The sequence below is a fragment of the Sulfitobacter sp. UBA4523 genome (assembly GCF_002388305.1).
Classification (GTDB): Bacteria; Pseudomonadota; Alphaproteobacteria; order Rhodobacterales; family Rhodobacteraceae; genus Sulfitobacter; species Sulfitobacter pontiacus.
The window spans coordinates 37,243-85,115 of record NZ_DGMH01000066.1; the positions used below are offsets into that span (position 1 = coordinate 37,243).

The following is a 47,873-nucleotide window of genomic DNA, read 5'->3' on the forward strand; positions in this document are numbered from 1 at the left end:
AGCGGGCTCATCAGCGTGCCGCCCTCTTCCACCGCGCGGCTGAGGTTCAGGGTCGAATAGCCCATCCCACGGTACAAGGGCGCGTACATACGGCCCGGCAGCGCGATAGAGATATAAGGATCACCCGCAACCATATTGGTCGCAAATGCCGTCCCGATGGCCGAGCTTTGTACCGCGCCAAAGCTTTTCACGCGGCTGACGATCGCCAGAATAATCGCCTCCAGACAGCCGGTGCGCTCCAGCGCGCCGCCAAAGCCCAAGGCAATCAACATCAGCGAAATGGTCCACATCATCGATTGGATGCCGCCCGCGTTCAGCAGGCTGTCGATGTCGGCGATGCCCGTGTCGATGGAATAGCCCGACTGCGCAAAGGCGAACACGTCATGCAGCCCCGCGCCCTGCCAGAAGATCGCCACCAGTCCACCGGCCAGCACACCGGCAAACAGCGACGGCAGCGGCGGCTTTTTCATCAGCGCCAGCACAATCACGATCAAGGCAGGCGTCAACGGGATGATCCCGAGGCTAAAGCGTTCCTCCAGACCGGTTGTGATCTGATTGATGCTGCTGACGTCGCCTGCACCCTCTTCGATCAGTATAAAGCCGACGACCACATAGATCACCAGCGCGATGATCATCGCAGGGACGGTCGTGGGCAGCATGTTCTTGATGTGGTCGAATACATTCGTGCCCGTCACCGCAGGCGCGAGGTTCGTGGTGTCCGACAGCGGCGATACCTTATCGCCAAAGAACGCGCCCGACACGACCGCACCGGCGGTCCAATAGGCCGGGATACCGAAACCCGCACCGATCCCCATCAGCGCCAGACCAATGGTGCCGACTGTGCCCCAGCTGGTCCCCAACGACAGGGAAACCACTGCACAGAGGATCATCGCGGCTGCCAGAAAAATCGACGGGGTCAGCAAGGTCAGCCCGTAATAGATCAGCGTAGGCACCGTGCCCGACGCGATCCAGACGCCGACGATCATGCCGACCACGATCAACACCGCCAGTGACGGCATCGACACGTGGATCACGTGGAACACGCCTTCGCGGATGTCCATCCACGTCTGACCGCGAAACACACCCAGCAGGGACGTGATGGCCAATCCGAGGATGAGGGGAATATGCGGCGTGAAGTCGCCATAGTAGAAAAGTTGCAGCGCCAGAAGGCCAAGCGTCAGAACGACGGGCAGCAGCGCCAGCGGGAGCGATGGAAGGTCTTTATTGTCCATTTTGTCCTCGTTTTTGTATTCTTGTTTACTGATACACACACAGATTCCCTTTAGGGTGGCATTGCGGGCCTGTGATGCCAACCAATCTTATTCTAGGGCGATTGAACGTCATTTCCGGCAATTTTCCGCTGTATTTCAAAGGGACTAGACAACACCTGCACTCAGGGGCGCTATGTCTTTGCAAATATTGCCGGATGATGCCGCGCTGATTTCGCGATTTTCGCGTAAACCCCGCACTGTGCAGCAAAATTTTGCGCATCATGCTTCATGTTATTGAACTTCCCGCGTAATTATATGAATTCTGCAATGCAGCAACGAACAGGAATCATTTTTGATGCATCATTTGTCTCGCTCCCGCCCGATGTCTCGCCGGTCAGTATTGCGCGCGGGGGGGGCCGCTTTGGCTTTCGCCGCTGCAACCGGTTTGCAAGACACTGCTGCTTGGGCGCAGGCCAGTGATACGGCGGAGCCTTTTTCCTTTGATATTCTGATCGAACGGGCACGCAGCCTCGCAAGTGAAGAGTACACCGCGCCGACGCAACTGGGCGAGCCTTTTACCACGCTGGACTATGACGACTACCGCAACATCCGCTTCCGCGAGGACAGCGCGATCTGGAAAGGCCCTGCGGCGCAGGCGGTGGTACATGCCTATCACCCCGGCTGGCTGTTTGACGGCACCGTGTCGCTTTACGAGATCGTCAATGACAAGGCACAGCCACTTGGCTTTACCTCGGATGATTTCATCTACCAGTCCAAAGCGCTTGAAAAGATCCCGACCGGTACCGAGCTGCCCGGCGTCGCGGGCTTCCGCATGAATGCGCCGCTGAACGATCCGCAGCAGTTCGACGAGATCGTGTCCTTCCTCGGGGCGAGCTACTTCCGTGCCTTGGGGGCGGGGAACCGCTATGGCCTCAGCGCGCGCGGGCTTGCGGTGAACACTGCCACCTCAGAGCCCGAGGAATTCCCCCGTTTCAGCGCCTTCTGGCTGCAGCGCCCCGCCCCCGGCGAGACGAAGATGACCTTTTACGCCCTGCTGGAAAGCCAGTCGGTCGTGGGGGCCTACATGTTCACCGTGACCCCCGGTGCCACCACCACGATGGATGTGACCACCGAACTGTTCTTCCGTCAGGACGTGCAGCAACTGGGCGTCGCGCCGCTGACATCGATGTATCTGTTCGGGCTGAACGATCAGGGTAGCTTTGATGATTACCGTGCCCGCGTCCACGACAGCGAGGCGCTGGTGGTCAACACCGGCCAAGACACGCTGTTCCGCGTTCTGAACAACCCGCCCAAGCTCGCCAATTCATATTTTGGTGCGCAATCGCCGAAATCCTTTGGCCTTGTGCAGCGCCACCGTGCCTTTGACGACTATCTGGACGCCGAAGCCCACTACGAGCTGCGCCCGACACTGATGGTCGAACCCAAAGGGGACTGGGGCGAAGGCATGGTCCGCTTGATCGAGATCCCGTCGGATCTGGAGGGGAACGACAATATCGTCGCCTTCTGGACCTACAAGAACGGGTTCGCGGCGGGGGATAGCAAAAGCATTTCCTACCGTCTGAACTGGGGGATGAACCCGCCCGGCGCGTCTTCGACACTTGCCGAAGTATCGCGCACTCTTGCCGGAAATGGGGGCATCGCGGGCGTAAAACCGCGCAATGATCGCCGAAAGTTTGTCATCGACTTCGAAGGTGCAACTTTAGGGGAACCAAACGCCGAGAACGTTGTTGAAGCCAATGTAAACATCGCCGGCGGCACAGTTGCAGGACAAGTACTGCAGCAGATCGACGGCCACGATCACATGTGGCGACTGGTTCTAGAGGTCGTCGCCGAAACTGATGCAACGGTCGAACTGCGCGCCAATCTGGTCGCGGGCGACCGTAGCTTGACCGAGACTTGGGTATACCAATGGCTGAAAGAATGAATACGTCTGTGACATCACCTGCGACCACCGAACAAATGACCGACTTTGACCGTTATGCGCCTCGCCCTGCCCCGCTGGATATGCCACGGCAGGTGCTAGAGCATGATGCCCGCCCCTCCCTGTTCGAGGTGGTGAGCCGCATCTTCATGCGTAATGCCTGACATGCCCTCTTATTTACGCGATGGTGCCACGCGGGTCAGCCGCGTTGGTGCCATTTGCTTTGCCCTGCTATGCGCAACAGCGGCAGCCGCGACGCTGGCGCAAGCGGGGCTTAATACCGGATTTGATATCTGGGACGGCTTCGCCGTGGCGCTTATCGCGCTGACGACGGCTTGGTTGGCCTGGGGGGCGGGGCAGGCGTTTTTGGGCGTGCCTTCTTTCGACCCCCTCCCAGATATGGACCTGAGCAACGCCAATTTCCCCCCGACGGCGATCCTTGTGCCGATCTGCAACGAAAACCCGATCGAGGTTTGCGCGCGCATTATGGCAATGCGCCAATCCATGCAGGCCGCGAACGTACCCGTCGATTTCGCCATTCTGTCCGACACCTTTGACCCCGACGCCCTGATCGCAGAGCGCGCGGCGCTGGCCCCGCTGTTGGGCGATGAAAGCGCTGCGAACCCGGTCTATTACCGCAACCGTACCGACCGATATGGCCGCAAGGCGGGCAACGTCGAGGATTTCATCCGCAAATCCGGCGGGGCCTATGAATACGTCGTGATCCTTGACGCCGACAGCCTGATGGAGGGCGACACGATCCGCCATCTTGTCGCACGGATGGAGTCAGACCCAAGTCTTGGCCTGCTGCAAACCCTGCCCAAGATCTTTGGCGCGGGGTCGCTGTTTGGCCGCGCGATGCAATTCTCGGCCAGCTTTCATTCGCCCGTTTTTGCACGCGGTCTGGCCCGTATGCAGGGGCGCGCGGGCCCCTTCTGGGGGCATAATGCCGTCGCCCGTGTGCGCGCCCTGTCACAATGCTGCGGCCTGCCTGAACTCAGCGGCCCCGCCCCTTTCGGCGGCACCATCCTGAGCCATGACTATGTCGAAGCCGCCCTGCTGGTACGCGGCGGCTGGCGCGTCGAGATGGACCCCCGCATCGCCGGTTCCTTCGAGGAAGGCCCCGACAATCTGCTCGCCTTTGCGCGCCGTGATCGCCGCTGGTGTCAGGGCAACCTGCAACACATGCGTCTGGTCGGTGCCCCCGGCCTGCACGGGTGGAGCCGGTTCGTCTTTGTCCAGGGGATCATGGCCTATCTGGTATCGGTCGCCTGGGGGGCCTTCCTGATCGTCTCGCTGTTGGCCGCTGCGACCAATGCCAGCCCTGATTATTTCCCCAACGCCTATCAGCTTTTCCCCGTCTTCCCCGACGACAAGACCTTCCAGATCGTGGCGCTTGCCTTTGGGATCGGTGGGCTGCTGTTGCTGCCCAAGCTCGCGATCTTTGGCGAAGCGTCTGCAACGGGCCGCGCCAAGGGGTTTGGCGGGGCGCTGCGCGCGCTTGGCTCTGTCCTGTCTGAAATTCTGCTGACCGCGCTGATTGCGCCCGTGATGCTGATGTATCAAAGCCGCGCCGTCGCCGAGGTCTTTGCGGGCAAGGATGGCGGCTGGCCTGCAACTGCACGCGGCGAAGGACGGCTTACCCTCGCCGAAAGCTGGCGTGCCAGCCGTTGGGTATCGCTGTTCGGGATCGCGGTGACTGTTGCCGTCTATCTTTGGGTGCCGAACCTGATCTTCTGGCTCTTGCCGGTGACGCTACCCATGTCCATCGCGCCGCTGTTGATCGCCGTGACCTCGCACGAGAGCACCGGCCAAGTCTTTACCACGCCGCAAGAACGGGCCACGCCCGCCGTCATTGCAGCATATCGCGACAACCTGAGATCGGGTGCCGCCCCAGAAGGATCGTCGCATGACACAATCGTCCAACCGGCCTGACGCCCAGCTTATTCCCATCCGGCGCGGGGTCGACCTGCCGCGCCGCGCGCGCGATCCGCGCATCGATGCGTTTCGCGGGCTGGCGCTGATCATGATCATCATCGACCACATGCCCGGCAACCCGTGGGAGCATCTGACCATCCGCAACATCGGGTTCTCCGACGCGGCAGAGGCGTTCTTTATCATGTCGGGCATCGCGGCGGGCATCGCCTATTCCCCCGCCATTGGCCGCTGGATGTCGGGCGAGCTGCGTCTTTGGGATGCAATGGCCCCGCTGTGGCGGCGGGCGTGGCAGCTGTATATCGTGCATATCGTGCTGACGGTCGCGGCCATCGGTCTTTATGCTTGGGCGGCAGATACGTTTGTGCGCTCGGAGTTTCGTGTGATGCACAACCTTGCCCTCTTGTATGACCAGACAGGTGCCGCGATGGCGGGGCTGGTCACGCTGGGATATCAGATCGGCTATGTGAACATTCTGCCGTCCTATACCGTCTTGCTGCTGGCAGGCCCTGCGCTGATCGCCGCTGTGCTTTACGCGCCGCGCACGACCTTGGCCGTTGCGGGGGCGTTCTGGCTTTATGCAGGAGCCACCCGACTGACCATCCCGAACCACCCCGGTGGCGGCGGCTGGTTCTTCAACCCGCTCACTTGGCAGTTCATCTTTGTCATCGGCCTTGCCATTGGCGTGCGTCATCGCAAGGACGAACGGCTGGTCCGCAACTCTCCGATCCTGTTCAAGCTGGCGCTCGGTCTGCTGCTGTTCATCTTTGCCTGGCGCTACGTGCCCGGTCTGGGATCGTTCATGAATCACAAGATGGCGCAGCTTGGCGGGCTTGGCCTGCCCAGCAACATCACAACGCACAACAAGTCGATGCTCGCGCTGCCGCGCTTGGTGCATATCCTCGCGCTGGTCTATGTGCTTTCGTGCCTTCCCGTGGTGACCCGCATCTGCGCACACCGCTATGCCGCCCCCTTGCGTCTGATGGGCAGCCACGGCCTGCTGGTCTTTGGGCTAGGGACGATCCTTGCACTGGCCGGACAGATCATGATGGATATCGAACCTACGGTCACCGCCCTGCCGTGGACCCTGCCGCTGGCCGCCATCGCTGTGTGCTATGCCGCCGCCCTGCTGGCCGAAGCCGCCCGCAAACAGCCGCAGCCAAAGCAGCCCGCCCCGACCAAAGCCGAGGCCCCGCGCGCCGAGGTGATCACCGGCAGTTCCACGGCGTAAACAAGCCCGTTAGTGCCATGACCGAAAGACCGCCCGATGCGCAGACTTGCCCTGCCATCGGGTTTTCTTTACGTCCAAGACCGCCCATAAGCGAAAAACAGTGGAAATAGGGAATGTTCCCCTATCTCGTAGTGTAAATTAGTGTGTTGAAAGAGGCCCCCATGTCAAAAACCGGAAAGATCGCGATGCCAACCCAAGGGTGGCTCTACGTACTGACGGGGCTTGTGGTGGCACTCTTCCTGACGCTCGCCCCTTTCGCGGCGCAGGCGCAATCGCTGTTCACCGGTGGCGGGTCTTCCGACACGGAAACAACCGAAACGACACCCGAGGCAGGGGCGAAGGCACCGCTGGATACTCTGCTGGAAGTGCTTAAGGACGATGACGCCCGCGCGGCGCTGATCGCGGACCTTGAAAAGTCGCTGGATGCCTCGGGCGACCCTGCGGGTGATGAAAACCCCGCGATTGAAACGATCACCGAAGCCGCGGATGCCGAAGGCGTATCGGTCGGGCGACAAATCGCCCTGATCACCCAGCAGATCGGACAAGACACAGTCAGCACGCTCACCTCTTTCTGGAACGGGTTCGAACGCGGCGGCAAGGTCTTCTCTGGCCTCAGCGGTGCGGAACTGACCGTATTGCTGGAAGCGATCCCCGGTCTGCTTGCGGTCATTGCGATCACCGTCGCGCTCTTTGTGGTGCTGCGCTACCTTGCGCGGGGGCTGTATGCGCGCATGGGGCGCACGGCTGAACATGTGGGCCTCTTCCGCTCTATCGGGCTGTTTCTGGGGTCGAACCTGCTGGACGCCTTTATCGTTGTTGTGGCTTGGGCCGCTGGTTATCTGATCACCATCCTCGCCGTTGGCGAAGTCGGGCAGATCGGCATCCGCCAGTCGATGTATCTGAACGCTTTCCTGCTGGTCGAAATGACCAAAGTCGTCATCCGGTCGTTCCTATCGCCCGTTGCGTCGGGTCTGCGTCTGGTGCCCGTCGGTGACAAGGCCGCCGCGGCGCTGACCCGCTATCTGAGCATCGTGGTCAGTGTTCTGGGGTACGGGCAACTGCTGGTCGTGCCAATCGTCAACCAAAGCGTCAACACGGCCGCGGGCGCTGGCGTGTCGGCTCTTCTATCGGTTCTGGTGCTGCTCTATTTTGTCTACATCGTGCTGCGCCGTCGCAAGGCCGTCACCCGCTGGCTGCAAAGCGAGGCCGACCCCAGCGAGGCGCAAGCCGCCGAGGGCGTCGATCCGGCCACCATCGCAGAGGCGCGGCGCGGCTTTATCGCGCGCACGCTGCACGGGTTGGCAGGCATCTGGCACTGGTTCGCGCTGGCCTATATCGCGGTGATGTTCATCGTGGTCATGACCCAGCCCGCCGAGGTCACGCTGAACGCGATTGTCGGGTCGGGCAAGATCCTTGCCGCGATCATCATCGCCGCCCTGCTGTCCGGCTGGTTGGCACAGGCCGTGCACCGCGGCATTTCACTGCCCGAGGACGTGAACGCCAAGCTGCCGTTGCTGGAACGTCGCATCAACACCTTTGTCCCCCGCGCCTTCAGCGCCTTGCGGCTGTTCCTGCTGATCTGCGTGCTGTTCTTTACGTTGGACGTGATCGGCACGATCGACATGCGCAGCTGGCTTGAGGGGCAGGTCGGGCTGGCGGTGACCAAGGCGCTGATCTCTGTCGGGTTGATCCTGACGGTGGCCTTCGGCATCTGGCTCGCGCTGACATCCTTTGTCGACTACAAGCTGAACCCTGAATACGGGGCTGTGCCAACCTCGCGGGAAACCACCCTGCTGACCTTGCTGCGCAACGCGGCGACCATTACGCTGATCATCCTCACGCTGATGTTCGTGCTGAGCGAGATCGGGCTGGATATCGGGCCACTGCTCGCCTCTGCCGGGGTCTTGGGTCTGGCGATTGGTTTCGGCGCGCAGAAGATGGTGCAAGACATCATCACCGGTGTGTTCATCCAGTTCGAGAACGTCATCAACGTGGGCGATGTGATCACCGTGGGCGGCACCACTGGCACCGTCGAAAAGCTGTCGGTGCGCTCTGTCTCGCTGCGCGATGTGCAAGGCGCATTCCACATGATCCCCTTCTCTACCGTTGATGTGGTCAGCAACTATATGCGCGGCTTCTCCTACACGGTCTGTGACATGGGCATCGCCTACCGCGAGAATGTCGAAGAGGCCAAGCAGGCCATGTTCGACGCCTTCGACCGCATGATGGAAAACGAACCAGAGATCGCCAATAGCATCATGGGAGAGCTGGAATGGTTCGGCGTGCAATCCCTTGGTGACAGCGCCGTGGTACTGCGTGTGCGGATCAAGACCGATCCCGGCAAGCAATGGGGCATCGGGCGTATGTACAACGGTTACCTCAAGACGGTCTTTGACGAGCGTGGGATCGAAATCCCCTTCCCGCAGCAAACTATTTGGCTAGGCGAGAACAAGGACGGCACCACCCAGCCGTTCAAGATCGAAGGCCCCGCCGCGCAGGATACAAGCCTGCCGCCGACCAAAACCGTGTCCAAGCCGATCGAGGCAGACGATGTGCCGGACAGCGATGATGCCGACGGCGATGGTGGTGCAGACCGCTAACAGACGCGGATGACTGAAATAGAAAAAGGCCCCCGATCAGTGCTGATCGGGGGCCTTTTCGTGTCGGGTAGTTGGCGCAGGCGCTACATCACCGCCTCAATCAGATACGGACCTTTGTGCGCCAGCCCTGTCTCGATCGCGAGCTCAAGCGCTTCGCAATCTGTGACCTGTGTTGCCTCTACCCCCATCGACTTTGCCATCTGTGCAAATTCAAGTGTCGGCTGGTCAAGCGACAGCATATCCATCGCCTTGGGGCCCGCATTGCTGACGCCGACATTGGTCAGCTCGCCGCGCAGGATCTTGTAGACGCGGTTGGCGAAGATCACGATGGTGATGTCCAGCCCCTCGCGGGCCATCGTCCAAAGCGCCTGCACCGTGTACATCGCGCTGCCATCCCCGATCAGCGCCATCACCTTGCGGTCAGGGCAGGCCACGGCCGCCCCGATCGCCACGGGCATGCCATAGCCGATGGACCCGCCGCAGTTGTTCACCCAAGTGTGCTTGGGTGCCCCTGCTGTTGCGGGGAAAAACGCGCGGCCAGTGGTGATCGCCTCGTCGATGATAATCGCATCCTCGGGGATGGTGCGCGCTAGGGCTTGCGCGATGCCGCCCGGCTCCAACGGGCCGCTGGGTTTGTCAGGGGTGGCGGCTTCGGCCACATGGGCGGGCGGTGTATCCGCCGCGCCGACGCCGCTGCACAGTGCCTCCAGCGCCCCTGCGATATCCTGCGCGGTGGTGCAGAGGTTGGTGATCTGCGTGCCCTCGGCGGTCAGAATCGCGGGCTTATTCGGATAGGCGAAAAAGCCGATGGGTGCGCGTGCGCCCAGCAGAACGATGCGCTTGAACGGGGCCAGCGTCTCTAGCGCCTGATCGATGGGATAGGGCACGCGGTTGACCACCACACGCCCTGCCCCGCGTTCCTGCCGCGCATTGGCCCATTCGCTTAGCAGTTTGCAGCCCGTCTTGGCCGCGATCCGCCCCGCAATCTCAAGCATCTCGGCGCTCAGCGCGGCACCGCCCAACAGCAGCAGGCTGTCGGGGCCGGACAGCGCGGCGACGGCTTCCTCCAATGCAGCCTCGTCAAAAGCAGGGCGTTCCGCAGGCTCTAGCGCGGGCGCGACAGCGCCGCCTTCGTTCCAGGCGGTGTCACTCGGCAGCATCAGCGTCGCCACCTGCCCCGGTGCCACATTTGCCGCCTGCACCGCACGGGCCGCATCCGCACCCACATCCGCCGCCGACATGGATGTATGCACCCAATGGGACACGGGCCGCGCGATCCCTTCGATGTCAGAGGTCAGCGGCGCGTCCAGCTCGATATGCGTGACCGCATGTTCGCCGACAATATTCACCACGCCCGAGCCTGCCTTTTTCGCGTTGTGCAGGTTCGACAACCCGTTGGCGAGCCCTGGCCCAAGGTGCAGCAGGGTGCAGGCGGGCTTGCCGGCCATACGATAGTACCCATCCGCCGCCCCCGTCGCCACGCCCTCTTGCAGGACAAGGATCGACCGCATGCCGGGCACGTGATCCAGCGCGGCAACAAAGTGCATTTCCGACGTGCCGGGATTAGTGAAACAGGTATCAAGCCCACTATCGAGCAGCGTCTGCACAAGGCTATCGGCCCCGTTCATCTGGTCTGTATCGTCTTGGTTGCTCATGTCATCTTCCTTGTTCACGCAGAAACCGCCGCCCAGAAGGGCGCGCGCAATTCTTTCTTGAGGATCTTCCCGATAGAGCTGCGCGGCAGCTCGGCGCGCAGTTCCACCGCCGACAGACGCTGGCTTTTACCCAGCTTGGCGTTGGCGTCAGCGCAGATATCTTCGCCCGAACGCGTCGCCCCCTCGCGCAGCACCACCAACCCGTAAGGCGTTTCGCCCCAAGCGTCAGAGGGCACGCCGATCACGGCGGCATCCGTCACATCGGGGTCGGCCAGCAGCACCAGTTCAAGATCATCGGCATAGATGTTCAACCCGCCCGAGATAATCATATCTTTCTTGCGGTCCGACAGGATCAAAAAGCCGTCCTCGTCGAAACGGCCCATATCGCCCGAGCGAAAGAAGACGTTGCCCGCTGCGTCGCGCCAGATGTAGTCAGCGGTCAGGTCATCGCGCCCGAAATACCCCGCCATCATCGTCGGCCCGCGACCGCAAATTTCGCCCACGGTGCCCTTCGGAACCTCTGCGCCGGTCTCGTCGATCAGGCGGATCTCATTGCCCGGCGCGGGCTGGCCCACCGTGTGCAGCTTGTCGGGATGTTCGGCAGAATTCAGTACCGTGACCCCGCCGCCTTCGGTCAGACCATAGTATTCCAGCAGCTTGCCGGGGAAGCGCGCCAGCACATCCGCCTTGACCTCGGCCCGCAGCGGCGCGGAGGTGGAGAATTTCACCTGCATCGATGACAGGTCGAAGGTGTCAAAGTCAGGCACATCCATGATACGTTTGTACTGTACCGGCACCAGCATCGTGTGGGTGATCTTTTCACGCTGCACGATCTCGAGGTACCCGCGGGCGTCGAACTTTGGCATCAGATAGACGGTCGAGCCGCCATAGAGCGTTGGCAGGAAGGACACGATCGTTGTGTTGGAATAGAGCGGCGTCGACAGCAGCGTGCGGGCGTTATCGTCATATCCGTTGGGCGACACGCGGTCCATCTGCGCCGACCGCATCCAGTGATTGTGCAAGATGCCCTTGGGCGTCCCCGTTGTGCCCGAGGAATAGATCAGGTTGAACGCATCCGACATCTCGATCTGGATTTCGGGGTCGGAGTCCGAAGCCCCGTCAACCGCAGCGCCATAAGGCTGAAACGCGGGGTGGTCGAAATCAATGGCAAAGCGCGCCAGTTCCAGATCGGCGATAAAGCCATCGACCAGTTCAAGATATTGCGCCGAGACAAAGATCGCGCGTGCGCCGCAGTCGGTCAGCATCTTTTGCAGCGCATCGGGCGAGGCCATCGTCGACAGCGGCGTCACGCAGGCCCCTGCCCGCAGGATGCCCATAAACAGTTCTGCATAAGGAATGGAATTGGGCGAGATGATCGCGATGTTGTCGCCCTTGCTCACCCCCATCGACAGCAGCAGATTGGCGATCTTGTTGATGCGCTGGTCGAATGCCCCCCAGCTGACGGTTTGCCCGTCACAGACCAGCGCAAGTTTTTCCGGATGTGCTTTGGCGTTGTCGCGCACGACCTCGACGATGGTTTTCGTGGGTGTCGTCGCCGGTGCCGGCGGATTGATCGGTATCATATCACTGTCCTGAAATAATTCTCTCCCCGCTGCGGAACGCCGTTCCGCAGCCCCTGACAGCAGTTGTAACGATCAAACAGAAACTTGCAAACGATGGGTGACTATGCGGCAGCTTTTCCCAAGGCGACATAGGCTGCATGCTGGGACAGGAACACACTGCCTGTCAAATCCGAGATGAAATGCTGCTTTTTCAGACGGTCCATGACAGGGCCTTTGACCTCGGATAGGTGCAGTTTGATCCCCATGTCACGCAGCCGTGCGTTGATCGCTTCAAGCGATTCCAGCGCGCTAAAGTCGATCTCGTTGATGGCAGAGCACATCAGCACGACATGGCGCAGACAGGTATTGCCCACCAGCCGGTCGTAGATGCAATCCTCCAAGAACCGCGCGTTGGCGAAATACAGGCTCTCGTCGATGCGCAGGGTCAGCACCGTTGGGCAGGTCTCGACCTCATGGCGGTTGATATTGCGGAAGTGTTCGGTGCCCGGCACCAGCCCGACTTCGGCAATATGCGGTTTGGTGGTTTTATAGAGATGCAGAAAGATCGACAGCACCACCCCGCAGGTCACCCCCAGTTCGACCCCGCTGCCCAAGGTGATCAACATGGTCGACAGCACGGCAGCGAAATCTGATTTGGAATAGCCCCATGCCTTTTTCAGGATCGAGAAATCCACCAGCGTTAGCACGGCCACGATGATCGTCGCAGCCAAGGTCGCTTGCGGCAGAAAGAAGACCAGCGGTGTCAGCGCCAGTGCGGCCACGGCCAGCCCCACGGCGGTATAAGCCCCCGCCGCCGGTGTCTGCGCCCCTGCGTCAAAGTTCACCACAGACCGCGCAAACCCGCCCGTGACCGGATAGCCCCCCGTAAAGGCCGCGCCGATATTGGCCGCCCCCAGACCGATCAGCTCTTGATCCGGATTGATCCGCTGACGCCGTTTCGCGGCAAGCGTTTGCGCGACAGAGATGGATTCAACAAACCCGATGACAGAAATCAGAAAGGCTGGCAGCAGCAGGCTGCCCATCAGTTCGAACGACAGGTCCGGCAGCGTCAGCGGCGGCAGGCTTTGCGGCACGGCCCCCACGATCTTGACGCCCTGCCCCGCGAGATCAAAGGCCCAGACCGCCAATGTGGTGACAACCACCGCCGCCACGGGCCCCGCCTTGGTCGCCACATCCGCCGCCCGCGGCCCCACGCCGCGCGCGCGCAGGAAAGGTTTCAGCCCCTTGCGCACCCAGAACAGAAACAGCGTCGCGGACACACCAATCACCACCGTCGTCCCATTCACCGTGCCCAGATTGGCCCAGATCGACATCAGCAGCTCTGCCAGATTGCCGCCAGAGGCATCGATGCCCAGAATATGCTTGATCTGGCTGGCGGCGATGATCACGCCAGAGGCGGTGATAAAGCCCGAGATCACGGGGTGAGACAGGAAATTCGCCAGAAACCCCAGCTTGAAAACGCCCATCACCAGCAGCATCACCCCAGACAGCAAGGCCAGCGTCAGCGCGGCGACGGCATAGCCCATCGTCCCCTGATCGGCGATATTGCCCAAGGCGGCGGCTGTCATCAGCGACACCACCGCCACCGGCCCCACCGCCAACGCGCGGCTGGTGCCAAAGACGGCATAAAGCAGGATCGGCGCGATCGACGCATAGAGCCCCGCTTCGGGCGGCAGCCCCGCCAGCAGCGCATAGGCCAGCGATTGCGGGATCAACATGATCGTGACGATCACCGCCGCGATCAGATCATTGGACAAAGCCGCCCTGTCATAGTCGCGCCCCCAGTCGAGGACGGGCAGATAGCGGCGGGCAGCGGCAGCGATACGCACCTGATTACAACCCGTTCACCGGCACCTTGAGCATCAGGTTCCCGTCCTTGTCACGCGGCATATGCCCGGCACGCATGTTGACCTGAAGCGACGGGATGATCAGCTTCGGCATCGACAGCTGCGCGTCGCGTTCGGTGCGAAAGGCGATGAATTCCTCGCGCGTTTTGCCGCCGCCCACATGGATGTTATGCGCTTTCTCTTCGCCCACGGTGGTTTCCCACTGGATATCGCGCCCATTGGGACCGTAGTCATGACACATAAACAGACGCATGTCGTCCGGCAGGGACAAGACCTTCTGGATGCTATCATACAGCTCTCCGGCGTCGCCACCGGGGAAATCCGCGCGGGCAGAGCCACCGTCGGGCATGAACAGCGTATCGCCTGTGAAGGCAGCGTTGCCCATGACATGCACCATGCATGCGGGCGTGTGACCGGGGGTGTAGATAGCAAAACATTCCATGCCGCCGACGCGGTAGCGATCGCCATCCTTGAACAAGGCGTCGAACTGCGACCCGTCGCGCTGGAATTCCGTCCCCTCGTTGAACACTTTCCCAAAAGTGTCCTGCACGGTCATGATCTGCTCTCCGACGCCGATCTTGCCGCCCAGCTTTTGCTGGATATAGGGCGCGGCAGACAGGTGGTCGGCATGGACGTGTGTCTCGATGATCCACTCCAGCGCGAGCCCCTGCGCTTCGACCTCGGCGATGAGCTTGTCCGCGTGGTCATAGGTGATCCGTCCGGCGGCATAATCGATATCCATCACGGAATCGATGATCGCACAGGCGTTGGAGTTCGGGTCGCGCACGATATAGCTGATCGTATTGGTCACCGGATCAAAGTGGCCCGAGACGTCGGGGATGACATCCATATTCACGGGGTATTCAGTCATGGTCACCTGCTCCGTTTGCGCTTTTTCGCCCGACATCTGAAGCCTGCGCCCCGTCGTCGAGTCGAACACATTCATACTATGGAATTCTTTGTCAAGGAAGCGGATTGTGCTGCCCGACCGCCACAGCCGCCACGACAAAGCGTCCTGTGCCGCCTGCTCTACGCACAACAGCGGGAGCATTCAGAACCCGTCCAGCGCGCTTTGCGTGATCTCGTCCAGCAGGGCCTGCACCTCTTGCATAGGGCCGTCGGGGTAGGTCGGATACCCGACAGAGACCTCCCCATCGATGTCGGTGACAAATATGCTGTAGGGGCAATGGGCGATGTTCATCGGGTCCGCCTCCATCACCTTGCGCGACACCACGGCAGAGCAGAACAGAAACACGTCTGCCGCGCGAAAGATCTCGACATCGCTGCCGACGTCGCTGGCGGTACGGGCCAGCATCTCGCCTGTGTGGCTGACGTGGTCGATGACCAGCCCCTTGCCGACAATCGCGTTCTCGACCGCGAAGGTCGCATCGTCAAAGCTCCCGTCATAGGCGTAGGTCACGGCCTGATCCTGAGCCGCGAGCGGCGCGGCACAAAGGCAAAGTACTGCTGCAATCTGTAACGGTTTCATTCTTGGTCCTTTCACAAACGGGCGCGGGCCTATCCTATCACCCTCGCCGCGCGTCGCCAATCATGCGCGCCGTCACGGGGCCGGAAAGCTGTTGAGATAGGCGATCACCGCCTTGATCTCGGCATCGCTTTTCAAGCCGGAAAACCCCATCTTGGTACCCTTCATGAAGCTGCGCGGTGATGCCAGAAAGGCGTCCAGCGTCTGGGGTGTCCAGATCAGCCCATCCTCTGCCTGCGCCATCAGGGCGCGCGAGTATTTGAACCCCTCGACCCCACCGGCAGGCGCACCAACGATCCCGTTCAGGACCGGGCCCGCGCGGTTTTTGGCGCGTTTGCCCAACTGATGGCAGGCTTTGCATTTGCGGAACACCAACTCTCCATCGGCGAGCAATGCAGGGTCGGCAGCAGGCTCTGACACCGGCTCGACATCGGCGACGGGCGTTTCTTGCGGCTCAGTCGCGGGGGCGGCGTCCTTGGGTGTCACATCCAGCGACAGCGCGCGCATAGTAACGTTCACGCTTTCCTTGCAGTCCTCCATACACGGATCGACCTGCCAGCCCGGCAATTCCGTAGTGTCGCGGTCATCGCGGAGGAAACCGTCGGCATTGGGCATCTGGACCGCGGCGAAGTTATTTTTAGACAGGGTAAATTCCTCTGCCACCAGATCGTTGGAATAAAGGATATACGCCACGAGGGCATAGACCTCATCCGCCGTCAGCGTTCCTGCATCGCCATAGGGCATGGATCGGCGGATATAGTCGAAGCTTGTGGACAGATGCGGCCAATAGGACCCGACCGTCTTGACCGGATCGGCATCCGCCAGCGTGTCCTGCCCGCCCGCCAGCGCAGGCCAGTTCCCGCGGCCTTCGGCAAAGTCCCCGTGGCAAGCGGCGCATTTTTCGGTAAAAATCGCTTCGCCCGTCAGCACATCGCCCTGCCCCTCGGGCAGACCGCGCCCATCGGGCATCACGTCCACATCCCAGGCCGCGATCTCTTCCGGCAGCGCGGCGCGGCCCAGACCGAAGGGGGCCGACGCCAAGGGCAAAGCCGTGGCCGTGGCGATGACGCATACAGTAATGGTGTTAAGAAACTTCGACATTTTCAACGCTCCCGTCCGCGTGCAACCACCATGTCTGGATGCCGTTGTTGTGGTAGACAGAGTTCAGCCCCCGCACCGCGCGCAGTTGCGTTTTCGTCGGCTGGACATAGCCCGTGTCATCCATCGCACGCGATTGCAGCAGCATCTCTGTGCCGTCCCACTGCACATCTAGGTAAAAGCGGGTGAGCGCCATCGGCGTGCCCTTTTGGGCCAGTCGCGCGGTTTGCCAGCTTGCGCCACCATCGGTCGATACATCCACGCGGGTGATCGCACCGCGCCCCGACCATGCCAGCCCGGTGATCACCAAAGGCCCCGCCCCATGGGGCACCGGCGCTTGCGGGCTTGGTGCGGTGATGACGGATTTTGCGTCCATCGCCCACGTCCATTTGCGGCTGGTGCCATCGGCTAGCGTATCGGTGTATTTCGACGTTTCCTCGCGGCTTTCGACGGGCGCGTCCATGACCTCTATCCGGCGGAGCCATTTGACCCAGAGGTTGCCCTCCCACCCCGGCACGACCAGCCGCACGGGGTAGCCGTGTTCCTTGCGCAGCGCCTCGCCATTCGCTTTGAACGCGACAAGTACATCGTCGAGCGCCTTATCCATCGGGATCGACCGCCCGTTCGACGACGCATAGGCACCCTCGACATAGACCCATTTGCCCGCAGGGTCATAGCCGGCTTCCTCCAGCAGCAACCGCAGGGGCACGCCGGTGTATTCCATATTATGGATCATGCCATGGGTGAACTGTGCCCCGTTCAACTGCGCGCCGGCCCATTCCATACCCGAATTGGCGGCACATTCGCAGAAATATACGTGATTTTCGCGCGGGAAACGTTCCAGATCGGCGTAGGTGAACACCAGCGGGCGGTCCACCAGCCCGTTCACCATCAGGCGGTAATCCTGTTTCGACAGTTCGATCGCGCCCGAGTGATGTCGCTCAAGGGCGCAGCCCCGTCAGCCACGGCACATTGCGCCGCACCACGTCTTGCTCGAACCGGATCGGCAGACCGTAGGGCGTGACATCGACCCCATCGCCCAAGCCCCGCGCCCAGGGTTGCGGTTCAACGATCAAGGGACGGTCGAGTGCGCGGCAGCGCTACGGACCGCCATCGCCCCCAGTCCAGCAGTCGCCGCGCCACGCAAGAAGGCCCGTCTGTTCGCTGTCTTCCCGTGGTGCCATGGCCTTGGCTTTCATGCTGCCCTGTTACGCGCCCTTGACGATGACGCTGGTGTTGGGGTCCAGCGACACGCTGCCCTGCTTGCGGATGTGGCTTTCGACCACGTCCCAGATCGCGGGGCCCTCGGTGCCTTCGTTCACGCTGGCCCAGCCTGCAACCTGATACGTCTTGGCCGGATCGATACGTTCGCCGGTTTTCAGCAAGGTCAGTTCAGTGATGCGGCTGCCTTGGGGCTGGGTCACGTCAATGCGGTAGCCAAGCCCGCCTGTGCGCACCATGTCACCGCCCTGCTGGTAATAGGGGTTGGGGTTGAACAGGTTGTCGGCCACGTCTTCCAGCACGACATGCAGGAATTCACCCGTCATCTCGGTCCGGTAGGCTTCGGGGTAGGTCATGGAGGTGACGTTCCAGATATCCTCGCGCGTGATGTCCTGTCCCGGCAGGATCGACGGCCCCCACCGCACACCGGGGCTCAGCGCGATATCGGCCTCGCGCTCGGAAAGCAGCGCGTCGCAGATCACGTCATCCCAGGTGCCGTTGAAATTGCCGCGCCGGTACAGCAGCGTGTCTTCGGCGGTGGTGCCGATCACCTCTGTCAGCTGGTCAAGGTATGGCGCGCGTTGTGCGTCGATCAGCGCGGTCATCGCCGGATCAGGCGCAATCACGTCAGAGAAGATCGGGATCAGCTTGTGGCGGAACCCCATCATGCGGCCGTTGCGCACGTCCAGATCGACGCGGCTGACGAATTTGCCGTTCGACCCCGAGGCGACGATGATCGTCTCGCCCACCAGCACAGGCTCGGGCAGCGCGTCATGGGTGTGACCCGACAGGATCACGTCGATCCCCGTCACCACGCCCGCCATCTGCTTGTCCACATCAAAGCCGTTGTGGCTCAGGCAGACGACCAGTTCGGCCCCTTTGGCGCGGACCTCGTCCACCATTTCCTGCATGCGCTCGTCGCGGATACCGAACGAGTATTCGGGGAACATCCAGCCGGGGTTGGCGATGGGCATATAGGGGAAAGCCTGCCCGATCACCGCGACTTTAACGCCGCCTGTCTCGTAGAACTTGTAGGGCGGGAAAAGCTCTGTCGGTTCGTCCCATTCGGCGTCAAAGATGTTCTGCCCCAGGGCGGCAAAGGGCAGCCCCTCGACGATCTCCGCCACGCGGTCAGAGCCGAGCGTGAATTCCCAGTGAAAGGTCATCGCGTCGGGCTTGAGCGCATTCATCACGTTGACCATATCCTGACCTTGCGTGTGGTAGCAGGTGTAGCTGCCGTGCCAGGTGTCGCCGCCATCCAGCAGCAGCGCATCAGGCCGGTCCGCGCGGATCTGGTTGATCACACTCGCCACACGGTCCAGACCGCCCATCTTGCCATAGCCCTGCGCCAGCGCCGAAAAATCGTTATAGGTCAGCGCATAGGCCGAGGGGCTGCCGTCCGCGATCCCGTAAAGCTTGCGGAAATCCGCGCCGGTCAGATGCGGCACCTTCCCGCGGTTCTCGCCCACACCGATGTTGACCGAAGGTTCGCGGAAATAGATCGGTTTCAACTGCGCGTGAATGTCGGTCACGTGGATCAGGCTGACATTCCCGAAAGTGTCGAATTCAAGCAATTTATCCTGCGTCAACGCCTGCTGCGCGGCAAGCTTGCCCCAGTTGCCAAAGGACGACGCACCATACAAAGCCGTTACAGCCATGCTGGCCTGAAGGAAATCACGACGAGAGATCATAGATTGGCCTTTTCGACGCGCACTTCATATGCGCATATTTGAATAATAATATGATAAAAAGACCCGCCTCGCATCGGCGAAACGGGTCTTTTCAGGTTAGTTCCGGACAGAGGGCCCTTCGACCGACAGCCCGTTTCCGCGCGAGCCGACGTACAACTCAAGCGCGACAAACTCGGGGCTGCCGGGTGCAAAGGTCTCGGCACGGGTGTCGCGTACACAGCCTTTGAAACGGGCCTGCACCGCGTTCAGCTTGGTGTTTTTCAGACGGTAGGTCGGGAAGCCGTTGATCTGGCCCTGGCTCAGGTGGTCGGCACGGATCATGTTGCCATAATTGTCCTCGTGGCAATTGGCACAGGACAGTTCAAGCTGGCCGAAACGGGTATAGTAGATCTCTTTGCCCTGCTCCCATGTGGATTGGGCCGGACCGTCGATGGCGATGTTCACCGGCATCCCCCGCGAAACAGAGGAGATCAGCGCCGTCATGTTCACCATGTCGCCGCCAGTGTATTTCCACTTTTCCGCCCCCATGCGGTTCTCGCGGCAATCGTTGATCTGCATTTCCAGCGTGCGCACCTCGCCCGCGGATTCGACATACTTCGGATAAACCGGACGCACGCCTGCCATCTCGGCCGAGGCCCCGTGACAATCCGCGCAGGATTTACCCTCTGACCCGTCGGCGGTGTTCCAGACATCTTCGGCCTGTTCCACAAAAATCATGCCCGCGTTGTCGAAATCATCGGCCTGCATCGCGCGGGTCTCGGCACCGCGGAAAAGCCAGCCCGACATGACCTCGTCCAACGCGTCCGCCATATGCGCGGGGGCTTCAGTGCGGGTCACGATGTCGATCTCTCCGTTGATCACCAGCGTATCATCCGCGGGATCGGCGAAGGCCCCCGTCGACATCAGCGCCGCAGCAAGGCACGCGCCCAGACCTTTTGTGAAATTGCTCATTCCTGTTCCTCCCAAGGATGCGGACGCTTAGCTGATCGTGATGTCTTTGGTTTCCTCGTAGACATCGCCGTCATCGTCATACCACGTGAAGGTGAATGTCCCCGCTTCGGGCACGGTAGCGTCGAATTCGAAATACGGGTTGGTCGAGATCGCGGGCTCCAGCACGACATCGATCACATTCTCGCCGTTAAAATCGCAGGTGAAACGGTTGATGATCGACCGCGGGATCGTGTTGCCGTCCCCGTCCTTGCGCTGGCCGGATTCCATCTTGTGGCTGATCAGGGTCTTGATCGTGATGGTTTCGCCAGCCGCTGCTGACTTGGGGACTTTGACGCGGGGTTTTACACCAGATGCCATGTTATTCTTCCTTTCGCCTTAGCCGCCGCAGCCGCCGATTGTTACTTTGACAGTGCTGGTCGCCTTGGCGAAAGAGCCGTCGGCCAGCTTGGCGATGGCCACCACATCCTGCGTGCCCGCCAAGCGGATGCGGGTGGAGGCGTGCTGCGTTGCTGCCAGCGGGCCGAACTTGAAGTTCGCCACAGGCGGCGTGGGGTTACCAAGCGCCAGCACCATGATTTCAGTGGCACCGGGGGCGTCGACCTCGATCGGGACGGTATTGCCGTTTTCCGCAATCTCGGGGGCGGTCAGGGTTACGCCGGTATCAGCCATCTCTGCACCGCCGGTGAAGGCAGCAATCGCGTCATCCCCGGCAGCGGCCACGGCCAGCTTGGGCAGGGACAGTGCGGCAAAGGCACCTGCCCCCATCGCAATCGCACTACGTCGTGTAAATTCCATTATCATCACTCCTGGTCAGATCCCGCGCGGTGGGGTTCTTAGTCTTTCAACGTGGCAAGATAGGCCACGACATCCTCGATCTGCTGGGCGGCCAGAATAGGCCCCAGCGTGTCGTCGGCCGCCTTGCCGGTATAGCCCTTGCCCGGACGGGTATAGCCGCTGTCCTTGTAGAACGCGGGCATCATCGTCCCCTCGAACAGCATCTTCGCGTTGGCGACGATGCCGCGCAATTCAGCCTCGGTCCAGCGGCCCCCCGCGCCATCCAGCATCGGGCCGATTTCGCCCTGGAACGGGATATCGGGCAAAGCGCTGACCTGATGGCAGGCGACGCAGTTGCCAAGCTTTTTGCTGCCCACGATCTTGGCCCCCTCTTCGGGGTTGCCGGGGGTGCCGGTCAGCGATTGTTCAACCGCGCCATACTCATCATAGACCACGTCACCGGGGGCCACGTCGGCCGCATGCGCCGCCGCAGCAAAGCCGACAGAGGCCACTAGGGCAAATACGGAAACTTTCATGCGTCCTCCCACAGACATTCCTTTTCAAAAGCCTACCCCCCGCGCCAAAATGACGCAACTATAAATTCATCTTATTGAATTTTTTATTGCAGCACGGCATTTAGCGGATCCTCGCCGCTATTCCTCCTCTTCAACGAGCATACGCGCGTGATATTTCTGGAACGTCTCGTCCCCTTCATATCCCTTTTCGACGATCCATTTCATCATGTGAAAGGTCGTCGCCGGACCAAAAGCACCAGGCACCGTCGCGACCGCCGCTTCAACGGCCGTCTGCCCTTCCTCTACGGTCTGGGGGAAATACATCAGCGTCGGCGTGAACATCTGACGCCATTTGCGCACCATGTCCTTCTCGGGCAATGTCTCTCCGTCAAAGTCGGTGACCTCGACATCGCCGAACATGTTGATCTGCACGACAAAGAAGTTCTCGCGCAGGTAGGCATCGATCTTGGGCAGGGGGAAAACCTCTTCGTGCATCTTGTTGCAGTAGATGCAGCCGCGCTGTTCGATGATGACCATCAGCCGCTTGCCCTCGTCTGTCGCCTCGGCCAGATCGTCGCGCAGATCTTTGAAGGTCTCGCGCATCCAGGCGGTCTTGTGCAAACCATCATCACCCAATGTCGCGGCACTGCCCGCAGTCACCATACAAGCGACAGCCGCCAGCGCGGCCAAAGCGTTTCGGATCATCTTCATCAAAAGTCCCTCCGGTTATTAGCCAATGGCGCTGAAAACAGGGAAGGTTTCAAGCATCCACTGCGCAATATAGTTGATCGAGTTGGTGGCGATCAGCAGGCCAAAGACAATCAGCAGAACCCCCATCGCCTTTTCTACCGTGCCCAGATGTTGCCGGAACCCCGCCATCCAGCGCATGAACGGCCCGATGAACAGCGCCGCCAGCACGAAAGGCGCGGTCATGCCCACGCCGTAGGTCAGCAGCAACAGCGCACCCGAGCCCGCCGTCTCGGCCCCCGCGGCGGTGAACAGGATCGCCGCAAGCACCGGCCCGACGCAAGGCGTCCAACCAAAGGCAAAGGCCAGCCCGATCACATAGGCCCCCAGAAAACTGGTTGCCGTCGTGTTCCCCGCATCCGCACGAAACTGGCGATATAGAAACCCGATACGGATCACGCCCAGAAAATGCAGGCCCATCGCAATGATAACAGCCGCAGCGACCCATCGCAAAATATCGAAATAGTCCCGCACGATCTGGCCAAAGGTCGTGGCCACCGCCCCCAGCCCGACAAAGATCGTGATCACCCCCGCCGCAAAGAACAGCGCCGCGATGACCGCACGCCGGCGCACGGCGGCATCCACCGGCCCGTCCGACGTGATCTGGTTCATGCCCACGCCCGCCAGATAGCTCAGATAAAAGGGCACGATCGGCAGGATGCAGGGCGACAAAAAGGACAAAAGCCCGGCAAACGCCGCGCCCAGAAAGGTGATTTCAAGCATGCAGGTTGCCTTTCTCTTGTACCATTCACATATTCACATTAAGTATTTTGAAATCAACAGGTGAATTTCCTATGCGGTTGCGCACTGCTTTCTTGTCTCTCTCGGTGGCCGCAGGCCTTGCGGTTTCCCCTGTGGTCGCAGCGGCCCAGACCACGCTGATCATGGTCGAGGAACAGGGCTGCGTGTGGTGTGCCCGTTGGAATGAGCAGATCGCCCCGATCTATCCAAAGACTCAAGCGGGCAAGGCAGCCCCGCTGCGCCGCGTTGATATCAACGATGACAAACCCGCCGATCTGCACTTTGCCCGCGGCCTGCATTACACGCCGACGTTCGTGTTGATGGTCGACGGCCATGAGGTGTCGCGCATCGAAGGCTACCCGGGCGAAGATTTCTTTTGGGGCGTTCTGGAAAAAATGCTATCCGACGCCAAATTGATGCCAGACCCCGCCAAAAGCTAGCGCCCCTTGCGATATGCGCACGCCAATCCCCTTTATTCAGCCAAGGATGTTAACCAGTGGGTAACCCCGGTTCCGACACAGAAATGAGCCAAGCCGATCGGGACCGTATGGCCGAAAACGCCGCACGTGCCTCTAACTTCCTCAAGGCAATCAGCCACGAGGGGCGGTTGATGATCCTGTGTCACCTCTCTGCAGGCGAAAAATCCGTCACCGAGCTGGAAGAGCTGCTGTCCGCCCGTCAGGCGGCGGTATCCCAACAGCTGTCACGCTTGCGACTTGAAGGCCTGGTAACGCCGCGCCGCGACGGCAAGACGATCTATTACAGGCTGGCCGATGACCGTCCGCAAAAGATCATGGAAGTCGTCTATGATATGTTCTGCAAACCGGACAGCGACGCGTAAACGCGGCTCAGACCTGCTCCAGATACGTCAGCAGCCGCGCTTCCGAGGCGAATAGCCCGGTCTTGCGCCCGACCTTGATCTCGGGCGGCGCTTCGCCCGCCAGATCGATCACCGCCGGATGGATATAGCTGTTGCGCGCCACGGTCGGCGTATTGCTTAGCTGTGCGGCAGCGGCTTCGGCCAATTGCTTGATGGTGGCCTGTCCCTTCTCGGCGGCCTCGAAGGCAGCAACGGTGCCCGCCCATGTGCGGAACGTCTTGGCGGTAAAGTCGTCGCACCCCGTTGCTTCGGCGATATAGGCGTTCAGTCCGGCTGAGTTCAACTGATGCACCTCGCCCTGCGCATCGGCCCATGTCAGCAGCTCCGCCCCCGGCAGATCGTTAATTTTCTCCAGCGTTTTGGCCAGCGTCCGGTCATTGATCTGCCGCCGCACCTTCTTGCCGCCCTTGGCCGTATAACGCAGCCGGATCACATTCCCGTCGAGTTTGACATGGCGCGACCGCAGGGTCAGCGTGCCATAGCTGCCATTCTCGCGCGTGTAGTCCGGATTTCCCACCCGCAGCGACGCGCGGTCGATCAGCGTGACGGCGCTGGCCAAGGCAAAGCTGCGCTCGCCTGCCTGCTGATCGAGATCGCGGGCGACAAAGCGGCGCAGACACGGCAAAGCATGCGCAAAATCCACCAGGCTCGCGAATTTCGTCTCTGCCTGCGCCTCTGACCATTTTTCGTGATAGCGATATTGTTTGCGATTGCGGGTGTCGCGCCCCGTGGCCAGCAAATGCCCGTTCACCAAAGGCGTCATCCACACGTCTTCATAGGCGGGCGGCACCGCCATCGCTTCCAGCCGCGCGCGCTCTTCTCCGCGAGCAATGGTTGTGCCGTCCGGTGCCTTATAGGTAAACCCGCGCCCGCGCCGCTGACGCGAAATGCCGGGGCGGTCATCGCCATAATAGGTCAGCCCCGCGCCGCCCATATGTCAGGCGGCCTCGACTTCCGACGACAGCTTGAGCACCTCATCCCCATCGTCTTGCTCGATCAACAGCGCCGGATCATCATCGGACCCGTTGCGCGTGACTTCGGACCCTTTGAACGTACGGGTCACACTTTTGGTAAAGCGTTCTGTCACCTTGCCACTGGCAGTGCCCTGCCCCCAGTCCCATTTGACCTTGGTGCCCTTGGATATGCCTGACATCGTCGTCCCCTCTGCACTGTTTGGTGTGAAAGGATAACGACCTATGCCCGAAACGGGTTCCCTCCGGTCAGACCCGCCAGCGCAGCACGCGGGTTTCGATGGCGGCAATCACGGCGCTCACGCAAACCCCAAGCACCGACAGGATCACGACACCCGCAAACAGACGTTCAAGATCATAAAGACTGCCGGCCTCAAGGATATAAGCCCCGATGCCATATTCCGCGCCCAGCATTTCAGCGGCCACCAACAGGATGATTGCAATCGCCAAAGAGATGCGCAGCCCCGACAGAATGCCCGGCATCGCCCCCGGCAGTACGATCTTGCGCACGATCGACCACCACGACAGACCAAAGCTCTGCCCCATGCGGATCAATCCGCGGTCCACGTTGTCCACCGCCGCATAGGTCGCCACGACCGTCGGCGTGAACGTCCCAAAGGCGATCAGCGCGTATTTACTGCCCTCGTCAATGCCGAACCAGATCACGAATAACGGCAGGAGCGCGATCTTGGGGATCGGGAACAGCGCCGCAACCAGGGGCACCAGCCCGGCACGCACATAGCTGAACAGCCCGATCAACACCCCGACGCCGACACCAACCAAAGCCCCAAGCGTCGCCCCCACAGCCAAGCGGCTGAGCGAGGGGGCCAGATGTTTGAACAGCATCCCCGATTGCCACAGCTCGACAAAGGTCATCGCCACATCCGAGGGGCGCGGCAACGTCAGGTTAGAGATAAAGCCGCTGCGCGTGCCCCATTCGGCCAGTAGGATCAGCAGGACAAAGACCAAGACCCCCATGCCCCGTCGTTGCTTGGGGGCGAAACCGCCACCGCGAAAGACGACGGGGCGGCTGTTTGTATGTGCTGCATCAGACATGGATCAACTCCGCATCGGCGGCGGCGGCTTCTTCGCGCATCAGCCCCCACAAATGTTGTTGTTGCGCCTCGAGGGCGGCATCGCCATAGGCACGCTCTGCCAGCGGGGTGGTCAGCTCGACCACTTCGCGGATCTGCCCGGGGCGGCGAGATAGCACCACGATCCTGTGCCCCAGCCGCACGGCCTCTGCTAGATTGTGGGTGACATAGACGGCGGTAAAGGGCTGGCGGGTCCACAGGTTGATCAGATCGTCCATCAACAGCTCGCGCGTCTGGCTGTCCAGCGCGCTCAGCGGTTCGTCCATCAACATCACCGCAGGGTTCACTGCCAAGGCGCGTGCAATGGCCACCCGCTGTTTCATCCCGCCCGACAGCTGTTTGGGCAGGGCATCGGCAAACTCGGTCAGCTTGGTACGGGCCAGCACATCGTCGATGATTTGCGCCCGCGCGGCGGCGTCCAGACCATGATCCTCCAGCACCAGCGCCACATTGCCGCGCACGCTGCGCCAGGGCAGCAAGGCGAAATCCTGAAACACGTAGGTAAGCGGGTTCAGACAGCCGGCTGGGGGCGTGCCCAGTTGCAGCACCTGACCCGAAGTCGGCTGCTCCAGCCCGCCCAGCATCCGCAGCAGGGTCGACTTGCCACAGCCCGAAGGCCCGACGATGCAGACAATCTGCCCTGACGGGATATCAAGGTTGATATCGCGCAGCACTTCGGTCTCGCCATAGGTATGGCTGACCCCCGCTAACCTAAGATCCATGAGAAACGTCCTGAAATATCAAAGGCCGGGCAAAGCCTGCCCGACCTGTCGTTGGTATAGATGGCGCGATCAGGCGCCGATGGTGTCGACGAAAGACGTGTCGATCAACGTCTCAAGCGTGATATCCGCATCCACCAGCCCCTCGGACTGGAACCAGCTCAGCTGGTCACGCACAGAGGCGACGTTCAACGCGGCCCCCTCGTTCAGACGCATGGTGCCGTTGACAATCCCCGGCGTCGCGGCCTCGAGCGTTTTATCGGTGTAGACATAGTTGTGGATCAGCTTGACCATCTCGGCCACGCCTTCCGCGCCGGCGGTCTGTTCGATCATCGCCGCGTTATAGTCAGCCGCCCCCTTTGCATAGGCCGCAAGGTAATCCTGCGTCTGCTGCTTTTCCTCACGCGCGTTCTTGGTCGAGGTAAAGACCGTGGTGACCTGATAGTCGGGCAGATAATCGGAGACGTTCCCGATGATATGCACGGCACCCGAGCCCGCCAGTGGCTTGGCGATATGGGGCACGATGGACCAGCCATCAATCTGGCCGGTCTTCAGCGCGCCGATGATGGCACCCACCTTCTGCAACGGCTTGAACGACAGCTCGATCCCCTCGGCCTGCGCCATCTTTGACCCCATATAATGGAACGACGATCCCGCCGTGGTCATGCCAAAGCTCTTCCCGTCCAGCATCGCAGGCGCGGTCACACCCGCCTGATAGGCCGCGTCCGAGGCCAGAAACTTCTGCCCGTCAATGCCCTTCTCTTCAGACAAGGCACCGCCGATCACCTTGATCGCACCCTTATCCGCCAGCGACACCAGCCCGCCCGAAATCGCGGTCACGGCATAGTCGACATCCCCGCTGGCAATCGCCACGGCCATCGGCTGCGCGGCCTGAAAGAACTTGAGCTCGACATCCAGACCGGCCTGTTTGAAATACTCGCGCTGATAGGCCACGAATGTGCCGGAATGGCTGGTAAAGCGCAGCGCGCCGAGGGTGATCTTTTTGCCCTGCGCAACAGCCGGTGCAGCAAGCCCGACCGCGGCAGCGGCCCCCATGGTCGCCAATGTCTGGCGGCGGTTGAATGTGGTCATGATATCCTCCCCTTGAATTTGCGCGCACAATGGGTCGTGGCATGACGTAGTGTCAAGCGCACGCCCCCGAAAACCACCCTCAAGAACGAAGCGTCACTGCCTGCGGTACCCAGCCTCGCCCGCTTCCAAATGGCCTTAAATCCTCGCCGAAGGCTCCCCAGATTGCCAGCGCGCGCGACATTGCCTATATGGGCGTCACCGCTGCATCAGCCCCCTCCCTTTCACAAAAGGCCCGATCCCATGACCTTCGACCGTTCGATCAAAATCGCCCCCTCCATCCTTGCTGCCGACTTTGCCAATTTCGGGGCAGAGTGCGAAGCCATCGAAGCGCAGGGCGCGGACTGGGTACATGTCGATGTAATGGACGGGCATTTCGTCCCGAACATCAGCTTTGGCCCGACCACCTGCGCCGCGATCCGCCCCCATATCAAGGGCGTGATGGACGTGCATCTGATGATCGCACCCGTGGATCCCTACATTGATGCCTTTGCCAAAGCCGGTGCCGATGTGATCACGGCCCATGTCGAAGCCGGCCCCCATATCCACCGCACGCTGCAAGCGATCCGCGGTGCCGGTGCCAAAGCCGGTGTCGCGCTGAGCCCCGGCACGCCTGCCGCAGCGGTAGAGCATCTGCTGGACGTTGCCGATCTGGTCTGTGTGATGACCGTGAACCCCGGTTTCGGCGGGCAGAAGTTCATCGATATGAGCGACAAGATCCGCACCCTGCGCGCGATGATCGGCGACCGTCCGGTGCATATCGAAATTGACGGTGGTGTGGACGTCAACACCGCTTCCAGCGTGGCGCAGGCGGGGGCTGATGTGCTGGTCGCAGGCTCCGCGGTGTTCCGTGGCGGGTCTGTCAGCAACCCTGCCCCCTACGGCGAAAACATCCGCGCGATCCGCGCCGCTGCCGAAGGCGTCTACGTCTAAGCGCCAGCCGCACACCAGCGACAAAGGAAAAGACCGGCCCCCACCACGGGGGACCGGCCTTTTCCTTAACTCCGCACAGGGAACAATCAGAAGCCAATCAGGCCAACTGGTCCTTGAATGTCTCGATCAGCTTGTGCTTGAGGATCTTGCCCGTGGGGGCCGCAGGCAGGGCCGTTCCGATGATAAACTGGCTGGGGCGTTTATAGCCTGTCAGCCGTTCCTTAACGAAGGCCTTCAGGTCTTGCGGGTCTAGCGTGTCGCCCTCGGCGATCTGGACGAAGGCCAGCACCTCTTCGTCATTGCCGGTGGACCGGCCCACCACGGCGGCCTGAATGACCTGCGGGTGATCGTTGATCGCGGCCTCTACCTCCGGCGGGTAGACATTGAACCCGCCGTGGATGATCAGCTCTTTCGAGCGGCCCAGGATGTGCAGGTGACCGTGTTCGTCGAACGTCCCCAGATCGCCGGTGCGCAGCCAGCCATCCTGGCCGAGGACTTTGGCGGTTTCCTCGGGGTTCTTGTAGTAGCCCTTCATGACGTGGGCCCCACGGGTCAAGACCTCTCCCTTGCCATTGCTGCCGCCTTCGACAGTGTCATCGATCTTGGTCTCGACACCGGGCAAGGACGGGCCGACCGAGATATCGGGCGATCCCAGCGGGTTGCTGGTGGCCGAGATACCGGCGGTGGATTCCGTCATGCCATAGCCGTTCTGGATCGCGACGCCGTAAAAGGCTTCGGCCTTGCGCTTCCACGTGGGGTCCAGCGGTGCCGCCCCCGAAGATACATAGCGCAGCGTTTCGGAGTTGAGCTGCGTCAGCCCCTGCTCTTTCGTGTATTGCATCAGCAGCGCGTGCATCTGCGGCACGGCCGACAGGAAGTTCACCCCTGTGGTCAGCGCGGTATAAAGCTTTTCAGCCGAGAAACGCGCTTCCAGCCGGATTTCGGCACCGGCGCAGCAGGAGGCGGTCATGACTGAACACAGCCCGAAAACATGGGTCAGGGGCAACACGCCATAGACCACATCGCCCGCATTGATCCCCCGCAGCGTCGCCGAGGCATTGCCGCCAAAGCGCACGTTGGCATGGGTCAGCATCACGCCCTTGGGGTCGCCCGTTGTGCCGGTGGTATACAGCAGCACCGCCACATCGCTCAGATCCCCATCGGGGTTGCTGGCGATCGGGGTGGCCAGATGCATCGCGCCGAAGGCACCGGTGATCTCTGCGGCACCCAGCCGTTCCGCATGGGCTGTCGCATCCAGTGAGGCGTGGCAGGTCATCAGCACAGCAGCAGGTGCCGCGTGGTCAATGATCCGCTGGATTTCGCCCGCGCTTTGGCGTGCGTTGACGGGGATGATGACGGCGCCGGCTTTCCACGTGCCAAACACAGTGGCCACGGCGGCGGCACAGTTTTCCGACAGCATCAGCACGCGGTCGTTGGGCTGCACACCGGCATCCTTGAGCGCCTGCGCGATGTCGTCGCTTGCCTTGTCGAACATCTTGTACGTCCAGCGTACCCCTGTGCTGTCGCTCAGCGCGGGCGCGTCCCCGCGTGCGGCCACTTGATCCGCCAGAAATTGCTCTACACGTACCATTATATTCTCTGCCTCCCCGCAGTCTTTCAGAACCCGGTCAGCGCGTCTGGCTGCGGGTTGGGTCAATAGATCGGTGGCCGAGGGTCAGCCGCCGTAATTCGGTGTGCGCTTCTCGAGGAAAGCGGCGATGCCTTCGGCGGCTTCATCTGCGCCAGTGGCATGGGCCATGGCGTCACATTCCGCTTCAAGCTGGTCGGCCTCGGACACGTCATAGCCCTGTGCGACCAGCCCGCGGATCACCCCTTGGGCTTCGCGGGGGCCTGCGGCCAAGCGGTCGGCAAGCGCCATTGCGGCCTCGAACGCGCCGCCCTTGTCGGTGACGGCATTTACCACGCCCAGATCATGCATGCGTTCAACGGTGACGGGCTGCGCCAGCAAGCACATCTCCATCGCGAGCTGCCGCGGCAGCGCACGCGCGAGCGAGGCGGTCAGCCCCCCGTCGGGCACCAGCCCCGCCTTGACGTAAGCAGCGGTGAACTTGGCACCGGCGGCGGCAACGATCAGATCGCAGGCCAGCGCGAAAGACAGCCCCGCGCCCGCGGCACCGCCTTCGACGGCGGCGATCACCGGCACCGGACAGGACCGGATCGCGCGGATCAGGCTGTGCAATTCGTTGATCTTGCCCCGACGTTCATCTTTGGGCATGTCGCGACGGGCGATCAGGACATTCAGATCGCCGCCCGCGCAAAAGAAATCCCCTTCGGAGGTGAGGATCACGGCACGGATACGCGGCGCGGCGGCCATTTCAATCGCTTGGCCGATGCAAGCGTAAAGCTCGGGCGACAGAGCCCCCCGCTTATGTGCATTACCGTTCCAGATGACGATCCGGTCACCCTTGTCTTCGATCCGAGCGCTCATTTCAGTTTCTCCTGTGGGACGCGCTTGAACACGCCTGTGGATGTCGCAATGACCGTGCCGTCTTCGTGGACGAGTTCAGCGTCGATATACAGCAGGCTGCGGCCACCGCCCTTGATCGTGCCGGTCGCGGTCACGCGCCCGGGCTGACCTGCGGCCAGAAACTGCGTTGTCAACGAGATCGTGAGGAACGGGTGCTGGCCGGTGGGATCCACGCTAAGCGATCCGGTCATGCCACAGGCGTTATCCAGCAATGTGGCGGCAATACCGCCATGAAGAACCCCATGGCGGTTGAAGTGTTGCGGACCCAGATCAAGAAAGCAGCGCCCGTGGGCCGGATCGGATATGTCGACGACATATCCGACCAGGGTTTGGGTACCGGTCTCGTCCCGGATCAGCTGGCTTTCATCAGGCTGCTGCAAGGGCAATGAAACGCTCCAGATGGTGGTCTGTGTCACCAAAGCGGTGGTCTGCCATGATGATACGCTTGGCGATGTGGGCCAGTTCGTATTCTTGCGTCATGGCGATACCGCCGTGCATCTGGATGCTGTCTTCGGCAACCAGACGGCCCGCGCGACCCAGCAGGTTCTTGGCGGCAGAGATATGCGTCTCGCGCGCCTTGTACTCCGCTTCGAGGTTGCCCGCGGCAACGATCACGGCAGAGCGCGCCTGCTCCATCTCGATCAGCAGGTCGGACATGCGGTGCGCGAGCGCCTGGAACGTGCCGATGGGCTTGCCGAACTGCTTGCGGGTCATCAGGTATTCGCGGGTCAGGCGGGTTGCCGTTTCCATCGCACCAAGTGTTTCCGCACAGATCGCGACATTGGCCGCAGCGACACGCGCCTCGATCGCCTTGAACGCCTTGCCCGCTTCACCCAGACGGGCAGAGGCAGGGACGGACACATCATCCAGCGTGACTTCGGCGGCACGACCACCGGCCAGCAGTGCATAACCTTGCAGCGTGATGCCCTTGGTATCCGCCGGCACGAGGAACAGCGAGATCCCGTTTTCGTCGCCTGCCTCGCCGCTCTCGCGGGCAGAAACGATCAGCATGTCGGCGTTTTCAGCGTTGACCACAACCGCCTTGCGACCGTTCAGCACCACGTTGTCGCCATCGACCTTGGCTGTAGAAGTCACCTGGTTCAGGTCATAGCGGCTGGTGGGTTCGCCGTGGGCAAAAGCCACCTGCAACGCGCCACCGATCAGCTCTTCGACGTGAGCCTGCTGGTCTTCATTACCCAAGTCAGCAATCAGACCGCCGCCCAGAATGGCGGTATCAAGGAAGGGTTCGACCACGCCTGCGCGGCCCAGTTCCTCGAACACGACGGCGATGTCGAAACCGGCGCCGCCAAAGCCGTCCTGATCTTCGGTGAACAGCGCGCCGATGACGCCCAGTTCGGCCAGACCGTTCCAGATATCGGCGGAAAAGCCGGTGTCGCTTTCAAGGATCTTGTTGCGGGCTGCCGTATCGTATTTGTCGCGCAGGAAACGGCGCAGACTGTCTTGCAGCATTTGGCGTTCTTCTGTCAGGTCGAAGTTCATGCTCCACCTCCCATCGTTGTTTTGGCAATGATCTGGCGCTGGATTTCGTTCGAGCCGCCAAAGATCGACAGTTTACGGTTGTTGAAATATTGCGCGGCGACGGGGCCGGCATTCAACGGATCAGGCAGGGCCAGGTTCGACCCTTCGATCGCTTCGGATGCGAATGGCATCGCATAGGCACCCGCCGCACGACGTGCGAGGTCGTTGATCTCCTGACGGATAATCGTGCCTTTGACCTTCAGCATGGACGATTCAACGCCCGGTGCCGCACCCGCTGCCGCCTTAGAGACGATGCGCAGGTTTGTGGTGCTCATCGCCATCAGGTCGATTTCAACCTGTGCCACACGTGCCGCGAAATGCGGGTTCTGCATCAACGGCTTGCCGCCGGACATCTCTGCCTTGGCGATACGTTTGACCGCGGTCAGACCCGCTTGCGAGAACCCGACGCCCGCGATGTTGGTGCGTTCGTGGGTCAGCAGGTACTTGGCGTAGGTCCAGCCTTCGTTCTCTTTGCCGACAAGGTTTTCGACCGGCACTTTCACATCCGAGAACCAGACCTCGTTCACCTCGTGGGTGCCGTCGAGCAGGATGATCGGGCGCACTTCGACGCCGGGGGTGTCCATGTCGATCAGCAGGAAGGAAATACCCTCTTGCTGCTTCACCGTCTTGTCGGTGCGCACAAGGCAGAAGATCATGTTCGCGTGCTGACCCAGCGTGGTCCACGTCTTCTGACCGTTGACGATGTAGTGCGTGCCTTCGTCGTTTAGAACCGCTTCGGTCTTGAGCGAGGCAAGGTCGGACCCCGCACCCGGCTCGGAATAGCCCTGACACCACCAGTCTTCGCCCGACAGGATGCGGGGCAGCCAGTAATCATTCTGCTCTTGCGAGCCGAATTTTTGCAGCACGGGGGCCAGCATCGACAGGCCAAAAGGCACAATGCGCGGCGCATAGGCAGCGGCGGCTTCTTCTTCGAAGATGTGACGCTGCACCGCGTTCCATTCCGCACCGCCAAATTTCTTGGGCCAGTTCGGGGCCAGCCAGCCTTGGGCGTTCAGGATAGCATGCCACTGTTCCTGACCGTCTTTACCCAGCTCTTCACCCTTGCGGATTTTGTCGCTCATTTCCTTGGGGAGCTTTTCCTCAAGAAAGGCCCGCACTTCGGCGCGGAAAGCCTTTTCTTCGTCGCTATAGCTCAGATCCATTTGTCTTCCTCCGGTTTATACTGTCGGGCATTGCGCCCTTGTTCATTTACTTAGCGGCTTGTTTGTTCAGGTCGTCAAAGGTGCGCCCTTCGGCCACCAGCTGTTTCAGCAGCGGCGCGGGTTCCCAGAACCAGGCGTCTTCCTTGGCGTAGCTTTCGATGTCGGCCAGCAGTGCAGGCAGCCCCTGCAGGTCGGCCCATTTCATCGGGCCACCCCAGTAGCGCGGGAAGCCGTAGCCAAAGAGCAGGACCATATCCACGTCCAAGGGCCGCTTCGCGATACCCTCGCCCACGACCTTTGCCGCCTCGTTGACCATCGCGGCCATATAGCGGCGGACGATCTCTGCGTCGGTAAAGTCACGCGGGGTGATGCCACGCTCGGCGCGTTCGGCGGCGATCAGCTCGGACACTTCGGGGTTCGGCACGCCGCCGCGCGATCCGGCCTCATAGATGTAGTAGCCTTTGCCGGTCTTCTGACCGAAGTTGCCGGCTTCGCAGATCTTGTCGGGGTATGTCGGCACGCGTTCGGCAGGGTGGCGCGTCGCCGCCTTGCGCTTGCGTGTGGCCCAGCCGATATCGAGTCCGGCCAGATCGCCCACGGCAAAGGGGCCCATGGCAAAGCCGAAATCCACCAGCGCCTTGTCGATCTGGAACGGCGATGCGCCATCAAGCACCATGTGATCGGCAGCGGTGCGGTAGGTTGCCAGAATACGGTTGCCGATAAACCCGTCGCAGACACCGGCGCGCACGGAAATCTTGTTCAGCGCCTTGCCAAGGGCAAAGCCCGTGGCAACCACATCGGGGGCGGTCTTTTCGGCGACGACCACTTCGAGCAGCTTCATGATATGCGCGGGCGAGAAGAAGTGCAGCCCGATCACATCCGCAGGGCGCGAGATGCTGGCCGCGATCTCGTCCACATCCAGATAGGATGTGTTGGACGCCAGGATAGCACCGGGTTTGCACACGGCATCAAGCTTGCCGAACACCTCTTTCTTGACACCCATATCCTCGAACACGGCTTCGATCACCAGATCGACCGAGGCGAGGCTGTCATAGTTGATCGACACCTCAAGTGCTGTGTTGGTCATCGCGTCGTATTTCATCTGCGTGATCTTGCCACGCTTAAGCGCGCCGGAAAGATTGCCCGCGATGCGACCGCGCGCGGCCTCTGCGGCGTCTTCCTTCATCTCGATCAGCACGACGTTGAAGCCTGCCAACAGCGCAGCCGTGGCGATGCCTGCGCCCATGGTGCCGCCGCCGATGATGCCGATGGATTGCAACGCGCGGGGTTCGACGCCTTTCAGTTCCGGCAGGTTGCCTACCGCACGCTCAGAGAAGAACGCGTGGATCATGCCCTGACGCTGGTCTGTCTCCATCAACTCCATGAAAATCTTGCGCTCGGCCAGCATGCCTTCGTCAAAGGGCAGCTCTGCCGCGGCCTGAACCGCGCGGACCGCCTGCGCCGGAGAGATTTGCCCCCGCCCCTTTTTCAGCGTCCCGTCATAGGCGGCATCCCAGTCGATCGGCGCGGGTGCGGCCATCTCGCTGACGGGGCGGCGCGGTGCGTTGGTGGCGATCAGGTTCTCGGCATAGGCGACGCCCACATCCTCGGGGTCGCCCTCGGTGACCTGATCGACAATGCCAAGGCTTTCGGCTTCGGCCGCTTTGACCTGACGGCCAGAGGTGATCAGATCAAGCGAGGGGTCCACGCCGATCAGACGCGGCAAACGCTGGGTCGCACCGGCACCGGGGATCAGGCCCAGATGCACTTCGGGCAGGCCCACTTTGGCCGAAGGCTGCGCCACGCGGTAATGCGCCGACAGCGCGATCTCGAGCCCGCCGCCCAAGGACACACCATGCATGGAGGCGACAACGATCAGCGGAGAATCCTCGATCCGTTTGCACACATCCGGCAGGAAAGGTTCCAGCGGCGTTTTGCCGAATTCGGTGATATCCGCACCGGCGATAAAGGCGCGGCCCTCGCCGACGATAACCACAGCTTTGACGCCGTCATCGGCCTCGGCCTGCGCCATACCGGCCACCAGACCTTCACGAACAGCATGGGACAACGCATTGACCGGGGGGTTCTTGATCCGCAGCACGGCCACGTCGCCTTTGCGGGTATATCCAATCTTGTCAGTCATTTAGCATATTCCTTGGTCTAGTCTTGTTTCAGTCCCGGCGGCTGAGCGCGGGGGTGCGCCCGGTGCGCTGTTCAAGCGCGCGCACCAGTTCACGCAACGCGGGGCCGACCTCTTGCACGATACGGGAATCGGGCAAATCATGTGGCATGGCCCCGGCGGTGAACGATACCGGTTCGCCGAACTCTTCGGCAAAATAGGGGACACTTACGGCGTTGATCGTACTGGCATATCGTGTGCCCTCCGACGCGTAGGCGAACCCTTGTTCTATCAATTGCGAATATCCCTCCGCCCGGAACCTTCGCATATCCGCTTCGGGCGTCAACTGCTCAAAGCGCTCTTCGCCAAGTGACGCCACGACGGCCATGCCCGACGACGATCCGAACACGGGAATCCGGTGCCCCGGCTCCAGCCAGATGGTCGAAGCGTTCTGTGGCCGCCATGTGCGCACCAGCATCATTTTCTCGTCGTCGCGCACGGCGACCAGCAGTAGCGTGCCCGTTTTATCGGCCAGCTCTTGCATGGCGTCGGACACCAAATCCAGAAAGTTCACCGCCACCGATGCGACAGAGCCAAGCGCGATAGCCGACGGCCCCAGCCGAAAGCGGTCATTGCGCCCGCCGTGGCTGAGGTAGCCGAGTTCGCACAGCGTATAGGTCAGCCGCGACACCGTAGGCTTGGGCAGCCCCGTCCGGTCGGCAATCTGCGCGTGGGTCAGCCCGCTGTCACTGGCGCGAAAGGCCCGCAATACAGCAAGCCCCCGCGCCAGAGTGTTGGCAAACTTCCTGTCTGTGGTGTCCCCACTCATCGCGCCGCCATAGGAATAAGCAGCGAGATCATCGGGAAGGACATGATCAGCACCAGCACGATCACGTCAACGCTGAGGAAGCGCGTGATACCCGCAAAGATCTTGTCGATCGGAGCCTCTTTGCCCACCACATTGGCGATAACAAAGACGTTCAACCCGACAGGCGGCGTGATCAGCCCGATTTCCAGCAGTTTAATCACCACAACACCGAACCAGATCAGGTTCATGTCATAGCTTTCCACCAGCGGGATCATCAGCGGCAGGGTCAGAACCATGATGCCGATGGGATCAAGGAACATGCCAAGCAGCAGATAGATCGCGGCAATCGCCAGCAGCAGGACCACGACGGACAGCTCTGCCTCGGCCACGACGTTCACAATCATCGGGGCAACGTTGGTCAGGGCGATAAAGGCCACAAAGATCTTGGCCCCTGCCGCGATAAAGAAGATCGCCGCGGTCTGGATGCACGTCTCTTTCACCGCGTCCCACAGGCCCTGCAAGGTCAGCTTGCGCTGCGCAAAACCGATCAGCGTCGCCGCGACCACGCAGACAGCCGCCGCTTCGGTCGCCGTAAAGATACCGCCGTAGATACCGCCGATGATCAACACGAACAGCATGACCGCAGGCCAGCTTTCAGCCGCCGCCGCAAAGCGTTCCTTGGCGGAGTAGCGTGTCGCTGTCGAAGGGGCGATTTCGGGCGAACGCCAGACCCAGACGGCGATCACGAGGATAAAGCCCGCCAGCGTCAGCAGCCCCGGCAAAACACCCGCAAGGAACAGTGACGAAATCGAGGTCTCGGTGAAGATACCGTAGATGATGAACAGAACCGACGGCGGGATCAGCGACCCCAGCGTGCCCCCTGCCGCGACCGACGCTGTTGCCAGACGCGGGTCATAGCCCATGCGCAGCATCTCGGGCGTACAGATTTTCCCCATGGTCGAGGCACAGGCGATAGAGCTGCCGGTAATGGCCGAAAATCCGCCACAGCCCATGACGCTTGCCATGGCAACACCGCCGGGCAGACGCGTCAGCCAGACCTTGGCCGCGTGGTAGATCTTGGTCGTGATGTCCGCGCGATAGGCAATGTGCCCAAGCGCGACAAACAGCGGTATCATCGATAGATCGTAAGAGTGTATCAGGTCAAAGGAGTTCGAGAACACCATCGACGTTGTCGCACGGATGGCACGTTCGGGCATGAAAGTGCCGGTGCGGAAGGCAAAGATAAAGAAGGTCGCAATTGTCGCGACACTGGCCAGCGCAAAGGCAATCGGCACACGCAGCGCCAACAGGATCAGAACGGCAGCAAAGGCAATCAGCCCGATGGTCGACGCATCCATTACAGCACCTCTTTTTCGGCAACGAGCTCGATTGTGTGGTTTTCTTCGTCCGAGACGATGCCCCCGGACAGGATGGTCCGCACATCGCGGATCGCCAGTTCCGCCAGACGCAGCCAGCAGGCGGCGATACCGACCACAAACAACAGACGTCCGGGCCATTTGGGCAGGTTCAGGTCACCGTAGAAAAAGCTGCCCTTTTCCCAAACGCTCAGGAATTCGCGGCCGCCGGAATAGATCAGACCGCCCAAGGCGATCATCCCCATGACCGACCCCAGCACAATAAGCCAGGACCGGAGTTTGGGCCCGAACCGGTCGGACACAAAAGCCACACTAACATGAGCGCGGTTTGCGGTCGCTGCCGCAAGGGGCAGGAGGATGGCCGCAACCATCAGCTCCCGCACCAAAGTGACGCTATCGGGTACGCTAGACGCGAAGACGGCGCGTGCGACCACGTTGGACGTGATCAAGATCCCCAAAAGGATGACCGCAGCCGCGCCCAACCCCAACAGGATTTTCTCAAGTGGTACCAACATGGTCCCTGCTCCTCCCAAAGCTTGTGTTTAGTTGTTGTCAGCTGCCCAAGGGTAACCGTTCTCGTCGCGCTCTTGCGTGTATTTAGCGATCAGCGCCTTGTAGTCTTCCAGCAGTTGCTCGCCCGGCAGACCGGTGCGGTTGGCTGTCTCGACCCACTCGGCCAGATACTTCTCGCCGCCTTCGACCAGCTTGGCGCGCTCTTCCGCGGGCAGTTCGAACACTTCGACACCTTGCTCTTTCATCGCGGCAATGGCGTTGTCGTTCGCGGTGGTGATCATGCGGCCGAATTCATCGGACAGATCAGCACCGGTTTCCATCAGCACAGTTTGCTGATCTTCGGACAGCGCATCGAACATGTCTTTGTTCATGAAGATGCCGACGCCGCCAACCTGGCCCCAATTCAGCAGGGTGTAGTTGTCCATGACTTCGGCCTGCTTCAACGCGGCAACAGCGTAGGAATACCCTTGGCTACAGTCGATCAGACCGGTGTCGAGCCCTTGGTACGCGTCATAGATCGACATATTGACCATGTTCGCGCCTTCGTCGCCAAAGACCTTACCGTAGGCCCCTGTGCCGCGTACTTTCTTGCCGGCGATATCGGCAACCGAACGGATCGCGTCACCCTTACAGCCGATGTTCACCTGGCTGGTGGTCCATGTGCCGATGTACACGAGGTTCTTTTCAGCCAGGTTTTCCGCAATCGCAGGGTTCGACCGCATCAGCTCGTCCGTGGCGCGCATACCGACCCAGGCGTCCGGGTTGTTTACGGGCAGGTCAGCGATGCCATAGGCGGCCATTTCCTGCGGGTAATACACCGCGATCACCGACCCCATATCCGCCACACCGTCACCGATGGACTGTACAGCCGCATTCGCCTTGAACAGCGCGCCGCCCCACTGGATGTCGAGGCGCAGATCGTTTTCCGACCGCTCGGCAACCTGGTCGGCGAACCACTGCAACGCATCTGCACGGGCACCGCGATTCGGGCCTGCTTCGCCGTGGATCAGCACGGTTTCAGCACCGGCAACGGAAGCAGCCACAGTCATTGCAGCAGCGAAAGATAGGTTTTTCAAAAAGGACATGTAATTCCCTCCCAAGAATTGTTTTACCATGCGAAACATCGTTTCACTATGTCTCGGGCGCACACTAGGGAGGGGATATGGAACGTGCAAGCGAAACTTAAAGCGGCGCCGGAATACCGACGCCGCTTAATATTTAACCAATAATTATCAAATACTTATTTCAGATCACGACTTCTCGCGGCGGTACATGAAGCAGCGTCCCTCCACAGCTTCAGGTGGTAAGGGGATTTCGATCAAATTGTCGAAATACATCCGGTCACTGGACACCATGATGCCCCCGACGGCCAATAACGGCTCGATCAAAGGCGAGATTTCACGCGCGAAAGCATCGTTTTTTGCAAGGTTATGTCCGCCAAGATCCGCGTGAATCAGAGCCGCATTCGCGCCAAAGCGCGTCAGTGCCGCAGGCAGGGTTTCGTGCACATCGCCCAGGATCAGCTGATGGTCCTCGGGCGTGCTATCGGGATTCGATGCAACCGCGCGCTCAAACACAAAGATATCGCGGTCGGGCATCGTTTCACGGATGTGGTGAAAGGTACGGCCATTGCCCAATCCCAGCTCGAACACCGGCCCCGTCATTGTCTGCGTCAGGGCGGCGGCATGGTCGATACACGCACGCTGTGACACCATACGGTTGATAAAAATGTCCAGGCGGCTCATCGCGGTTCTCCTTCGGGTTGGGTCGTACTGATGCAACATGGGGACGCCGCCCCCCTTTGTGTACCGCTGACGCTTGGTTTTTGCGCTGCCCCCTAGACGCTTGGGTGTTTATCGGCTTCACTCGATAGGTAATGATCGCTCTGACCCGCTTGGGATAACAATGGCCCCCCTTCTTGAAGTAAATGATCTGTCGATCGGTTTCGGCAACGGCCCGTCGGTCGTGGACGGCGTCAGCTTTGCATTGAACGCGGGCGAGACCCTCGCGCTGGTGGGCGAAAGCGGGTCTGGCAAAACGCTGTCCTGCCGGTCGGTTTTGCGCCTGCTGCCCGATGCGGCACAGATGCGCGGCGGGTCGATCCGGTTCAACGGGGCCGAGGGTGCCGTCAACCTGCTGTCCCTCCCCGAAAAGAAGATGCGCGCCATTCGGGGGGATCGCATCTCGATGATCTTTCAAGAGCCGATGCGGTCGCTATCGCCGCTGCACCGGCTTGGGGATCAGGTCGCCGAAGTGCTGCGCTTGCACCGCAATATGGGACGAAGGGCGGCCAAACGTGCCGTGCTCGAACAGTTTGAGAAGGTCGGCTTTGTCGATCCGCTGCGCGCCTGGAAAAGCTATCCGTTCGAGATGTCCGGCGGGATGCGCCAGCGCGCGATGATCGCTATGGCCATGGTCGCCAAGCCCGAGCTGTTGATCGCGGACGAACCGACGACCGCCTTGGATGTGACGACACAGGCGCAGGTGCTCGGGCTGATCCGGTCGCTTCAGGCAGAAACCGGTATGGGCGTAATCCTTGTGACCCATGATCTGGGCGTCGTGGCGAATATGGCGCAGCGCGTCGTGGTGATGAACAAGGGCCGCGTGATGGAACGGGGCGATGCGCAAGAGGTGTTGGGCAGCCCTGCCCACCCCTACACCGCCAAGCTTTTCGCCGCCGCCCCGATGATCCCCGCCGTGGCCGCTCCTGCCCCCGCATCCCCGAAACCCGCAGATGATGTGATCCTTGATCTGCGCGATGTGTCCAAAACCTACACCATGCGGGCAGGCGGCTGGCGCAAGCCGGTGTCCGTATCCGCCTGCCAGCACGTTGACCTGCACCTGCCCCGTGGCAAGACGCTGGCGATTGTCGGCGAAAGCGGATCGGGCAAGACCACCTGCGCCCGCATCGCCATGGGGGCCGAACGTCCCGATGCCGGCGGCAAAGTGCTGTTTCGCCCCGACCCCGCCGCCGCACCGCTGGCCGTGCATGATCTGTCGCCCACTGAGCGCACCGCATTTCAACGGCAAGCGCAGATGGTGTTTCAAGACCCGTATTCCTCGCTCAGCCCGCGGATGCGCGTGCAGCAAGCCCTGACCGAACCGATGGAGGTGCACAACATCGGCACCGCCCGCGACCGCCGCGAAAAGGCGGCCGAAATGCTGCGGTGGGTCGGATTGAACCCTGATATGCTTGGCCGTTTCCCGCATGCGTTTTCAGGCGGCCAGCGCCAACGGCTGTCCATTGCCCGCGCGCTGACGCTCGATCCGAAGCTGCTGATCTGCGACGAACCCACCTCCGCGCTGGATGTCTCAGTCCAAGAGCAAATTCTGACCCTGCTCGAAGACATCCGCGACCGCGCCAACCTGAGCTACCTGTTCATCAGCCATGATCTGGCGGTCGTTGCCCGCATCGCGGACGAGGTCGCGGTCATGCGCGCTGGCGTGATCGTCGAACAGGCCCCGCCCGACACATTGTTCTACAATCCGCAACACCCCTACACCCGCGCCTTGATCGCGGCACAGCCCGAACCCGACATCAGCCGGCCCATCGATCTTGATCTGGTCGCCAAGGGCGCGGGCTCTCCCACGCTCTGGCCCGAACAGTTCCGTTTTGAAGGCCATCACGCCCCTGCCCTGCGCGAGCTTGAGCCCGGCCATAAGGTACGTTGTCATGCGTAAGTTCTTCCTTGCCCTCGCCGCGACCCTCGCCTTTGCGCCCCTTGCCGCGCATAGCGACGGCCCCGTGCTGCAAGAAAGCAGCTTTTGGGCGCAAGAGGTCAACGCCGGCAGCCTGCCTCACGTGCAGGACCGCATCCCGTCAGAGCCTCTGGTCGTCGACCTCGAAGCCAAGGGCCGCAGCTTTGGGCGTCAGGGCGGTACGCTACGCACGTTGATCTCGCGCACCAAGGACGTGCGGCAAATGGTGGTTTACGGCTACGCGCGGCTGGTGGGGTATCAGCCTGACTACACGCTTGCCCCCGATATCCTCGCCGCGGTGGACGTGGAAGAAGGGCGCAAATTCACGCTTCACCTGCGCCCCGGTCACCGCTGGTCGGACGGCATGCCCTTTACCTCGGATGACTTCCGCTATTGGTGGGAAAATGTTGCCAACGACCCTGACATCACCCCCAGCGGGCCGCCGGATTTCATGATCGTGGACAACCGCCTGGGAAAGGTCACCTTCCCCGATGAACATACGGTCGTCTTCGAATGGCAGATCCCCAATCCGAATTTCCTGCCGCTGCTGGCGCAAGCAAGCCCACCGTTCATCTATCGCCCCGCCCACTACCTGTCGCAGTTCCACAAGAAGTTCGCCGACCCCGATGCGCTGGCCGAAAAGATCAAAGCCGCGCGGGTCAAAAGCTGGGCCGCGCTGCACAACAAGCGCGACAATATGTACAAGTTCGACAACCCCGCGCTGCCGACCCTGCAGCCGTGGATCAACACCTCGGACAAGGACAGCTCGCGCAAGCTCTTTGTGCGTAACCCCTATTTCCACCGTATCGACAGCCGCGGCGTGCAGCTGCCCTATATCGACGTGGTGCAGATGACCGTGGTCGGCGGTGGGCTGATCGCGGCCAAGGCCAACGCGGGCGAGGTCGACCTGCAGGCGCGCGGGCTCGATTTCCCCGATGTCGCGATCCTCAAGAAAGGCGAGGCGGACGGCGGCAAATACCGCACCCTGCTTTGGGCCAACGGTGCCGCCAGCCAGATCGCCATCTATCCCAACCTGAACTTCGCCGACCCCGTGTGGCGCGAGGTCATGCGCGACGTGCGTTTTCGCCGCGCCCTGAGCCTCGGCATCGATCGACGCATGATCAACCGCGCGCTCTATTTTGGCCTCGCCAGCGAAGGCGGCATGTCCGCCCTGTCGCAAAGCGCGCTTTACAACGACGACAACACACATGCGTGGTCCATGATGAACCTCGCCCACGCCAACGCGCTGCTGGATGATATGGGTCTGACCGACCGCACCCCCGCAGGGCTCCGCAAGCTTCCCGATGGCCGCCCGATGGAATTCGTGATCGAAACCGCCGGCGAACGCAGCGAGGAAGAAAACGCGCTGGCGATCATCGCGGACACGTGGCGTGATCTGGGCATCCGCCTGATCATGCGCCCGCTGGACCGCGATATCCTGCGCAACCGGATCTATGCAGGGCGGACCATGGCCTCGGTCTGGTTCGGCTGGGACAACGGGCTTCCGGGGCCGTCGACCTCTCCTTCCTATCTGGCGCCCACCAATCAGGAATTCTTTGCCTGGCCGATGTGGGGACAATACTATCAAACAGTCGGACAGGCCGGGTCGCCCCCCGATATGCAGCCCGCGAAACGGCTGATGCTGCTGGCGAATGACTGGAACCACACCGACGACCCACAGGTGCGCGAAGACATCTGGAAGCGGATGCTCGCCATTCACGCCGAACAGCAATTCGCCATCGGCGTGCTGGCCGAGGCCCCGCAACCCGTCGTCGTCTCAAACGATCTGATGAATGTACCGGAGCATGGAATCTGGGCCTTTGATCCCGGCGCGCATTTCGGCATTCACCGCATCGACGAATTCTACTTCCAAGACCCCCATGTGCAGGTAAGCCGATGATCTTCCTCCGATACGCCGTGTGGCGTTTCATCACCATGCTACTGACCCTCTGGGTGGTCTCGCTTCTGGTCTTCGTCATCATCAACCTGCCCCCCGGCGACTATCTGTCGAACCAGATCGCCGAGTTGCGCGCGACGGGTCAGGCCGAAGGCGTCGCCAAGGCCGAGTTTCTGCGCCACGAATACGCGCTGGATGAACCGATCTGGAAGCAATACCTGATCTGGGTCGGCATGGTGCCGGGGCCGCAGGGGTTTGCCGGCTTGATCCAAGGCAATTTCGGCTGGTCGTTCGAGTTTGACCGCCCCGTGGGCGAAATCGTCGGCGATGCGCTTTGGATGACGGTGCTGGTCAATCTCGCCGCCGTATTATTCGTTTATCTTATCGCCTTGCCGCTTGGGGTGCTCGCCGCGGCCAAATCCGAGACTTGGGTCGATTATACCGCTGGCTTTCTGGGCTACCTCGGGCTCGCGACACCGAACTTCCTGCTGGCACTGATCCTGTTTTACTATGGCCATAAATACTTTGACCTGCCGATTGGCGGGCTTATGGCCCCCGAGCTTGAGGGCCAGCCCATGTCATGGGAAAAAGTACGCTCGGTCCTGCTGCACCTGATTGTACCGACCTTTGTGATCGGCACCGCCGGAGCCGCCGCGATGATGCAGCGGTTACGGGCGAATATGCTCGACGAGCTTGATAAACCCTATGTGGAAACCGCCAAGGCCAAGGGCATGGGCCCCGCGCGACTGCTGTCGAAATACCCGCTGCGCGTGGCCTTCAACCCCTTTGTCGCGGATATCGGGAACCTGCTGCCTGCGATGGTCTCGGGCTCTGTGCTGGTATCGGTGGTGCTGGGCCTGCAAACCATCGGGCCCTATCTGCTGGTGGCACTGAAGTCTCAAGACCAGTTCCTCGCGGCGTTCATCCTGATGTTCGTGGCCCTGCTGACGCTGATCGGCACGATGATCTCTGACATGCTGCTGGTCCTGCTTGATCCGCGCATCCGTTACGGGGCACGCAGCTCATGAGCATCCAGCCGGACAACCGCTTTGTCGACACCACCCCCTGGACCGACGACGCCGATCTTTCCGCGCCTGAGCGGGCCGAGATGGACGCCTCTGTCGCGCGGCTCATGTGGCGCAAGTTCCGGCGGCACAAGCTGGCGCTGGTATCCGGGCTGTTTCTGGCCTTTTGCTATCTGATCCTCCCAGTGGCGGGGTTCATCGCGCCCTACACACCAAACGAGCGCAATGCCGAACACATCTACGCGCCCCCCCAAAGCATCAACCTTTGGCACGAGGGCAGTTTCATCGGCCCCTTCGTCTACGAGACGACGGGCACTGCGGATCTGGTGAATTTCCGCTGGGTCTACGACACCGATACCAGCAACCCGCGCAAGATTGAGTATTTTTGTAAGGGTGAAACCTACCACCTCTTTGCTGTCATCCCCAGCGACACCCACCTGTTCTGCGCGCCTGACGGGGCGACGGTGTTTCTCTGGGGATCGGATCGGTTGGGGCGCGATGTGTTCAGCCGCATCCTCTATGGCGCGCAGCTGTCCTTGACGGTGGGGTTGATCGGCATCACGGTCAGCTTTGTGCTGGGGATTTTCTTTGGATCGCTGGCCGGTTACTTCGGCGGCAAGACCGACTGGCTGGTCAACCGCGCGATCGAGATTTTGCGGTCCTTGCCAGAGCTCCCGCTCTGGCTGGCACTTTCGGCGGCGGTGCCGTCGAACTGGGGACCGGTGTCGGTGTTCTTTATCATCTCGATCATCCTCGGCATTCTGGACTGGCCCGGCCTGGCGCGGGCGGTGCGGTCAAAATTCCTGAGCCTGCGTGAAGAGGAATACGTCAAAGCGGCCGAGATGATGGGCGCGTCGCCCGCACGGGTGATCCGCAAACACCTGTTGCCGAATTTCATGTCGCATCTGATCGCCAGCGCGACCCTGTCGATCCCGGCGATGATCCTTGGGGAAACCGCGCTGAGCTACCTCGGGTTGGGTCTACGCGCACCCGCGGTCAGCTGGGGCGTCATGCTGAATGACGCGCAAAATCTGGCGAGCATCGAAATCTACTGGTGGACCGCCATTCCCATGCTGCCGATCATCGTCGTGGTGCTAGCGTTCAACTTCCTGGGCGATGGTCTGCGCGCAAGCCTTGATCCGTATAAATCCTGACCCGCTGGGGCCTTCAGTTCCAAATGGTCTAAATCCCGGGGGGTGCGGGGGGCTGGCCCCCCGCTGCGCCGGATCAGTACCAGTCGCCCATTTTGACTTCGATCCCCTCGCCGACCATGGCGGCAAAGGCGGCGGGGTCTTGCGTGCCGTCGTCGCGCCCACGGTAATGGTAGGGGTAGACGAAGGAGGGTTTGAACGTCGACACCGCAGCCGCGGCCGAGGTCGCGTCCATGGTAAACGGCAGGTTCATACAGACAAACGCCAGATCGATATTCTCTAGCGCCAGCATCTCCGGCGTCGCTTCGGTATCGCCCGAGATATACACGCGGAAATCGCTGAGGTTCACGATATAGCCGTTGTCACGCCCCTGCGGGTGGAACTGCTTGCGTTCTTCGGTGGTGTTATAGGCGGGGATCGCCTCGATCGAGACCTCGTTGAACATCGCCTGCTCGCCATTGGCCAGTGCATTCGCCTTGGCCTTCAGTGCTTCGGGCAGCATGTCGTAGACCGCAGGATTGGTAAGGATCTGCGTGTTTTCGCCCACCACACCGGCCAGTGTTTCGGCGTTATAGTGATCGCCGTGCTCGTGGGTGATCAGGATCAGATCGGGGGTGGCAAAATCGCTGTAGTTGGCGACCTCGCCCACGGGATCGCAGTAGATCACGCCGGCTGGCGTCTCCATCACGAAGGACGCGTGGTCGATGGGGTGCACTTTGACTTCGCCGCCGGTCATGGGGAACATATTACCACCGTGAGCCGCGGCTTGCGCGGCATAAGGCAGTAGCGTCACAACCCCGGCAGTGGCGACGGTGGTCGTCAGGAATTGGCGTCTGGACTGTTTCATGGGAATTCTCCTGTTGCAGGTGAAGATGATGCTAGCGCCCGCCGCCACCGTTTCAATGTCACAACTGCGCGAGACGCGGCTATCGGTCGTCGCCGCCCGGTTCCGGGCCGGATTGTGCCTCTTCTTCCAGCGATGCCTGCGCCGCTGCGGTCACCGCATCGCGTTCCTCGTCGCTCAGGTCTTTGACCTTGCCGTCGGCCAGACGCACAGTGACCTCCCGATGGGCAAAACGGATTCCTTCGCGCTCAAACAAGGCTCGGATTTCCTCATAGACCTTCTTGCGCACCAGCCATTGATCCCCCGGTTTGGTCATGAACTTGACCCGGATGATCAT

General features: G+C 61.3%; 43 protein-coding genes and 2 pseudogenes. 12 read left to right on the top strand and 33 right to left on the bottom strand.

Translation table 11 applies throughout. The annotated features are described in order from the left end of the window. Positions 1 to 1,232: Na+/H+ antiporter NhaC (gene nhaC / locus B3849_RS16145; RefSeq protein WP_286780434.1), on the bottom strand; the 1,232-nt coding region annotated here is incomplete at its 3' end. Positions 1,233 to 1,593: 361 nt separating this feature from the next. On the opposite strand from nhaC, the gene B3849_RS16150 reads away from it, so the two are divergent. From B3849_RS16150 to B3849_RS16170, 5 genes are all read left to right on the top strand, one after another. Continuing rightward, positions 1,594 to 3,156, top strand: a complete 1,563-nt coding sequence (locus tag B3849_RS16150) for a glucan biosynthesis protein (RefSeq protein ID WP_278425114.1) — start codon at positions 1,594 to 1,596, stop codon at positions 3,154 to 3,156. Next, a complete protein-coding gene (locus B3849_RS16155) occupies positions 3,153 to 3,317 on the top strand; it encodes a hypothetical protein (protein WP_005851989.1) in 165 nt (54 codons plus the stop codon). Before B3849_RS16150 ends, B3849_RS16155 begins: the two co-directional genes overlap by 4 nt. After that, positions 3,310 to 5,088 carry a glucans biosynthesis glucosyltransferase MdoH gene (mdoH, locus tag B3849_RS16160; RefSeq protein ID WP_414718055.1) on the top strand — a complete coding sequence of 593 codons (1,779 nt, stop codon included), beginning with the start codon at positions 3,310 to 3,312 and terminating at the stop codon, positions 5,086 to 5,088. The genes B3849_RS16155 and mdoH overlap by 8 nt, the downstream gene beginning before the upstream one ends. Next, a complete protein-coding gene (locus B3849_RS16165) occupies positions 5,063 to 6,319 on the top strand; it encodes an OpgC family protein (RefSeq protein WP_286780436.1) in 1,257 nt (418 codons plus the stop codon). Before mdoH ends, B3849_RS16165 begins: the two co-directional genes overlap by 26 nt. A 161-nt stretch (positions 6,320 to 6,480) precedes the next feature. After that, a complete protein-coding gene (locus B3849_RS16170) occupies positions 6,481 to 8,919 on the top strand; it encodes a mechanosensitive ion channel domain-containing protein (protein WP_278425110.1) in 2,439 nt (812 codons plus the stop codon). 83 nt (positions 8,920 to 9,002) lie between these two features. Here B3849_RS16170 and B3849_RS16175 read toward each other — a convergent pair whose 3' ends face one another. The 14 genes and pseudogenes from B3849_RS16175 to B3849_RS16240 form a co-directional block, all read right to left on the bottom strand. Then, the gene (locus B3849_RS16175) at positions 9,003 to 10,574 is read right to left on the bottom strand and encodes an acetolactate synthase large subunit (protein ID WP_278425108.1); all 1,572 of its coding nucleotides are present in this window, start codon (positions 10,572 to 10,574) and stop codon (positions 9,003 to 9,005) included. A 14-nt stretch (positions 10,575 to 10,588) separates the two neighbouring features. Continuing rightward, positions 10,589 to 12,157 carry a class I adenylate-forming enzyme family protein gene (locus tag B3849_RS16180; RefSeq protein WP_278425106.1) on the bottom strand — a complete coding sequence of 523 codons (1,569 nt, stop codon included), beginning with the start codon at positions 12,155 to 12,157 and terminating at the stop codon, positions 10,589 to 10,591. A gap of 101 nt (positions 12,158 to 12,258) precedes the next feature. Beyond that, positions 12,259 to 13,986, bottom strand: coding sequence for a SulP family inorganic anion transporter (locus B3849_RS16185; RefSeq protein WP_278425105.1), 1,728 nt, complete (start codon positions 13,984 to 13,986; stop codon positions 12,259 to 12,261). A gap of 4 nt (positions 13,987 to 13,990) precedes the next feature. Then, positions 13,991 to 14,875, bottom strand: a complete 885-nt coding sequence (locus B3849_RS16190; protein ID WP_051577563.1) for an MBL fold metallo-hydrolase — start codon at positions 14,873 to 14,875, stop codon at positions 13,991 to 13,993. A 180-nt stretch (positions 14,876 to 15,055) separates the two neighbouring features. Then, positions 15,056 to 15,493, bottom strand: coding sequence for a DUF302 domain-containing protein (locus tag B3849_RS16195; protein WP_278425103.1), 438 nt, complete (start codon positions 15,491 to 15,493; stop codon positions 15,056 to 15,058). Between the two features lie 72 nt (positions 15,494 to 15,565). Continuing rightward, entirely contained in the window at positions 15,566 to 16,591 is a 1,026-nt protein-coding gene (locus B3849_RS16200; RefSeq protein WP_278425102.1) for a c-type cytochrome, read from the bottom strand. Then, positions 16,575 to 17,702, bottom strand: a pseudogene (gene soxC / locus B3849_RS16205) (sulfite dehydrogenase). The gene B3849_RS16200 and the pseudogene soxC overlap by 17 nt, the downstream one beginning before the upstream one ends. Positions 17,703 to 17,796: 94 nt before the next feature. After that, positions 17,797 to 19,500, bottom strand: a complete 1,704-nt coding sequence (soxB, locus tag B3849_RS16210; RefSeq protein ID WP_278425100.1) for a thiosulfohydrolase SoxB — start codon at positions 19,498 to 19,500, stop codon at positions 17,797 to 17,799. A gap of 96 nt (positions 19,501 to 19,596) precedes the next feature. Next, positions 19,597 to 20,451 carry a sulfur oxidation c-type cytochrome SoxA gene (soxA, locus tag B3849_RS16215; protein ID WP_278375508.1) on the bottom strand — a complete coding sequence of 285 codons (855 nt, stop codon included), beginning with the start codon at positions 20,449 to 20,451 and terminating at the stop codon, positions 19,597 to 19,599. A gap of 27 nt (positions 20,452 to 20,478) precedes the next feature. Beyond that, positions 20,479 to 20,808 carry a thiosulfate oxidation carrier complex protein SoxZ gene (gene soxZ, locus B3849_RS16220; RefSeq protein ID WP_278425099.1) on the bottom strand — a complete coding sequence of 110 codons (330 nt, stop codon included), beginning with the start codon at positions 20,806 to 20,808 and terminating at the stop codon, positions 20,479 to 20,481. Between the two features lie 18 nt (positions 20,809 to 20,826). After that, positions 20,827 to 21,246: a thiosulfate oxidation carrier protein SoxY gene (gene soxY, locus B3849_RS16225; RefSeq protein ID WP_278425098.1), complete on the bottom strand. Its 420-nt coding sequence runs from the start codon at positions 21,244 to 21,246 to the stop codon at positions 20,827 to 20,829. Between the two features lie 38 nt (positions 21,247 to 21,284). Then, positions 21,285 to 21,761 carry a sulfur oxidation c-type cytochrome SoxX gene (gene soxX, locus B3849_RS16230; protein WP_278425097.1) on the bottom strand — a complete coding sequence of 159 codons (477 nt, stop codon included), beginning with the start codon at positions 21,759 to 21,761 and terminating at the stop codon, positions 21,285 to 21,287. Positions 21,762 to 21,878: 117 nt separating this feature from the next. Then, on the bottom strand, positions 21,879 to 22,451 hold the full coding sequence (locus tag B3849_RS16235; RefSeq protein ID WP_278425095.1) for a thioredoxin family protein: 573 nt from the start codon (positions 22,449 to 22,451) through the stop codon (positions 21,879 to 21,881). An 18-nt stretch (positions 22,452 to 22,469) separates the two neighbouring features. Then, positions 22,470 to 23,210 carry a cytochrome c biogenesis CcdA family protein gene (locus B3849_RS16240; protein WP_037963484.1) on the bottom strand — a complete coding sequence of 247 codons (741 nt, stop codon included), beginning with the start codon at positions 23,208 to 23,210 and terminating at the stop codon, positions 22,470 to 22,472. 71 nt (positions 23,211 to 23,281) lie between these two features. Here B3849_RS16240 and B3849_RS16245 point away from each other — a divergent pair, with 71 nt between their 5' ends. Together B3849_RS16245 and B3849_RS16250 are read left to right on the top strand one after the other, a co-directional pair. Then, complete coding sequence (locus B3849_RS16245) at positions 23,282 to 23,668, top strand: hypothetical protein (protein ID WP_286780437.1); 387 nt, start codon at positions 23,282 to 23,284, stop codon at positions 23,666 to 23,668. Between the two features lie 83 nt (positions 23,669 to 23,751). Further along, positions 23,752 to 24,069 carry an ArsR/SmtB family transcription factor gene (locus B3849_RS16250; RefSeq protein ID WP_037963674.1) on the top strand — a complete coding sequence of 106 codons (318 nt, stop codon included), beginning with the start codon at positions 23,752 to 23,754 and terminating at the stop codon, positions 24,067 to 24,069. Between the two features lie 7 nt (positions 24,070 to 24,076). Here the strand turns inward: B3849_RS16250 and B3849_RS16255 are convergent, their stop codons facing one another. From B3849_RS16255 to B3849_RS16275, 5 genes are all read right to left on the bottom strand, one after another. Next, the gene (locus B3849_RS16255; protein ID WP_278425090.1) at positions 24,077 to 25,042 is read right to left on the bottom strand and encodes a DNA topoisomerase IB; all 966 of its coding nucleotides are present in this window, start codon (positions 25,040 to 25,042) and stop codon (positions 24,077 to 24,079) included. A 3-nt stretch (positions 25,043 to 25,045) separates the two neighbouring features. Further along, positions 25,046 to 25,261, bottom strand: coding sequence for a DUF2945 domain-containing protein (locus tag B3849_RS16260; RefSeq protein ID WP_005851951.1), 216 nt, complete (start codon positions 25,259 to 25,261; stop codon positions 25,046 to 25,048). Between the two features lie 67 nt (positions 25,262 to 25,328). After that, a complete protein-coding gene (locus B3849_RS16265; protein WP_278425089.1) occupies positions 25,329 to 26,135 on the bottom strand; it encodes an ABC transporter permease in 807 nt (268 codons plus the stop codon). Beyond that, a complete protein-coding gene (locus B3849_RS16270) occupies positions 26,128 to 26,895 on the bottom strand; it encodes an ABC transporter ATP-binding protein (RefSeq protein WP_278425087.1) in 768 nt (255 codons plus the stop codon). The genes B3849_RS16265 and B3849_RS16270 overlap by 8 nt, the downstream gene beginning before the upstream one ends. A 69-nt stretch (positions 26,896 to 26,964) precedes the next feature. Further along, positions 26,965 to 27,984, bottom strand: a complete 1,020-nt coding sequence (locus tag B3849_RS16275) for an ABC transporter substrate-binding protein (RefSeq protein ID WP_278425085.1) — start codon at positions 27,982 to 27,984, stop codon at positions 26,965 to 26,967. 240 nt (positions 27,985 to 28,224) lie between these two features. Here B3849_RS16275 and rpe point away from each other — a divergent pair, with 240 nt between their 5' ends. Continuing rightward, positions 28,225 to 28,914 carry a ribulose-phosphate 3-epimerase gene (gene rpe, locus B3849_RS16280; RefSeq protein WP_278425083.1) on the top strand — a complete coding sequence of 230 codons (690 nt, stop codon included), beginning with the start codon at positions 28,225 to 28,227 and terminating at the stop codon, positions 28,912 to 28,914. 97 nt (positions 28,915 to 29,011) lie between these two features. Here rpe and B3849_RS16285 read toward each other — a convergent pair whose 3' ends face one another. The 11 genes from B3849_RS16285 to B3849_RS16335 all read right to left on the bottom strand — a co-directional run bounded on the left by B3849_RS16285 (position 29,012) and on the right by B3849_RS16335 (position 40,665). Next, positions 29,012 to 30,505 (bottom strand): class I adenylate-forming enzyme family protein, encoded by a 1,494-nt coding sequence (locus B3849_RS16285; RefSeq protein WP_278425081.1) that lies wholly within the window; start codon positions 30,503 to 30,505, stop codon positions 29,012 to 29,014. Positions 30,506 to 30,589: 84 nt separating this feature from the next. Continuing rightward, positions 30,590 to 31,363: an oxepin-CoA hydrolase, alternative type gene (locus tag B3849_RS16290; RefSeq protein WP_009826245.1), complete on the bottom strand. Its 774-nt coding sequence runs from the start codon at positions 31,361 to 31,363 to the stop codon at positions 30,590 to 30,592. Continuing rightward, entirely contained in the window at positions 31,360 to 31,818 is a 459-nt protein-coding gene (locus B3849_RS16295; RefSeq protein ID WP_235208512.1) for a PaaI family thioesterase, read from the bottom strand. Before B3849_RS16295 ends, B3849_RS16290 begins: the two co-directional genes overlap by 4 nt. After that, positions 31,769 to 32,902: an acyl-CoA dehydrogenase family protein gene (locus B3849_RS16300; protein ID WP_286780438.1), complete on the bottom strand. Its 1,134-nt coding sequence runs from the start codon at positions 32,900 to 32,902 to the stop codon at positions 31,769 to 31,771. The genes B3849_RS16295 and B3849_RS16300 overlap by 50 nt, the downstream gene beginning before the upstream one ends. Beyond that, a complete protein-coding gene (locus tag B3849_RS16305) occupies positions 32,899 to 34,104 on the bottom strand; it encodes an acyl-CoA dehydrogenase family protein (protein ID WP_005851934.1) in 1,206 nt (401 codons plus the stop codon). Before B3849_RS16305 ends, B3849_RS16300 begins: the two co-directional genes overlap by 4 nt. Before the next feature lie 46 nt (positions 34,105 to 34,150). Further along, positions 34,151 to 36,247, bottom strand: coding sequence for an FAD-dependent oxidoreductase (locus tag B3849_RS16310; RefSeq protein WP_278425077.1), 2,097 nt, complete (start codon positions 36,245 to 36,247; stop codon positions 34,151 to 34,153). A 28-nt stretch (positions 36,248 to 36,275) separates the two neighbouring features. Continuing rightward, positions 36,276 to 37,052 carry an IclR family transcriptional regulator gene (locus tag B3849_RS16315; RefSeq protein ID WP_009826240.1) on the bottom strand — a complete coding sequence of 259 codons (777 nt, stop codon included), beginning with the start codon at positions 37,050 to 37,052 and terminating at the stop codon, positions 36,276 to 36,278. Then, the gene (locus B3849_RS16320) at positions 37,049 to 38,389 is read right to left on the bottom strand and encodes a TRAP transporter large permease (protein ID WP_005851928.1); all 1,341 of its coding nucleotides are present in this window, start codon (positions 38,387 to 38,389) and stop codon (positions 37,049 to 37,051) included. The genes B3849_RS16315 and B3849_RS16320 overlap by 4 nt, the downstream gene beginning before the upstream one ends. Further along, positions 38,389 to 38,922 carry a TRAP transporter small permease gene (locus B3849_RS16325; RefSeq protein WP_005851926.1) on the bottom strand — a complete coding sequence of 178 codons (534 nt, stop codon included), beginning with the start codon at positions 38,920 to 38,922 and terminating at the stop codon, positions 38,389 to 38,391. The genes B3849_RS16320 and B3849_RS16325 overlap by 1 nt, the downstream gene beginning before the upstream one ends. A 27-nt stretch (positions 38,923 to 38,949) precedes the next feature. Then, positions 38,950 to 40,005, bottom strand: a complete 1,056-nt coding sequence (locus tag B3849_RS16330; protein ID WP_278425074.1) for a C4-dicarboxylate TRAP transporter substrate-binding protein — start codon at positions 40,003 to 40,005, stop codon at positions 38,950 to 38,952. Positions 40,006 to 40,170: 165 nt separating this feature from the next. Next, complete coding sequence (locus tag B3849_RS16335) at positions 40,171 to 40,665, bottom strand: class I SAM-dependent methyltransferase (protein ID WP_005851924.1); 495 nt, start codon at positions 40,663 to 40,665, stop codon at positions 40,171 to 40,173. A 160-nt stretch (positions 40,666 to 40,825) separates the two neighbouring features. Here B3849_RS16335 and B3849_RS16340 point away from each other — a divergent pair, with 160 nt between their 5' ends. Genes B3849_RS16340 through B3849_RS16355 form a run of 4 tightly spaced genes read left to right on the top strand, consistent with a single transcriptional unit; the run spans position 40,826 to position 46,695 of the window. Then, positions 40,826 to 42,601, top strand: coding sequence for an ABC transporter ATP-binding protein (locus tag B3849_RS16340; RefSeq protein WP_286780439.1), 1,776 nt, complete (start codon positions 40,826 to 40,828; stop codon positions 42,599 to 42,601). Next, positions 42,594 to 44,519, top strand: a complete 1,926-nt coding sequence (locus B3849_RS16345) for an ABC transporter substrate-binding protein (protein ID WP_278375496.1) — start codon at positions 42,594 to 42,596, stop codon at positions 44,517 to 44,519. Before B3849_RS16340 ends, B3849_RS16345 begins: the two co-directional genes overlap by 8 nt. Further along, on the top strand, positions 44,516 to 45,544 hold the full coding sequence (locus tag B3849_RS16350) for an ABC transporter permease (RefSeq protein ID WP_005851921.1): 1,029 nt from the start codon (positions 44,516 to 44,518) through the stop codon (positions 45,542 to 45,544). The genes B3849_RS16345 and B3849_RS16350 overlap by 4 nt, the downstream gene beginning before the upstream one ends. Continuing rightward, complete coding sequence (locus B3849_RS16355) at positions 45,541 to 46,695, top strand: ABC transporter permease (protein WP_278375495.1); 1,155 nt, start codon at positions 45,541 to 45,543, stop codon at positions 46,693 to 46,695. Before B3849_RS16350 ends, B3849_RS16355 begins: the two co-directional genes overlap by 4 nt. 73 nt (positions 46,696 to 46,768) lie before the next feature. Here B3849_RS16355 and B3849_RS16360 read toward each other — a convergent pair whose 3' ends face one another. Together B3849_RS16360 and B3849_RS16365 are read right to left on the bottom strand one after the other, a co-directional pair. Then, positions 46,769 to 47,539 (bottom strand): MBL fold metallo-hydrolase, encoded by a 771-nt coding sequence (locus tag B3849_RS16360; protein WP_037963512.1) that lies wholly within the window; start codon positions 47,537 to 47,539, stop codon positions 46,769 to 46,771. 79 nt (positions 47,540 to 47,618) lie between these two features. Continuing rightward, a pseudogene (locus tag B3849_RS16365) lies at positions 47,619 to 47,873 on the bottom strand (mechanosensitive ion channel family protein); the annotation flags it as partial.

What these genes read in the sequence shown, in the direction of transcription:
- B3849_RS16150 (WP_278425114.1), top strand. Translation starts at nt 1,594, where the DNA reads ATGTCTCGCCGGTCAGTATTGCGCGCGGGGGGGGCCGCTTTGGCTTTC.
- B3849_RS16155 (WP_005851989.1), top strand. Translation starts at nt 3,153, where the DNA reads ATGAATACGTCTGTGACATCACCTGCGACCACCGAACAAATGACCGAC.
- mdoH (WP_414718055.1), top strand. Translation starts at nt 3,310, where the DNA reads ATGCCTGACATGCCCTCTTATTTACGCGATGGTGCCACGCGGGTCAGC.
- B3849_RS16165 (WP_286780436.1), top strand. Translation starts at nt 5,063, where the DNA reads ATGACACAATCGTCCAACCGGCCTGACGCCCAGCTTATTCCCATCCGG.
- B3849_RS16170 (WP_278425110.1), top strand. Translation starts at nt 6,481, where the DNA reads ATGTCAAAAACCGGAAAGATCGCGATGCCAACCCAAGGGTGGCTCTAC.
- B3849_RS16175 (WP_278425108.1), bottom strand. Translation starts at nt 10,574, where the DNA reads ATGAGCAACCAAGACGATACAGACCAGATGAACGGGGCCGATAGCCTT.
- B3849_RS16180 (WP_278425106.1), bottom strand. Translation starts at nt 12,157, where the DNA reads ATGATACCGATCAATCCGCCGGCACCGGCGACGACACCCACGAAAACC.
- B3849_RS16190 (WP_051577563.1), bottom strand. Translation starts at nt 14,875, where the DNA reads ATGACTGAATACCCCGTGAATATGGATGTCATCCCCGACGTCTCGGGC.
- B3849_RS16195 (WP_278425103.1), bottom strand. Translation starts at nt 15,493, where the DNA reads ATGAAACCGTTACAGATTGCAGCAGTACTTTGCCTTTGTGCCGCGCCG.
- B3849_RS16200 (WP_278425102.1), bottom strand. Translation starts at nt 16,591, where the DNA reads ATGTCGAAGTTTCTTAACACCATTACTGTATGCGTCATCGCCACGGCC.
- soxB (WP_278425100.1), bottom strand. Translation starts at nt 19,500, where the DNA reads ATGATCTCTCGTCGTGATTTCCTTCAGGCCAGCATGGCTGTAACGGCT.
- soxA (WP_278375508.1), bottom strand. Translation starts at nt 20,451, where the DNA reads ATGAGCAATTTCACAAAAGGTCTGGGCGCGTGCCTTGCTGCGGCGCTG.
- soxZ (WP_278425099.1), bottom strand. Translation starts at nt 20,808, where the DNA reads ATGGCATCTGGTGTAAAACCCCGCGTCAAAGTCCCCAAGTCAGCAGCG.
- soxY (WP_278425098.1), bottom strand. Translation starts at nt 21,246, where the DNA reads ATGGAATTTACACGACGTAGTGCGATTGCGATGGGGGCAGGTGCCTTT.
- soxX (WP_278425097.1), bottom strand. Translation starts at nt 21,761, where the DNA reads ATGAAAGTTTCCGTATTTGCCCTAGTGGCCTCTGTCGGCTTTGCTGCG.
- B3849_RS16235 (WP_278425095.1), bottom strand. Translation starts at nt 22,451, where the DNA reads ATGAAGATGATCCGAAACGCTTTGGCCGCGCTGGCGGCTGTCGCTTGT.
- B3849_RS16240 (WP_037963484.1), bottom strand. Translation starts at nt 23,210, where the DNA reads ATGCTTGAAATCACCTTTCTGGGCGCGGCGTTTGCCGGGCTTTTGTCC.
- B3849_RS16245 (WP_286780437.1), top strand. Translation starts at nt 23,282, where the DNA reads ATGCGGTTGCGCACTGCTTTCTTGTCTCTCTCGGTGGCCGCAGGCCTT.
- B3849_RS16250 (WP_037963674.1), top strand. Translation starts at nt 23,752, where the DNA reads ATGAGCCAAGCCGATCGGGACCGTATGGCCGAAAACGCCGCACGTGCC.
- B3849_RS16255 (WP_278425090.1), bottom strand. Translation starts at nt 25,042, where the DNA reads ATGGGCGGCGCGGGGCTGACCTATTATGGCGATGACCGCCCCGGCATT.
- B3849_RS16260 (WP_005851951.1), bottom strand. Translation starts at nt 25,261, where the DNA reads ATGTCAGGCATATCCAAGGGCACCAAGGTCAAATGGGACTGGGGGCAG.
- B3849_RS16265 (WP_278425089.1), bottom strand. Translation starts at nt 26,135, where the DNA reads ATGTCTGATGCAGCACATACAAACAGCCGCCCCGTCGTCTTTCGCGGT.
- B3849_RS16270 (WP_278425087.1), bottom strand. Translation starts at nt 26,895, where the DNA reads ATGGATCTTAGGTTAGCGGGGGTCAGCCATACCTATGGCGAGACCGAA.
- B3849_RS16275 (WP_278425085.1), bottom strand. Translation starts at nt 27,984, where the DNA reads ATGACCACATTCAACCGCCGCCAGACATTGGCGACCATGGGGGCCGCT.
- rpe (WP_278425083.1), top strand. Translation starts at nt 28,225, where the DNA reads ATGACCTTCGACCGTTCGATCAAAATCGCCCCCTCCATCCTTGCTGCC.
- B3849_RS16285 (WP_278425081.1), bottom strand. Translation starts at nt 30,505, where the DNA reads ATGGTACGTGTAGAGCAATTTCTGGCGGATCAAGTGGCCGCACGCGGG.
- B3849_RS16290 (WP_009826245.1), bottom strand. Translation starts at nt 31,363, where the DNA reads ATGAGCGCTCGGATCGAAGACAAGGGTGACCGGATCGTCATCTGGAAC.
- B3849_RS16300 (WP_286780438.1), bottom strand. Translation starts at nt 32,902, where the DNA reads ATGAACTTCGACCTGACAGAAGAACGCCAAATGCTGCAAGACAGTCTG.
- B3849_RS16305 (WP_005851934.1), bottom strand. Translation starts at nt 34,104, where the DNA reads ATGGATCTGAGCTATAGCGACGAAGAAAAGGCTTTCCGCGCCGAAGTG.
- B3849_RS16310 (WP_278425077.1), bottom strand. Translation starts at nt 36,247, where the DNA reads ATGACTGACAAGATTGGATATACCCGCAAAGGCGACGTGGCCGTGCTG.
- B3849_RS16315 (WP_009826240.1), bottom strand. Translation starts at nt 37,052, where the DNA reads ATGAGTGGGGACACCACAGACAGGAAGTTTGCCAACACTCTGGCGCGG.
- B3849_RS16320 (WP_005851928.1), bottom strand. Translation starts at nt 38,389, where the DNA reads ATGGATGCGTCGACCATCGGGCTGATTGCCTTTGCTGCCGTTCTGATC.
- B3849_RS16325 (WP_005851926.1), bottom strand. Translation starts at nt 38,922, where the DNA reads ATGTTGGTACCACTTGAGAAAATCCTGTTGGGGTTGGGCGCGGCTGCG.
- B3849_RS16330 (WP_278425074.1), bottom strand. Translation starts at nt 40,005, where the DNA reads ATGTCCTTTTTGAAAAACCTATCTTTCGCTGCTGCAATGACTGTGGCT.
- B3849_RS16335 (WP_005851924.1), bottom strand. Translation starts at nt 40,665, where the DNA reads ATGAGCCGCCTGGACATTTTTATCAACCGTATGGTGTCACAGCGTGCG.
- B3849_RS16340 (WP_286780439.1), top strand. Translation starts at nt 40,826, where the DNA reads ATGGCCCCCCTTCTTGAAGTAAATGATCTGTCGATCGGTTTCGGCAAC.
- B3849_RS16345 (WP_278375496.1), top strand. Translation starts at nt 42,594, where the DNA reads ATGCGTAAGTTCTTCCTTGCCCTCGCCGCGACCCTCGCCTTTGCGCCC.
- B3849_RS16350 (WP_005851921.1), top strand. Translation starts at nt 44,516, where the DNA reads ATGATCTTCCTCCGATACGCCGTGTGGCGTTTCATCACCATGCTACTG.
- B3849_RS16355 (WP_278375495.1), top strand. Translation starts at nt 45,541, where the DNA reads ATGAGCATCCAGCCGGACAACCGCTTTGTCGACACCACCCCCTGGACC.
- B3849_RS16360 (WP_037963512.1), bottom strand. Translation starts at nt 47,539, where the DNA reads ATGAAACAGTCCAGACGCCAATTCCTGACGACCACCGTCGCCACTGCC.